Origin of the sequence: Pedobacter antarcticus (assembly GCF_900112985.1) — a bacterium.
Taxonomy (GTDB): Bacteria; Bacteroidota; Bacteroidia; order Sphingobacteriales; family Sphingobacteriaceae; genus Pedobacter; species Pedobacter antarcticus.
This window is the reverse complement of the sequence record NZ_FONS01000011.1, coordinates 1-57,671: the sequence shown is the minus strand read 5'-3', so window position 1 is coordinate 57,671 and position 57,671 is coordinate 1. Positions and strand designations below refer to the sequence as shown.

Annotated in this window: 44 protein-coding genes (1 of these 44 running past the window's edge); 18 read left to right on the top strand and 26 right to left on the bottom strand. The window is 41.1% G+C overall.

The features are described 5' to 3' along the window. The 3 genes from hemB to hemA form a co-directional block, all read right to left on the bottom strand. A protein-coding gene (gene hemB / locus BM192_RS17430; RefSeq protein ID WP_037439689.1) for a porphobilinogen synthase crosses the window boundary here: on the bottom strand, nt 1–739 show its 5' portion. It extends 230 nt beyond the left edge of the window; the window shows 739 of its 969 coding nt (coding positions 1–739); the start codon lies at nt 737–739; the stop codon falls past the left edge of the window. 14 nt (nt 740–753) lie between these two features. Further along, a complete protein-coding gene (gene hemC, locus BM192_RS17425) occupies nt 754–2,334 on the bottom strand; it encodes a hydroxymethylbilane synthase (RefSeq protein WP_037439691.1) in 1,581 nt (526 codons plus the stop codon). 193 nt (nt 2,335–2,527) lie between these two features. Next, nucleotides 2,528–3,754, bottom strand: coding sequence for a glutamyl-tRNA reductase (gene hemA / locus BM192_RS17420; protein WP_037439692.1), 1,227 nt, complete (start codon nt 3,752–3,754; stop codon nt 2,528–2,530). Nucleotides 3,755–3,928: 174 nt separating this feature from the next. Here hemA and BM192_RS17415 point away from each other — a divergent pair, with 174 nt between their 5' ends. Beyond that, nucleotides 3,929–4,777: an alpha/beta hydrolase family protein gene (locus BM192_RS17415; protein WP_037439694.1), complete on the top strand. Its 849-nt coding sequence runs from the start codon at nt 3,929–3,931 to the stop codon at nt 4,775–4,777. Here BM192_RS17415 and ispG read toward each other — a convergent pair. From ispG to BM192_RS17395, 4 genes are all read right to left on the bottom strand, one after another. Next, a complete protein-coding gene (gene ispG, locus BM192_RS17410; protein WP_037439696.1) occupies nt 4,774–6,744 on the bottom strand; it encodes a (E)-4-hydroxy-3-methylbut-2-enyl-diphosphate synthase in 1,971 nt (656 codons plus the stop codon). The genes BM192_RS17415 and ispG overlap by 4 nt on opposite strands. A 66-nt stretch (nt 6,745–6,810) precedes the next feature. Further along, on the bottom strand, nt 6,811–7,413 hold the full coding sequence (locus BM192_RS17405) for an RDD family protein (RefSeq protein ID WP_037439698.1): 603 nt from the start codon (nt 7,411–7,413) through the stop codon (nt 6,811–6,813). Nucleotides 7,414–7,416: 3 nt separating this feature from the next. After that, nucleotides 7,417–8,376 (bottom strand): LiaF transmembrane domain-containing protein, encoded by a 960-nt coding sequence (locus BM192_RS17400; protein ID WP_037439700.1) that lies wholly within the window; start codon nt 8,374–8,376, stop codon nt 7,417–7,419. 59 nt (nt 8,377–8,435) lie between these two features. Beyond that, the gene (locus tag BM192_RS17395; protein ID WP_074591699.1) at nt 8,436–9,122 is read right to left on the bottom strand and encodes a PspC domain-containing protein; all 687 of its coding nucleotides are present in this window, start codon (nt 9,120–9,122) and stop codon (nt 8,436–8,438) included. 279 nt (nt 9,123–9,401) lie between these two features. On the opposite strand from BM192_RS17395, the gene BM192_RS17390 reads away from it, so the two are divergent. The 3 genes from BM192_RS17390 to BM192_RS17380 are packed head-to-tail and all read left to right on the top strand — an operon-like array spanning nt 9,402 to nt 11,793. After that, entirely contained in the window at nt 9,402–10,136 is a 735-nt protein-coding gene (locus BM192_RS17390) for an MlaE family ABC transporter permease (RefSeq protein ID WP_037439702.1), read from the top strand. Beyond that, complete coding sequence (locus BM192_RS17385) at nt 10,133–10,885, top strand: ABC transporter ATP-binding protein (protein WP_037439704.1); 753 nt, start codon at nt 10,133–10,135, stop codon at nt 10,883–10,885. The genes BM192_RS17390 and BM192_RS17385 overlap by 4 nt, the downstream gene beginning before the upstream one ends. A gap of 20 nt (nt 10,886–10,905) precedes the next feature. Further along, nucleotides 10,906–11,793 carry an RsmD family RNA methyltransferase gene (locus tag BM192_RS17380; protein ID WP_037439706.1) on the top strand — a complete coding sequence of 296 codons (888 nt, stop codon included), beginning with the start codon at nt 10,906–10,908 and terminating at the stop codon, nt 11,791–11,793. Between the two features lie 13 nt (nt 11,794–11,806). On the opposite strand, the gene BM192_RS17375 is transcribed toward BM192_RS17380, so the two are convergent. Next, entirely contained in the window at nt 11,807–12,913 is a 1,107-nt protein-coding gene (locus BM192_RS17375; RefSeq protein WP_081857489.1) for an HmuY family protein, read from the bottom strand. Nucleotides 12,914–13,047: 134 nt separating this feature from the next. Between BM192_RS17375 and BM192_RS17370 the strand changes: the two genes are divergently transcribed. Both BM192_RS17370 and BM192_RS17365 read left to right on the top strand, forming a co-directional pair. Continuing rightward, nucleotides 13,048–14,097 carry a hypothetical protein gene (locus tag BM192_RS17370; RefSeq protein WP_037439708.1) on the top strand — a complete coding sequence of 350 codons (1,050 nt, stop codon included), beginning with the start codon at nt 13,048–13,050 and terminating at the stop codon, nt 14,095–14,097. 155 nt (nt 14,098–14,252) lie between these two features. Further along, nucleotides 14,253–14,840: a HupE/UreJ family protein gene (locus BM192_RS17365; protein WP_037439710.1), complete on the top strand. Its 588-nt coding sequence runs from the start codon at nt 14,253–14,255 to the stop codon at nt 14,838–14,840. Here BM192_RS17365 and BM192_RS17360 read toward each other — a convergent pair. Both BM192_RS17360 and BM192_RS17355 read right to left on the bottom strand, forming a co-directional pair. Continuing rightward, complete coding sequence (locus BM192_RS17360; RefSeq protein WP_037439712.1) at nt 14,837–17,926, bottom strand: DNA gyrase/topoisomerase IV subunit A; 3,090 nt, start codon at nt 17,924–17,926, stop codon at nt 14,837–14,839. The two genes, BM192_RS17365 and BM192_RS17360, sit on opposite strands and share 4 nt — an antisense overlap. 69 nt (nt 17,927–17,995) lie before the next feature. Further along, nucleotides 17,996–18,490 (bottom strand): cytidine deaminase, encoded by a 495-nt coding sequence (locus BM192_RS17355; RefSeq protein ID WP_037439714.1) that lies wholly within the window; start codon nt 18,488–18,490, stop codon nt 17,996–17,998. A 267-nt stretch (nt 18,491–18,757) separates the two neighbouring features. On the opposite strand from BM192_RS17355, the gene BM192_RS17350 reads away from it, so the two are divergent. The 3 genes from BM192_RS17350 to BM192_RS17340 are packed head-to-tail and all read left to right on the top strand — an operon-like array spanning nt 18,758 to nt 27,162. Further along, a complete protein-coding gene (locus BM192_RS17350; RefSeq protein ID WP_051759774.1) occupies nt 18,758–23,791 on the top strand; it encodes a translocation/assembly module TamB domain-containing protein in 5,034 nt (1,677 codons plus the stop codon). A gap of 18 nt (nt 23,792–23,809) precedes the next feature. After that, a complete protein-coding gene (tamL, locus tag BM192_RS17345; protein WP_037439716.1) occupies nt 23,810–26,140 on the top strand; it encodes a translocation and assembly module lipoprotein TamL in 2,331 nt (776 codons plus the stop codon). Nucleotides 26,141–26,148: 8 nt separating this feature from the next. Then, nucleotides 26,149–27,162: a YihY/virulence factor BrkB family protein gene (locus tag BM192_RS17340; RefSeq protein WP_051759776.1), complete on the top strand. Its 1,014-nt coding sequence runs from the start codon at nt 26,149–26,151 to the stop codon at nt 27,160–27,162. On the opposite strand, the gene BM192_RS17335 is transcribed toward BM192_RS17340, so the two are convergent. Continuing rightward, complete coding sequence (locus tag BM192_RS17335) at nt 27,159–29,069, bottom strand: DNA topoisomerase IV subunit B (RefSeq protein ID WP_037439718.1); 1,911 nt, start codon at nt 29,067–29,069, stop codon at nt 27,159–27,161. The two genes, BM192_RS17340 and BM192_RS17335, sit on opposite strands and share 4 nt — an antisense overlap. 108 nt (nt 29,070–29,177) lie before the next feature. Between BM192_RS17335 and BM192_RS17330 the strand changes: the two genes are divergently transcribed. Both BM192_RS17330 and BM192_RS17325 read left to right on the top strand, forming a co-directional pair. Then, nucleotides 29,178–30,530 (top strand): APC family permease, encoded by a 1,353-nt coding sequence (locus BM192_RS17330; protein WP_037439720.1) that lies wholly within the window; start codon nt 29,178–29,180, stop codon nt 30,528–30,530. Between the two features lie 127 nt (nt 30,531–30,657). Further along, on the top strand, nt 30,658–31,983 hold the full coding sequence (locus BM192_RS17325; RefSeq protein WP_037439722.1) for a DEAD/DEAH box helicase: 1,326 nt from the start codon (nt 30,658–30,660) through the stop codon (nt 31,981–31,983). 91 nt (nt 31,984–32,074) lie between these two features. Here the strand turns inward: BM192_RS17325 and BM192_RS17320 are convergent, their stop codons facing one another. Together BM192_RS17320 and BM192_RS17315 are read right to left on the bottom strand one after the other, a co-directional pair. After that, a complete protein-coding gene (locus BM192_RS17320) occupies nt 32,075–32,803 on the bottom strand; it encodes an acyl-CoA desaturase (protein WP_037440171.1) in 729 nt (242 codons plus the stop codon). Nucleotides 32,804–32,967: 164 nt separating this feature from the next. Next, nucleotides 32,968–33,465: a cupin domain-containing protein gene (locus tag BM192_RS17315; protein WP_037440173.1), complete on the bottom strand. Its 498-nt coding sequence runs from the start codon at nt 33,463–33,465 to the stop codon at nt 32,968–32,970. A 537-nt stretch (nt 33,466–34,002) separates the two neighbouring features. Here BM192_RS17315 and fabF point away from each other — a divergent pair. From fabF to BM192_RS17295, 4 genes are all read left to right on the top strand, one after another. Beyond that, nucleotides 34,003–35,247: a beta-ketoacyl-ACP synthase II gene (gene fabF, locus BM192_RS17310; protein WP_037440208.1), complete on the top strand. Its 1,245-nt coding sequence runs from the start codon at nt 34,003–34,005 to the stop codon at nt 35,245–35,247. Between the two features lie 257 nt (nt 35,248–35,504). Then, nucleotides 35,505–36,977: a xylulokinase gene (locus tag BM192_RS17305; protein ID WP_037440175.1), complete on the top strand. Its 1,473-nt coding sequence runs from the start codon at nt 35,505–35,507 to the stop codon at nt 36,975–36,977. Between the two features lie 33 nt (nt 36,978–37,010). Next, nucleotides 37,011–38,342 (top strand): xylose isomerase, encoded by a 1,332-nt coding sequence (gene xylA / locus BM192_RS17300; protein WP_037440177.1) that lies wholly within the window; start codon nt 37,011–37,013, stop codon nt 38,340–38,342. A gap of 29 nt (nt 38,343–38,371) precedes the next feature. Beyond that, on the top strand, nt 38,372–40,060 hold the full coding sequence (locus BM192_RS17295; protein ID WP_037440179.1) for a sodium/sugar symporter: 1,689 nt from the start codon (nt 38,372–38,374) through the stop codon (nt 40,058–40,060). Between the two features lie 112 nt (nt 40,061–40,172). Here BM192_RS17295 and BM192_RS17290 read toward each other — a convergent pair whose 3' ends face one another. From BM192_RS17290 to BM192_RS17255, 7 genes are all read right to left on the bottom strand, one after another. After that, nucleotides 40,173–40,556, bottom strand: a complete 384-nt coding sequence (locus BM192_RS17290; protein WP_037440181.1) for a response regulator — start codon at nt 40,554–40,556, stop codon at nt 40,173–40,175. Between the two features lie 150 nt (nt 40,557–40,706). Further along, on the bottom strand, nt 40,707–41,015 hold the full coding sequence (locus tag BM192_RS17285; RefSeq protein ID WP_037440183.1) for a hypothetical protein: 309 nt from the start codon (nt 41,013–41,015) through the stop codon (nt 40,707–40,709). 67 nt (nt 41,016–41,082) lie between these two features. Then, nucleotides 41,083–42,393 (bottom strand): Na+/H+ antiporter NhaA, encoded by a 1,311-nt coding sequence (nhaA, locus tag BM192_RS17280; RefSeq protein WP_037440185.1) that lies wholly within the window; start codon nt 42,391–42,393, stop codon nt 41,083–41,085. Nucleotides 42,394–42,399: 6 nt separating this feature from the next. Beyond that, nucleotides 42,400–42,876 (bottom strand): VOC family protein, encoded by a 477-nt coding sequence (locus BM192_RS17275; RefSeq protein ID WP_234797587.1) that lies wholly within the window; start codon nt 42,874–42,876, stop codon nt 42,400–42,402. An 81-nt stretch (nt 42,877–42,957) separates the two neighbouring features. Next, on the bottom strand, nt 42,958–43,425 hold the full coding sequence (locus tag BM192_RS21070; protein ID WP_201771377.1) for a hypothetical protein: 468 nt from the start codon (nt 43,423–43,425) through the stop codon (nt 42,958–42,960). Nucleotides 43,426–43,588: 163 nt separating this feature from the next. Then, nucleotides 43,589–44,359: a TerC family protein gene (locus BM192_RS17260; RefSeq protein WP_037440190.1), complete on the bottom strand. Its 771-nt coding sequence runs from the start codon at nt 44,357–44,359 to the stop codon at nt 43,589–43,591. Nucleotides 44,360–44,429: 70 nt separating this feature from the next. Beyond that, nucleotides 44,430–46,685, bottom strand: coding sequence for a TonB-dependent receptor (locus tag BM192_RS17255; protein WP_074964065.1), 2,256 nt, complete (start codon nt 46,683–46,685; stop codon nt 44,430–44,432). Between the two features lie 115 nt (nt 46,686–46,800). On the opposite strand from BM192_RS17255, the gene BM192_RS17250 reads away from it, so the two are divergent. After that, on the top strand, nt 46,801–47,460 hold the full coding sequence (locus BM192_RS17250; RefSeq protein WP_037440192.1) for a metal-dependent transcriptional regulator: 660 nt from the start codon (nt 46,801–46,803) through the stop codon (nt 47,458–47,460). A 50-nt stretch (nt 47,461–47,510) separates the two neighbouring features. Further along, complete coding sequence (locus tag BM192_RS17245; protein WP_037440194.1) at nt 47,511–48,302, top strand: hypothetical protein; 792 nt, start codon at nt 47,511–47,513, stop codon at nt 48,300–48,302. Between the two features lie 81 nt (nt 48,303–48,383). On the opposite strand, the gene BM192_RS17240 is transcribed toward BM192_RS17245, so the two are convergent. The 6 genes from BM192_RS17240 to BM192_RS17215 form a co-directional block, all read right to left on the bottom strand. Then, nucleotides 48,384–50,033, bottom strand: a complete 1,650-nt coding sequence (locus BM192_RS17240; RefSeq protein ID WP_037440196.1) for a M28 family metallopeptidase — start codon at nt 50,031–50,033, stop codon at nt 48,384–48,386. A gap of 63 nt (nt 50,034–50,096) precedes the next feature. Next, a complete protein-coding gene (locus BM192_RS17235; RefSeq protein ID WP_037440198.1) occupies nt 50,097–50,921 on the bottom strand; it encodes an amidohydrolase family protein in 825 nt (274 codons plus the stop codon). A 7-nt stretch (nt 50,922–50,928) separates the two neighbouring features. Continuing rightward, nucleotides 50,929–52,173, bottom strand: a complete 1,245-nt coding sequence (gene fucP, locus BM192_RS17230) for an L-fucose:H+ symporter permease (protein ID WP_037440200.1) — start codon at nt 52,171–52,173, stop codon at nt 50,929–50,931. 135 nt (nt 52,174–52,308) lie between these two features. Then, nucleotides 52,309–53,523: a DUF1015 family protein gene (locus BM192_RS17225; protein WP_157282826.1), complete on the bottom strand. Its 1,215-nt coding sequence runs from the start codon at nt 53,521–53,523 to the stop codon at nt 52,309–52,311. 226 nt (nt 53,524–53,749) lie between these two features. Next, on the bottom strand, nt 53,750–54,349 hold the full coding sequence (locus tag BM192_RS17220) for a GNAT family N-acetyltransferase (RefSeq protein ID WP_037440204.1): 600 nt from the start codon (nt 54,347–54,349) through the stop codon (nt 53,750–53,752). 36 nt (nt 54,350–54,385) lie between these two features. After that, nucleotides 54,386–56,923: a BamA/TamA family outer membrane protein gene (locus tag BM192_RS17215; protein ID WP_037440206.1), complete on the bottom strand. Its 2,538-nt coding sequence runs from the start codon at nt 56,921–56,923 to the stop codon at nt 54,386–54,388. A gap of 347 nt (nt 56,924–57,270) precedes the next feature. On the opposite strand from BM192_RS17215, the gene BM192_RS17210 reads away from it, so the two are divergent. Then, the coding region (locus BM192_RS17210; RefSeq protein ID WP_170844861.1) for a 6-phosphogluconolactonase at nt 57,271–57,671 on the top strand (401 nt) is incomplete at its 3' end.

Here is a 57,671-nt window from a genome sequence, read left to right as displayed (position 1 = left end):
GCTTAACCATGAGCACATCTGCACCCTCGGTTTCATCAAGCAGTGCCTCGCGCAGTGCTTCCTGCGGATTTCTGAAATCCATCTGATAAGCCTTTCTGTCTCCTTTACTAGGTGCACAATCAGCCGCTTCCCGAAAAGGTCCGTAATAAGCCGAAGCAAATTTAGTTGCGTGAGACATAATCGCTGTATTAATAAGCCCCTGGTTGTCCAGAGAACTTCTGATAGCAGCAATCCTTCCGTCCATCATATCAGACGGAGCAAGCATATCAGCACCTGCCTGAGCATGAGCTACGGCCATCTTTGCAATTACTTCAACTGTGGCATCATTCTGAACATAATCATCTTTCAGAATTCCGCAATGACCATGTGTGGTATAAGAACATACGCACACATCTGTTACCACATAAAGATCCTCACCAAATTGCTTTTTCAACTCGCGAACCGCAGCCGGCACCAGTGAATGATCATGATAGGCAGAACGGGCATCCTCAGACTTTTCATCACCTACACCAAACAACATGATTTTATTTACGCCCAGTTCCAGACCTTTTTCTACATCTCTGATTAAAGTATCAGTAGAAAAATGATTCACTCCCGGCATAGCATCAATAGCGTGTACTACCTGTTTCCCCGGTACGATGAAATATGGATAAACAAACATGTCCTTTGACAATTTCGTTTCTGCCATCATTTCTCTTACTACCGGATTCTTTCTTAGTCGACGTGGACGATGTAACATAATTACCTCTTCTTTTATTTTAATTCAATACCAAACACTGCTTCTGCAAGACCAATTTCGTCCGGAGAATAAGGTAAAATATAATTTACTCCCATTTCCTCCAGTTTTTTACCCGTAGAATTGCCAATCGCAATTACCTGCTGACCAGGCTCTAATAAATTATCCGCGAAATAAGCATCGACATTTGAAGGACTTGTGAAAATAAGTACCTCAGCAAATGACTGATCAACATCTTCTTCAATAACTGTTTCATAAATTGGCAGATCGACCACTTTCGTAGAAGAATCCACACGACTCTGAATACTCTGCAGGGAATCCTGTGCACGTGGGAATAAGACGGTCTGACCTTTGATCATTTCAGCAAATTCTTCCGCAATACCCGGTATATCTCCCCCCTCGCCTACGTAGTCAGCCCGGTATCCATGCTTTCTTAACTCATCTTCAGAACCTCTTCCAACCACGCCAAAACGGATGTGTTTTGAAAGTAAAGGCTTCAATTTAAAAAAGTATTCTACACCATTACGGCTGCTAAAGAAAATCCAGTTCAGGTTTTTAAGATAAAAAGGATCTAATACGTTTACAATAGGAAAAGTACGGATTAGCGAACGATCTTCGATTTCAATTTTATGCCTTTCCAAAGCACGGCGCAAGTAACTGTGTTCACTGATTTCTCTGGAAATAAATATTTTGGACGGTAATTTTCTATCCTCACTGAACTTGCTTACGATATGTTCGGCAAGCCCCTCCAGACTATCAACCCGAAAGAATAGACGATCCGGAAAATGTTCAGCAGTAACTGCCTTCGACGTCCAGACTTCATATTTACCATTTTCTTTCTTACAATAACAACCAAGTGGCATATGACATCCACCTTGAAAAAGGTTCAGAACTTTACGTTCGACTTCAATTTCATCCGCTGTATTTTGGTCATTTAACTTTTGAAGCAATTCAAAAAGCTCAGGATCATTTTCCCTGATCTGGAAAGCCAGTACCCCTTGTGCAGGCGCAGGTATCAGTTCAGTTGTATCAATAACTTCGGTATGAAATTCACTTAGGTCGATACCCAGACGGTTAATACCTGCCTTGGCCAATAAAATAGCGTCATAGTTCTCATCCCTTAATTTCTGGATGCGCGTAATGACATTACCCCTTAAATCTTCAATATTAAGATCAGGACGAAGTGCAATTAACTGTGCTTTTCTTCTGTTAGAAGAAGTACCAACCTGAGCGCCATTTTTTAATGACAGCTTTTTCGTGATATCTACACAGTCCTTTAATACAATTAATAACTCCGATGCATCTTCTCTTTCAGATACAGCTGCAATGATTAATCCCGGAGGATTTGCAGTAGGTAGATCTTTCTGACAGTGAACTGCAATATCTATAGTACCATTGAGTAATTCTTCTTCCAGTTCTTTTGTAAAGAAACCTTTTCCCTCCAACTTATCTAGTCTGAGATTAAGAATTTTATCACCCTGAGTTTTAATGATCTTCAATTCGGCTTCCACACCGATTTCCGCTAGCCTGTCTTTAGTAAAATTGGCTTGCCATAATGCCAGATCACTGCCTCTGGTACCGATAATAAGTTTTTTCATCGAAATATATAATTTTTTAATCTTGAATAGCCTGACGTCATTCTTGCTCTTCAGAACAGGAAGGGGACGTGGATGTTTTCAGCTTAAAGCCTAATTAATCCAGAGTTACCCGCATTGTAAAACCGACGCAAATTTAGCCTAAATGCGCAATACTCACCAATAATAAACAAATAATGTAATTAACCTGACTAATCTAGCTATTATTGATCATGATCTCTTTAGCCATGACCATCGGTACACTGATGTATTTCTTTTCCATGTAGTCCATCACCCGTTCAAGTACGATTCTGGAGTTTTCATCCAGCGTATTTATCTCCTCTGCAAAAACGATATCTAATGCTTTACTTTTAATAGCTTTAATCTTCTGAGGCACTTCGCTCATAGCTATTTCAATCTTACGCTGACGGAGAACAAGATCAAATTCGGTGATATTTTGTTCGATAATCTGTTCCGCATTTACCAGTTCATCATATCGTTCCTGGATATTTTTACGCGCAACTTCTTTCAAAGACTCCACTTCGATATAATGAATAGGGAAGTTTTTAATCACAGCAGGCGCTGTGTCATTTGGGATAGCCAAATCCACGATCACCTTTTTACCGGTATCGCCATTTAACAAATTTTTATATATTTCTTCGGTAATTATCGGTTCTGTAGCACCCGTACAGGTAATGATCACGTCAAATCCACCTTTAAAACCGGCTAATTCAGTTAATGGATAAGCAATTCCATTCAAGTCTTTTGCCAGGCTTTCCGCATTTTCTACGGTGCGGTTAAAAATGGAAAAATTAGAGTATTTATGTTTTTTAAGATATTGAGCGAGGTTTTTGTTCGTCTCACCTGCACCGATAATTAACAACCTTGAATTTGCTGTAATCGTAAGATCTCTTAATTTCCGGTAAGCTAGTGACACTACAGAAACTGGATTTTTTGAAATATTAGTATGCGTATAAACCTCTTTAGCCGTTTTCACGACACGGTTCATAATCATACGCATATAGTCCCCCGTAAAGCCAGAAACCCTGCAGGCTTCATAAGCCCGGCGTACCTGAGCAAGAATCTCCTTCTCTCCTACTACCAGACTTTCGAGTGAACAAGAAGTACGAAGTAAATGATTAAAAGCAGCTACCTGTTCATAAACAGAAACATTGTCTACAAACTGATCGATATAAGCTGCAGGCAGTCCCATATCAAGTACCCTGAAAAATTCCAGTATAAATTCTCGATCTAAAGTGCGGGCTGTTGTGAAAACAAATTCTACCCTGTTACAGGTACCGATATAGAAAATCTCTTTGACCCCAAGTTCTTTTTGAATATTTCTGAGTCTGTCATCAAGTGTCTGCTCGCAGATAACTAATTTCCCTAAAGATTTTAAGTCAATCTGTTTGTGGGTAAAAGCAAGTATCTTTAAATATTCCAAGGTGGGTGGGTTGTTTTTTTTTCGTGCTAACAAAAGTAAGAAGACAGCCCATATCCACTGTCATTATGCTGTAATTAAGCGTAATTTAGAAAGGTTTTAAATTAAAGATTTAGTTATAAACTAATAGACAATGTGTTTGTTATATTAAGTAGATTGACAATTTAGCCAAAAGATATGATCAAAAGAGAAGAATTTATACTGTCAGGATCAGCTGACCAGAGAATCAATGGAGATCTGACTTATGACGACCAGTACAAGAATCAGCCTACAGTTTTGTTTGTTCACGGATTCAAAGGATTTAAAGACTGGGGCGCACATCATCTCGTCGCTAAAGAATTTGCAGAACGAGGGTTTCGATTCATTAAATTTAACCTGAGCCATAATGGAGTTACTGCCGAAAATCCAAATGATGTAACAGATATGGATGTTTTTGCGGCGAACACCATTTCAATGGAAGTTCAAGATCTGGATACTATGGTCAATTATGTCAGCCATACTTATCCAATGTCAGACATTTGCCTGATTGGCCACAGCAGAGGTGGTGGATTAGTAATTCTTCAGGCCGCTAATGACCCCCGTATCAGTCAGCTGGTGACTTGGTCAGCGATTGCGGAATTCAATTCTCTATGGAAATCTGAACAAGAAGAGGAATGGGAAAACTCGGGGCGCATATATGTAGAAAATGCACGCACCAAAGAAAAAATGCCTTTAGAGGTGACCCTGTTAAAAGATTACAAATCCCATGAAGAGGAATTTAATATTTTACGTGCAGCAAATCGTGTTAATATTCCATGGCTTATCCTGCATGGCGATCAAGATGTAAACGTCAATTTCAATATTGCACAATCCCTGGCACAGGCTAAACCTGAAGCAAGATTACAAAAAATAGAAAACGCTAACCACGTTTATGGAGCTAGTCATCCATTTAACGCAGCGCAGTTACCAGCTCAACTTCAAGATGTATGTGATAAGACCCTTTCATTTTTGAAAGAAAACCTGGCTCATAACCACAAGCAAGTTTAGTGTATCTCCCGGGTTTCGATCCAATTGCCGTCTTCTTTGATCAAGCCAATAAGATCATCAAGTGCATTCGCAGAGTCGACGTTCTTTTTAACGACCTCTTTGCCACGGTAAAGCGTAATCTTTCCCGGGCCGGTACCGACATATCCATAATCAGCGTCAGCCATTTCACCAGGCCCATTGACAATACAGCCCATAATCCCAATTTTAATCCCTTTCAGATGATCCGTTCTGGAACGGATTTGCTGTGTTGTTTCCTGAAGGTCGAATAACGTACGTCCACAACTCGGGCATGAAATATATTCGGTCTTCGAGATCCGGGTACGAGTTGCCTGGAGAATTCCAAAACTGGTAGAATTTAATAGCGATAGGCTGATGTCTTCGCTTGCGTTCAGCCAGACACCATCGCCAAAACCATCTGTAAATAGCGCACCAAGATCTGTGGCGGCATACAATTGTAATGTCTCCGCATCAATTATAGGATAACTTCTCTTAATTATCACCGGAAATGTGAGTCCTGCATTCAATAAACTAGTAAAGAACGAACGCTGAACTGTCATATGATCTGCAGCAGAAGATTCCAGAATAATCACGGCAGTTTCATCAAGAGCTTTAAGCTTTGACAAATCAAAGTCAGCGGCATTTACTGAAACCAGATTCAGTAAAGAATCATGAATTGAATTATCCAGGTACTCGTCAAGTGTAAATAAGGGAAAACAATTCTGTTTGTTATTAAGCTTATTCCAGGTACCGTAATTATAAATCTGCGACAAATTTCCAGGAAAAGAAAAAGATGGTAGTTCATCCCCCAGATAGACCAAATCACAAGCCTGGTCGGCCATATTGTATTTATCAAGTATCGCCTGGTAATTATAACCTGCCTCTTTCAGGAAGAAAGGGTCCTTTAAATTTTTACCAGAAACATCAAGCATCACTACCGGATGAAAATGACCTCCGATATGCTGCACCGCATGGGTATTCCTTCTTGAGTAAGCATATGGAGAATACGGCAGGTCCTTTAACGCAGAAATTTCTACGGGAGAAGTAGTTTGTTGCTTACGTTTACTATAACGATCAGCCAGCGCTTTAGCCACAGGAGCTTCAAATTCCGGATCTTCAGTAAGCGAGACGCGGATAGTATCTCCTAAACCATCTTCCAGCAAAGTACCAATTCCAACAGCCGATTTAATTCGGCCATCTTCCCCGTCACCAGCTTCGGTAACACCAAGGTGAAGCGGATAATTCATTCCTTCTTTAACCATGGTTTCCACCAGCAAACGGTAAGCCTGTACCATTACCTGGGTATTACTGGCTTTCATAGAGATGACCAGATTATAATAATTGAGATCTTCACAAATCCGTATGAATTCCATTGCAGATTCAACCATGCCACGTGGTGTGTCGCCGTACTGACTCATAATTCGGTCAGATAACGATCCATGGTTAGTACCTATACGCATAGCAGTACCATATTCTTTGCAGATTTTAACCAGCGGTGCGAATTTCTTGTAGATTCTGCTTAATTCAGCATTATAGGCATCAGTCGTATAATCAATATTCTCGAAACGCTTTTTATCAGCATAATTTCCGGGGTTGATTCTTACTTTTTCTACAATTCTGGCAGCGGATTCAGCTGCGTTCGGTGTAAAATGAATATCAGCCACTAAAGGAACATTATAGCCGCGGTAACGCAATTCCTTTTTGATTTGCGCCAGATTTTCTGCCTCCTTCATACTTGGGGCAGTGATACGCACGTATTCACAACCAGACTCAACCATTCTGATAGTCTGTTCTACCGTGCCAATGGTATCCATCGTATCGGTAGTTGTCATAGATTGTATGCGGATAGGATTATTCCCGCCCATAGGCACATCACCTATTTTAACTTCTCTGGTTATAAATCTTGAATACTCATCCAGACTGTTACAGTAGCCACCGGTTAAAAGCTGTTTTGCTGTTGTATTTTCCATGCGTATGCAAAGATAAAACTTTATATCATCAAGTTATCTGCCGGATTGATTCTGAAATTGAAATGACTAGATAAGCCGGTCTTTAATCACTACCGTTTCTGCGGCAATATCATGCCAGCATTGTGCCTTTTTATTCAAAAATGAATACAGATAACCAAAAAACAAAGGCAAAACAGAAAGAATTTTTGCAAGCTGTCTAATTATTGACTTGCCGGTACTGATTCTGTTTCCTTTCAGATCGGTTACTTTAATATGCAAAAGTCGCTTTCCAGCCGTGCCCTGCTTTATAGAAGCATCACCAAAAACACTATAGATCATTTTAAACACAGGAATTGCGGGGAGGCACATTATTGCAAAGGCTATACGCGACTGCTTATCGGTAACTACCATAAAAACAAGCAATAATGCAAGGATATAGACCATAAATAATAAAAAATAATCTATCACGGATGCCAGTAAACGCTGGTCGAAAGCAGCAAAATATTGCGGGGCGGTACGCTGGTAGTTAAACCCAAAAAGCGCACAAAGTTCTGGGAACTCGTGCGCTTCTTTATAATCGTCCATTCCTGGTATGCGGATAAAAGTTCCTGCCAAGACAGATTTGCCTGCTAGTTCTTCCAGCGTATAGGGTCCTTCAGGCTTACCGCTTACCACGATGGTATATTTCATATTTTAGTATCTGCTTACCTCAAAGTTACTTAATCCTCCATCCAGAACAATAATTACTTTTTTAGCTGAAGAACTATAATTAGAAGTCTCGTAACTATTATTGTTTATTTTAATAAACCCGGGAAAATCCTTTGCACTCAAACCAGTTTTCGTAGAGATTCTGCAACCCGAAGCTTCCGGTACTGTCAATTTAACATCTGCTACTCCTGTTTTAACAACAACATCCGTAACAGGTACTAGATCACCTATCCTGATATCCAGTGAGGCAGCACCACCATCAAATCCAAATCTGCGGACCTTATAATCGGAGAAATCAAATTTCACCTCGCCAGCCCCCATTTTCATGTTTACAATCCATTCAGGTGCCTTATTCATTTGCAGATTGACATTATTACCACCATCATTAATTGACCAGCCCCCTTTCTTCTCTTTCATTTTAAAGATGACTGTGTTCACCGAATCCGAACTTTCTTTCTGGAGGATGAAATTTCCGCTCCGTTTTTCAACGTTTGCGACAACAAGACTGTCCGTTTCGCCGTCCAGGGAGAAAGATGTCCCGCCGCCAGAGATATTAAATACAGTCTTTTTTGCACTGTCTGCCGGAACAAAAGGTGTTGAAAAAGTTAAAGATTCTTTGTTACCATTATCGTCCTGATCTGAATCAATATCAATGTCAAAATCTTTACTGAATCTGCCATCCATCCATGATCTGCCCGCAGGAACCTGCTGACCTTTGTAAAAAACAAATCCAAGAACTATTACCAATACACCAAGCGAAATCATATTGCCCGTTTCAGATTTGTTCTTGTTGAACAGAATATTTACTCCGGAAATGATTAGAAATACAGGCCAGAAACTCCAGACATTTCTCCAATAAAATTCGATTAGATTAAAGTTCTCCAGCAAGAGCACGATGCCGACGAACAAAAGGACGATGCCCCACATTACTCTGGTTAATTTCATGATTATTTGAATTAGGACCGGAAACCCGGTCAGTTCGATAGAATATTTTAATTTAAGACCTAAAGCTGATCCTCAGGCTTTTGTTGTACTACAGGTGGCTCATTAGTCAGATTATCTGGTCTCTGTTGAAAATCTGATGGTTTTTCCTGAAAATCAGTTGTAGTCTGCTGTCCCTCTTTCCACTCCTCCCATTTATTTTTACGTTTCGATTTCAGAATAAAGCTCAGACCAATAGCAACAAATACGAGTGGCCATAATTTACCTAGTTTAAACCAGTAAGGAATAATATGAAACTCATTCATCAGGAAATATAAGCCTATGACCAGCAGGAAAAGGCCTCCTATAGTTCTGCCCGTATCATTATTTTTAGGCAGTGATTTAAAATCTACCGGATTTTGCCAGTCCGGATCATATTTCTTTTTTTCGTTAACATCCTCAACCGGAGTAGAAAACGGCTGATCTGCTGCCGGCCCCTGATTAAAAGTACTTCCCGGCATATGGAAGGGTGGTTGCTGATTTTTAAAATAATCGTTAAACTTTGAGAATCTGGCTGCCGGATCATTGTTAACCGGAACTACGATCCACATAACCAGGTATACCAGCACACCCGTTCCAACCAGAAAGATGGTAGACAATACGAACAACAATCTGATGATGGTAACATCTACTTGCATGTAAGCTGCTAAACCCGAGGAAACGCCGGCAATTACTTTGTCATGTTCGTTTCTTAATAATCTGTTTTCCATAATTTTGTCTCCTATATTTATGTACCGGAAAGTAAATCAATTCCCTTCCGGTTTACGATAATAAGACTTAAGTAACATCAAATAGTTACAAAGCGTTCTTATTTTTTATAATGTCTGTAAAGACACAGCAGATTCCAGCTGTGAACCTTTCAGGGGCGCAAAAAAACTACAAAATATCTGTATTACCAGAATAATTTCAAGAAATAAAGAAAGTGACAACAATTTTTATCGTTTCTTTGTATTAATATAGTAATGATACATTAGCTAAATTCCCACCGAATGAATTTCACCAATTTTGGTAAATACCTATTACTGTTAAAGGCAGTTTTCAGAAAACCGGAAAAATTTAAAATATATTTAAAGGCAATTTTTCAGCAGATGGATTTCATTGGAGTCGGTTCATTAGGACTGATTGCAATTATATCCACCTTCATCGGTGCAGTAATGACTTTGCAGATTGCATTTCAGCTAGTCAGCGATTTTATCCCAAAAACTATTATCGGATCTGTTACACGTGATTCCAGTATACTGGAATTAAGTCCAACAATTACAGCTATTGTACTTGCCGGAAAGATTGGTTCTGCTATTTCATCAGAGATAGGTACCATGCGTGTAAGCGAGCAGATTGATGCATTGGAGATTATGGGAATTAATTCACCTGGTTACCTGATCCTGCCAAAACTTATTGCCGGAATAACAATGGTACCATTGCTGGTAATCTTCGCAATGGCATTAAGTATTACAGGTGGTTACTTTGGAGGAACCTTATCAGGAGCTGTAAGCCCGGCTGAATATATACAAGGTATTACCACAGACTTTAACCCTTATACAATTGTAGTTGCACTTGTCAAAGCATTTGTGTTCGGATTCATCATTACGACAGTTCCTGCCTACGAAGGATTTTATGTAAAAGGCGGTGCATTAGAAGTTGCACAGGCGAGTACAAGGGCTGTTGTTGTCAGCTGTATTAGCATTCTTGCCTGTGATTACATTGTAACTCAATTGCTATTATGATCGAAATCAAAGACATCGAAAAATCTTTTGGTTCCAACACGGTACTAAAAGGTATATCCGGAAAATTTGAAGCCGGCGTAACCAATCTGATCATTGGCGGTTCTGGTTCCGGAAAAACTACTTTATTAAAATGTATGATTGGTTTACACACCCCTGAAAAAGGAAGTGTGCAATACGATGGCCGGGAATTCACCGAAATGGATTTTGAGCAACGTATTGAAATTCGTAAGGAAATCGGCATGCTGTTTCAGGGTTCGGCACTTTTTGATTCTATGACTGTCGAGGAGAACATCATGTTTCCGCTGAATATGTTTACTGAACAAACCTTTAGCGAAAAGCTGGAGAGAGTGAACTTTTGCCTGGAACGAGTTAATCTGGAAGGTAAGAACAAATTATTTCCGGCAGAATTATCAGGCGGAATGAAAAAAAGAGTTGGGATTGCCAGGGCCATAGCGATGAACCCTAAGTATCTTTTCGTAGATGAACCCAACTCAGGACTAGATCCTAAAACATCAATTGTGATTGATGAATTGATTAAAGAAATTACTGAGGAATACAATACCACAACGATCGTTGTGACTCATGATATGAACTCTGTGATGGGAATCGGAGACTATATTCTTTTCCTGCACGAAGGAAAGAAATTCTGGGAGGGGTCGAACAAAGAGATTGCACATACCGATATTCAGGAGCTCAACGATTTCGTTTTTGCGAGTCGCTTTATGAAAGCCGCAAAGAAAAACTTTTAAATAACAAGTCCAAAAATTTTATGATAAGCCTATTAACGCCCATCCACTGGAAAGATTACGAGTTGATTGATTGTGGAGATTTTGAAAAACTGGAACGCTTCGGAAATTTAGTTCTGAGCAGACCGGAACCACAGGCAGTATGGAAAAAAACTCTTTCAGAGCAGGAATGGAAAAAAAGAACACACATCCGTTTCAAAGGACGCTCAGCTACATCCGGTGAATGGATCAAATCTGCACAGAATATACCAGAAAGGTGGAATGTTGAATATAAGAATGATGAAGTTAAGATTAATCTTAGACTCGGATTAACTTCATTTAAACACGTTGGGGTATTTCCCGAACAAGCTGTGAACTGGGATTACATCTCGTCATCCATTAAAAAATTCAAGAACCCAAATCCGAAAGTATTAAATCTTTTCGCTTATACCGGAGCAGCGTCTTTAATCGCAAAAGCGGCAGGTGCAGATACGACACACGTAGATTCCATTAAGCAGGTGGTAAATTGGGCAAATGAAAATCAGGAACTTTCACAGTTAAAAGATGTCAGATGGGTGGTAGAAGACGCATTAAAATTCGTTAAACGCGAGTTGAAACGCGGGAAGAAATATAATGGGATTATATTAGACCCGCCTGCGTTCGGACATGGACCTAACGGGGAGAAATGGAAACTGGAAGATCACATCCAGGAAATGATGCAGGACGTAGTTCAATTATTAGACGAAGAAGAACATTTCCTGATACTCAACACCTATTCCCTTGGTTTTTCTTCAGTTATTGTAGAAAATCTGATTAAAACATCCTTTCCGCAAGTTAAAAATCTGGAGACAGGAGAACTTTACTTACAGGCAACCTCCGGCATTAAACTTCCCTTAGGTGTATTTGGTAAATTCAACACCTTCTCCGCTTAAGATATTCACGACATTAAGCAGCAGGCTCCAGCAGACGATATTCTATGCGGGGCCTGCCTCTTCGGCCTCCATCATTAGGTATAAAGCTTAGAAATCTTAATTTATAAACATTTCCTTCGCCATCCTTTACCAGAAAAAATCTATCTCTGTAAACAGAGGAAGTACCAGCTGCGGGATCTAAATTCCGCCACTTCGTTCCTATGGCATCTCGCTCAGCGCTATAGGTTACTCCTGTCTGATCTTCAAACTTATAATCCTCATACGATTTTGTCGTCGCTCCGGTTCCACTAAAAACAACCTGTGCTGCCTGTACACCGCCACCAGAATTGATCAGCACAAAATCGGGCACAGTGATCGCGTTACCTGCCGTATTTTTGTAGGTGCTCCAACCCCATTGTATATCCCAGTTTACACGTGCAGGCTCAAAATTCGCCCGGTTAGACCTGAAAGAACCAAAGCGGAAGTTGTATGAGTCATCCTTGGCTATAGTAACGGTGCTGAATCTGGAAGGCGTGGTCTCATTAATCAATGCATAATCTATTTTATAACTGCGGTCTACCAGATAGACCTTCATTTTATACCATCTTTTATTAGGCGTATCAACAGTATCACCCGCGGTTCCTCTGTTAACGATGTAGACATTGCTTGACTCCGCGTCGGCTTTGATCTCGGCAAATACAGTTCCACTCAGATAGGCCGCGAAATCGCCACTGACAGGATCTACATTCGCCGTATTACCGGAAGTCCCGTTTACCCTAAGCGTATTATTAGTTTCAAGAGCAGTCGTGTCACTCCCTGTCACACTTGCTAAAGAAGTTTTATTTAAAGCGATGGCCGCAGCACCCATGGTATGATTGATAATTAGTCTGTTTTCTGTACCACAATACACGCCGAAATCCCATGAGTTCCTGAGTTCCCTGGTCTGAATACCTTTGCTGAAATCCATAAATACACTATAGCTAGCATAAATTCCTTCCGTAGGCCGTGCAAGGCCGTTCAATGTAGTAGTGTCGCCTTTAAACGCAGGAATCAGGTGAATTTCGGAAATTTCTTTTTTACAGCCGGTCATACTATAAAACAGGATTGCAACAAAGAAAAGGAGTAAATAATTTCGTATCATAAATTTAAATCGTGCGAATGGTTAAAGATAAGCAATTTAAGGATTCGTAAAGTTTGCAGATTGATTTAATACAGCTAAATTGTCAGTTGATTGTGTAGTTTTGCACGAGAAAAATAAAATACATTACCCTATCTATGAAAATAACACCACCCGCAACTTTCGCACTTGCGTTCACCACTTTCGCACTGCTTGCTAGCTGCAATTCCAATTCAACGAAAGCAGAAGGTAAATCAGCAGAAACTCAAAAAGCAAACGCTGATACCACTGAGGTTAGTATGACAGCACCTGTATCTAAACCAATTGATACTGCTTTATACGACTCTTTACAACTTAAACTCGCAAACGGAGATACTACAGGAAAATGGCCGGTCAAAAACCAGCCTTATCCACTTGCAGGCGCAATTCTGCCTTTTAAAAGAATCGTAGTTTATTATGGAAACCTGCATTCTAAAAAGATGGGTGCTTTAGGTGAGTATGCACCTAAAGAAATGTGGTCAAGATTAAATACTGAAATTAAAAACTGGGAAAAAGCAGATCCGTCTACACCCGTTCAGGCAGGCCTGCACTATATTGCTGCAGTAGCCAGCGGTACCCCTGGACGAGATGGTAAATATGTGAACAGAATGGCCAATAGTCAGATTGATTCTGTATTAGCCATCGCTAAAATGCGCCCGAATACGATTGTATTTTTAGACCTGCAAGTTGCCTTAAGTAATATTAAAGCAGAATTACCGCATATTGAGAAGTACCTGGAACTACCTTACGTACACTTAGGAATAGATCCGGAGTTCTCTATGAAGGACGGCTCTTTACCAGGTAAAAGAATCGGAACATATGACGCTGCAGATATTAACTATGTTTCGCAATATCTTGCTGACATTGTCAAGAAACACAATTTGCCGCCAAAAGTATTTGTCGTTCACCGCTTCACAAGAAAGATGGTAACTAATGCATCCAGTATTAAATTACGTCCGGAAGTACAGATCGTCATGCATATGGACGGATGGGGCGAACCTGAATTAAAAAAAGGCACCTATCGTCATTTCATTTATAGCGAACCTGTAGAATTCACAGGTTTCAAACTGTTCTATAAAAATGATATAAAGAAAGCACCGAATAGATTGATGACACCAGAAGAGTTATTGAAACTCACACCTAAGCCAATCTATATACAATACCAGTAGAAGTTTAGAAATTACAAGAAAAAAAACAGGATTCGGGCGTTCCCAAATCCTGTTTTTTTATGCGCGGTCAGACCAGGATTCAATATATAATTACACAAATAAACACAGTTTTTAATTTTTGTTCATTTTTAATTAAAAATTAATAATTTAGCAAAATGCAGGATTTCTCTTTATACTTCGAATTAGGCTGGCAACATATACTCGATTGGAAAGGATATGACCATATTCTGTTTGTGATGGTGCTCTGTGGAATTTATACCCTGACAGATTGGAAAAAGGTATTGGTACTGGTAACAGCATTTACTATCGGTCATAGTATAACTCTTGCATTAAGCGTTTTTAAGATTATCACTGTCAACACAGATCTGGTTGAGTTTCTTATACCAGTGACCATTCTGATCACCGCAGCCACAAATATCCTTAGCAAAAGAGCCAAGCCTAAAAATATTAAATTGAAATATACACTGGCTTTATTTTTCGGGCTAATTCATGGAATGGGCTTCAGCAATTACCTGAATAGCCTGCTCGGTAAAAGTAAAAGTATAGTTGCAGAGCTGTTCGCTTTCAATGTAGGTTTGGAAGTCGGACAGATAGTTATTGTACTTGCCACCCTCCTGATTTCATTTATACTGGTTAATATAGTTAAGATCAAAAAATGGGACTGGAACTTTTTCCTGTCCTCTGCAATTTTTGGTATCAGCTTTATTATGGCAGCAGAGCGTCTGCCAGGCTTATTCGGTTAGAATAAGCCCAGTTGACCTTTATCATCAATATCTACATCATCGGGATTTGTAATTTCCAGCTTGATTTCTTTCTTAGCAGGTTTTGGTTTATCCTCCTCCCCCGGTTTACTGTCCGCTGATTTAGGTTCGGCAACATCAGCGGCTGGAGTTTCCTTTACGACTTTTTTAACCCATTTCTTTTTTTCCGGAACAGGATCCTGAATAATAGTCGTTTCCTGTACTGGAGGCTTTTCTTCAAGATGCTGTTCCGAAGCAGGTTCTTCTTTCTTCACCCAATTCTTCTTTTCCTTAACTTGAGCCGTCTTTTCAAGAGCTTCAGGCTTCTTTTCCGGAGCTTCTATCTTTATATCCGGAGCCTCGGTCTTAATAATTTCTTCAGGCATTTCAGCAACAACAAGATCAGGTATTAACTCTTCCTGTTTTTCCAATACCGGTAAAGAAGAACTGTTATCAGATATCGCTGATTTCTGAACAATCTCTGGTGCTGGTTCTTCCAGCGAATCCTGAACGTTCTCATCCACAGATTCTGCTAAGTCAACCGGAGCTAGTGTATTCTCTTTATGCTCTTCAGCCAGAACAGGTTCCAACTCTTCGGCATTACTCAATTTAATCTGCTGTACATCATGCTGGCTTAACCTGTTTCCGTTAGCCTTAATTCCTTTCAGATCAATAAATTCGGACAGTACTATCTCCAGTGTTTCCGGAATTTGTGTTTTTCCCTTCAATACATCAACAGTCAGTAAAGCTGCAGGATTACTGGTCAAATGCAGGAATTTCGATCCTTGCTCTTCACTAATGAGACTTAGCTTTTTACCAATTGCTATCGGCTCGAATAAGAACCGCTTGACGAAGTAATTCTTCGCTTTCCCTTCAAACTGAACAACTGCAAAAGCCTTTTCCGGATCAAACTTCTGAATAAGCAGCAGGTCGGCATCGAAATGATTACTTAATTCAAAAGAACTAAGTTCATACCAGCCCTCTTTATGAACCTGAAGTATCTTGTCGTCCCCATCAAATTCCCCCAGGTACTTTCCTCTGCCATCTACATTTAAACGACGCAATAAATCATCATACCAGATTTTCAAGCCTGATAAAGTTGAAACACCTTTACTTTTCAGTACAATTTTTTTGATTGGATATTTGGATACAATATTTCCCTGGGATCCCCTCCCTTTGATTGCGATCTCAGCAAAATCAAGATCGAATTGCAATTTCTTTAATTTTGTATGCGGTTTAAGCATCACTGTTACCAGTTCAGCTTCACCGTTAGGATTAGCTGTAAAATACCATACTCTAGATCCTTTAGAACCCTTGGTCAGGTCATACTCTTTATCTCTGGTTACACCGACGACAGCGAACCTTTTCACGTAGGAGGTACCGCTGCTACCGTCCTTATAAATCATATTATAAATCGTACGCTCGTCATTTTTTTTAAATACCTGGGCGTGCAATATTCCTTTACCGACAAAAGTCTTATCGGCAACTTTCGTAATCAGACATTTGCCATCTTCACGAAAGACAATTACCTCATCCAGGTCAGAGCAATCTGCAATAAATTCGTCCTTTTTTAGACCGGTACCGATAAAACCATCTTCCCTGTTCAGGTACAATTTTACGTTGGCAAGTGCTACCTTGGAAGCTTCAACTCTGTCGAATAACCGGATTTCAGTTTTCCTGCCTCTTCCTTTTCCATATTTATCTTTCAATTTCTGGAACCAGGCAATAGCATAATCAGTCAGGTGGCGAAGATGATTCTTAACGACTTTAATTTCATCAGCAAGTGATTTCATCTGTTCATCCGCTTTTTTCACATCAAAGCGGGTGATACTGCTCATTGGTTTTTCGATCAGCTTTTTAAAATCTTCAGCTTCTATTTCCCTGTATAGTTGATCTTTAAATGGTTCAAACAACCTCGTTAAGACACCTACAACAGTTTCGAAATTACCTGAATTCTCGTATTCGTGGTTTTTATACATTCCTTCCTGTATAAAAATTTTGAGCAGCGAGCTAAAGAATATTTTTTCCTGTAATTCTTTAAGTCTGATTTCAAGTTCCTGTTTCAGTAAATTTTTGGTGTGCTGTGTGTTCTCGATCAGAATGTCGTTTACACTCAGGAACTGCGGTTTATCCTGTTTAATGATACAGGTGTTTGGAGAAATTGAGACTTCGCATGATGTAAACGCATAAAGCGCATCTATAGTTACATCAGGCGAGATACCAGGTGCAAGTTGAATAACAATTTCAACATGCGCAGCAGTATTATCCTCTATTTTCTTAATTTTTATTTTTCCTTTGTCATTTGCAGACAGGATACTGTCGATTACCGAACCAGTCGTTGTACTGTACGGTATTTCGGTGATTACTAATGTCTTTTTATCCTTCTCTGTTATTTTGGCGCGGACACGGATTTTACCCCCTCTCATTCCCTCGTTATAAGCAGAAAAGTCGGCCATACCCCCTGTAAAGAAATCCGGAAGGATATTCGGCCGTTCGCCATTAAGCACTGCAATAGAAGCATCCAGCAGCTCAACAAAGTTGTGCGGCATAACTTTGGTCGCAAGACCTACGGCAATACCTTCCGCTCCCTGTGCCAGTAATAGCGGGAACTTAACCGGCAACGTGATCGGTTCATTATTCCTGCCGTCATAACTCAGTTGCCAGACGGTTGTGTCGGCATTAAAAACAACTTCGGTTGCGAATTTAGATAATCTGGCTTCAATATAACGGGGAGCAGCAGCGCTATCACCCGTTATTGGGTCACCCCAGTTACCCTGACAGTCAATTAGCAGGTCCTTCTGCCCAATCTGTACCATTGCATCGCCGATAGAAGCATCACCATGCGGGTGATATTTCATCGTATTACCGATTACGTTCGCAGCTTTATTAAAACGCCCGTCATCCATTTCTTTCAGCGAATGCATAATTCTGCGCTGAACTGGTTTCAAACCATCGTTGATATGCGGTACTGCTCTGTCTAAAATTACATAAGAGGCATAATCGAGAAACCAGTTTTCATAAAGTCCGTTGATTGGTATAACAGTATGTTTTGTTTCTTCGTTTATGTGGTTATCTAATTCGTCGCTCATTAAGAATGTTTTGGATCAAACAAAGATAAGGCATCCAGTCAAATTTAGGGAACACAATTTCCCAACAGTTTACAATTCAACCTGCAACCTGTCCTCTACAAAACTGAAGGGTAGCAGACTCCGCACTCCCTTTACCTTCAGCAATTCTCCACCCAGACAGTAAAAGATTATTTCGATAGGTTTCCCCTGCTTCTGTTCAAACTCCGAAATCACCTGCAGGCATGCACCACAGCAGGTTACAGGCTTGGTAATTTCAAATTTATCGGTATGGGCAGTTACGACCATACTCTCAATTACGGCGTTTGGATAGGCTGCACCAATACTAAAAAGTGCCACACGTTCTGCGCAAAGACCAGACGGATAGGCCAGATTCTCCTGGTTACTTCCCGTAACAATCTTACCGTCTTTAAGACGAACTGCGGCAGCGACTTTGAAATTGGAATATGGTGCATAAGCTGTAGCCAAAGCCTGCTCTGCAGACCTGCATAAATCCTGATCTTTGCTATTCAGTTCATCCAATCCCTGGAATGCTTCATAACCGATTATAATTTCTCTTTTATTCATATATAAAAACCATAATCAGCTGCAAAAACTAATTAATGGGGTTTTAAGATAAGACATTTTAAGTGGTAACAGGATAAATTTTGAAAAATCTATCTTCCAGATGACATTAAGGCCTGAGATTTGATGTAGACCATACACAACTGTTTATATTAGTAAATAAAAAAATTAAACAAATTCATTCAACGCTTTGTTGAAAGGAAGATTACAGATTTCTGTAACAGAAACATGTAAAAATTTTGTTCATCAATCTCTCAAAAAACTTGTCAATTGAATAAATACGTACGAAAAAGTTTAAAGGTCATTCTTTGGGTCATTGGCAGTATAATTCTACTCGTAGTTTTACTTGCCGTATCACTTAATATTCCTGCTGTACAACAGTTTGCAAAAGGGAAAGCTATTAACTATCTGAAAAATAAAACCCATACAGAGGTAAGTCTGGAAAGTATTAAAATTGCACTTCCAAAGGACGTTGTTTTAAACAAGTTCTACATGGAAGACAAAAAAGGTGATACTTTACTTTATGCACAAAAGCTTGCAGTAGACATTAGTCTTTTTCAACTGTTAAAGAACAAAGTGGAGATTAACAATATTGAACTGGAAACTATACGGGCAAACGTAACCAGGATTAATCCGGACACTACTTTCAACTTTTCTTTTTTAGTGGACGCTTTCATGTCCGAGCAAAAGAAACCCGAAGACAAAGTTCAGCAGGACACCACTTCGACCATGAAATTTTCAGTGAGCAAAATAAGCCTGAAAGATATAGGAATTACCTACCGGGATGATGTTGCGGGTAATGACATGCACCTGAACCTTGGGGAGTTTAAAACCAATATCAAAGATTTTGATCTGGATGGACAGCACTATGTGATTAAAGACTTCAGTCTTAAGAATACCAGCGTAAGTTATTTGCAGCAAAAACCGTTAACTCAACTGGCTGCACATCTGGAAAACAGCCTGGACACTGCTCAGGCAGCTGCAGGAAAACTTCCACTGGTAGAAATTCAGGACGTCAATCTGGAACAGATTAAAATCAAATTTAACGATATGCTGTCTGACACCAGGGCAGATCTTAATATCAGCCAGCTAAATCTTAAAACCTTATTTGCAGATCTAACGAAGTCAGACTTTAGACTGGATGAAGCCAGTTTGAATAAATCAAATGTTGCATTCGCATTCAAACCGGCTAAAGTAGAAGCTGAAACTAAAAAAACTGATACAGTTGCCGCCAAACCATCGGCGATGTCTGTTCTGGTCAAAAAACTTCAGCTTGCTGACAATACTATACAATTTGACAATCTCGGTGAAAAGGCCTTGCCCACCGGAATGGATTTCAATCACCTGCGAATTAAACAACTTGGCCTGAATGCCGAAGAATTATCTTACAGCCCGGAAGGAATTAAAGTAAACCTCATCAGTGCGGGAATGAAAGAAAAAAGTGGCTTTGAGCTATCACAGCTTAAAGGAAACGTCCTGTATAATGATAAGACAGTGAAACTGACTAACTTTTTATTCAAAACACCAAATACGCAGGTAGAAAATCAAACGACGCTGGAGTACACTTCGTTGGAAGATCTAACTAAACACCCCGAGCGCGTTAAAATTGATATCCAGCTGAAGAACTCAGTACTGGGTCTTAAAGATGCCACTTACTTTAGTAATGCAGTTCCTGCGGCTTACAGAAATCAAAAGATAAAAATCTCTGCTGTTGCAAAAGGGTATATGAATAACCTGAGTATTCCAACCCTGAAAGTAGATGGCCTTAAAAACACGCATATAGATATTAGCGGGCAGGTGAAGGGACTTCCCGATGCAGAGAAAGCCCAACTGGACATTAAGATCAAACGGTTCTCTATGACCAAAGCCGATTTGCTGGCCGTGATACCAAAACAGTCGCTGCCTGCAAATATTGAGTTGCCAAATTCTATTGTGGCGGTTGGTACCTTTAAAGGTGGAATGACCAATTTCAATACCGGTTTCAATATCAATACGGATATGGGTAGTGCAAAATTGCAGGCGGCAATGAGCGGACCGAAAGGAAAAGAAAAATACAAAGCAGATTTAGACCTGCAGAATTTTAACATAGGCAGGCTCATGAAAATGCAGCAGACCTTAGGCCGTATAACAGTCAAGGCACAAGTTGAAGGAACCGGACTGGATGCCAATTCAGCTTCGGCTAAGATAAATGCGCGTTTAGTTTCGGCCGTTTATAATAAATACACCTATAAAAATCTTTTATTGAGTGGTACTTATGCCGCACAGAAACTGAATCTGAAAAGTGAGATGGCCGATACAAATGCAAACTTTAATCTCACTGCATTCGTAAATATTGCCGGAAAATACCCTGCCGTTAAAGCAGATCTGAACCTTAAACAGGTAGATCTTCAGAAACTAAATTTCAGCCCGACAGAACTGAAGCTGGCCGGGTTGGTTAAAGCGGATATTGCTACCGCCGATCCAGACTATCTGAACGGCGATGTCAGTATCAGAAGTCTTCAGGTTGTCAAAGAAGGCCAGTCATTTAACATTGACACCGTAGACATTCATTCCGAAGCTACTGCAGACCATAACCTGCTTAGCTTAAAATCTGAGTTATTAAATGCGAGAGTAGATGGAAAATACCAGTTGACTAACCTTGGAGCAGCAGTCATTAACCAGATCAATAAATACTATGCATTTGGGACGGTAACTAAGATACCAGATCAGCGCTTCAGATTTAATGTACAGATATTTAATCCGGATTTCCTTAAAAAATTCGTACCTGAACTAACTACCTTCTCTCCATCCCGCATGTCCGGGCTACTAGATACACAGAAAGACAGTCTGGTTATGAATGCATGGGTTCCAAGAGTTGTTTACGGAGATTACAAAGTTGATTCCACTCAGCTGAATATTGACAATGTTAATCAGCAGCTGAATTATAAACTATTGATCAAAAGCTTCCAAAGCCCTTCCATTGCACTATACAACAGTGAGATCAGCGGACAGGCAGCACAAAACCAACTCGGACTAAATATCTATCTGAGAGACAGTAAGCGTAGAGATAAGTACGTATTGGGTGGTATATTTAAATCCATTGATAAGAATTTTCAATTTAGCCTTGACCCGCAGAAATTGCTGCTGGATTATGAAAAGTGGGCAATATCTCCTGAAAACTTTATTCAGTTTGGTCAGGCAGGCATCCTTGCCAATCAGTTCAACTTAAGCAAAGGCACACAGCTGTTGAGTATAAATAGTCTGAACGCTACGCCTAACTCACCGTTGAAAGTAGAATTTAAAGATTTCAGAATTGAAACACTTACCAAATTCGCAGATCAGGACAGTTCTCTTGCAGGAGGTTCAATCAACGGTACTGTTGATGTTAAAGATCTGATGGAGACACCTAAATTCGAAGCCAATCTTACCATTGACCAGTTACGTTACCAAAAAGATCAGCTGGGGACACTTCGAATCGCTGTTAACAACAATACCGCAGATGCCTTTGAAACCAATATAGCGCTGAGTGGTGTCCATGAGCTAAGGCTGAACGGCTTTTATTATACTAAAAGCGAAAATGCCCTGGACTTCTCCCTCAATGTTGACAAAATAGATTTGAAAGCATTGGAGAGCTTGTCAATGGGACAGATCAAAAACGGATCTGGTACCATAACCGGGCAATTTGATATTAAAGGATCTACCAGCGCACCAAAAGTACTCGGAGATCTGAAATTTAATCAGGCTGCGTTTACAGCGACTTATGTAAACTCTTATTTCAGAATGCCGAATGAAACAATCAGTTTCGACAATGAAGGAATCAAGTTTAATAATTTCACAATTATTGACTCGCTCAACAGAAGGGCAACGATTAATGGTGGCATTCTGACAACCGATTTTAAGGATTATAAATTCAACATGGATATCCGTACCAATAATTTCAGGGCGCTCAATTCTACCGCGGCAGATAATGAAATGATTTACGGAACAGTTTTCCTTACCAGTACAATTAAAGTACGCGGCGATTTGAATCAGCCGGATGTGGATATGAACATTAAAGTGGAAAAAGGCACAAAGTTCTATTTTGCTATGCCACCAGATGATCCTTCGGTTATATCTCAGGAAGGAATTGTACAGTTTATTGATGCAGATGCGGCACCGTATAATGGACAGAAGGCGTTGCAAACTGACAGTATTAGTAAAGCACCTATCAAGGGCATTAACCTGAGTGCAGATATTTCTATTGATCCCGAGGCAGTACTAAATGTTGTGGTAGACCCTGAAAATGGTGATGCGCTGCAGGTCAGAGGAGAAGCCAATTTGACTGCTACAATGGATGCGAGCGGAAAGACAAGTTTGACCGGACGTTACGAGGTTACCGACGGATCTTATAACCTATCTGTTGGACCAATGGGTAAAAAAGAATTCAAATTGGTTAAAGGGAGTACAATTGTTTGGACAGGCGAACCTACGTCTGCAAATGTAAATCTGACCGCTTTATACGAAGTAAATGCTGCGCCGATTGACCTTTTAAATGATCCGACTAATATACAGGCGAAAACAAAATTACCATTCCAGGTATACCTGATGATGAAAGATGAATTGTTAAAACCAAGCATCTCTTTCAGATTAGACCTGCCTGAAAATGAAAGGAACGCGCTGGGCGGAGATGTTTATACCAAGCTGATGATTGTTAATAATGACGAGAGCGAGTTGAATAAACAAGTCTTCGCGCTGCTTGCACTGAACCGGTTTATTGCAGATAATCCATTTGAAAGTCTTGCCGGTGGTGGTGGTGGAGTTTCTACCCTTGCCCGTTCCAGTGTGAGCAAATTGCTTACCGAACAACTGAATAACCTGGCATCGGATCTTATTCAGGGAGTCGATATCAATTTCGGCGTAAACTCTTCAGAAGACTACTCTTCAGGATCACTCGAACAAAAAACGGATCTGGAAGTCGGACTATCTAAAAAACTACTCAACGACAGGCTGACTGTCACCGTAGGTAGCACCTTTGGTCTGGAGGGACCATCTACACCAGGTCAGAACTCAACCAATATTGCAGGAAATGTAAATGTGGAGTATGCACTGTCTGCAGATGGCAGATACAGGCTTCGAGCTTACAGAAGAAACCAAAACGAGGGCGTAATTGAGGGGCAGATTATTGAAACAGGATTAGGTTTCGCATTGGTAGTAGACTATAACAAGTTCAGAGAGATTTTCCAGCAAAGAAGAATCAGGCGCAGAGCGAAACAGGAACAGAAGCAGAACGAAAAAGAAGTAGTTGAATTCCGTTCAGCTGATGAGAATAAAAGGCAATTAAAATAATATACTGAATACTATACGATGAAACACCTATTGAAACCGAGCCTATTGATCCTGACCTGTCTGGTAGTGGCAGCCTGCAGTAATACGAAGTATTTAAAGCCAGGTCAGATCTTATATACCGGAGCTCAGGTGAAGATAAATCCGGATACCACAGGGAAAATTGACGATGAAAAAAATGTCAAAGGGACATTGGAGAGCAAAACAAGACCCAGACCGAATAAATCCATTCTGGGCCTGCGTCCTAAACTTTACATTTATAATCTCGCCGGGGAGCCTAAGAAACCTAAAGGTATCCGCCACTGGCTGAGAACGAAAGTGGGTGAACCTCCTGTATTACTGAGTGAAGTAAAATTGAGCTATAATAATGCCGTGCTGACCAGTTATCTCCTCAGTCAGGGATACCTGCAATCTGTCGTAACCGGAGACACATTAGTGAAAGGCAAAACTGGCAAAGCAATTTATACTGCTCAAACGGGTAACAGGTATAAAATTAATGCGGTAAACTTTCCAAAGGACTCCGGTAATCTGGCTAACGTAGTTAATAAGTTTAAGCAAAAAACCTTAATTAAAAAGGGAGATTATTACGATCTGGACGTTTTTAAAAATGAGCGGATCAGGATAGACAATGACCTTAAAGAAAGCGGATACTTTTATTTCAGCCCTGACTATCTGATTTTACAGGTAGATAGTACTATTGGCAATAACCTGGTTAATGTAAATATCAGGGTGAAAGATATTGCGCCGGACGCCGGTTTAAAACCTTATACGATTAACCATATCAGAATTTATCCAAGGTATTCACTCCGCCGCGACAGTGCATTAAGAAAACTTACACCTGAGGTTTATAATGACTTTGAAATCTACGACGACAGGAATACTTTTAAACCAAGATTATTTGACAGGCTGGTCTTCTTTCAAAGAGGTGAAACCTATAACAGAAAGGATCATAACCAGAGTTTAAACCGGATGGTCAATATCGGGGCATTCCAGGCAGTGAAAGCAGAATTTATACCGCTGGATAGTTTTAAAAATAATCAACTTGATCTGAATATCTATCTGACCCCTCTGAAAAAGAATTCACTAACCTTTTCCGTTACAGGAACAAGTAAGTCGAATAACTTTGTCGGATCTGAAGTTAAAGTCACACAGACTACCAGAAACCTGTTCCGCGGTGCAGAACAACTGGACCTTAGTGTCAGCGGAGGATTTGAAACACAGGTTAGCGGACAGTCCAGGGGATTAAATTCGTACTCGCTTTCAGGACAGGCCAAACTGACCTTTCCGAGATTTATTGTACCATTTTATAAACCGAAAAGTACAACTGCATTTATTCCTAAAACAGTCGCCTCACTTTCCTATGAATTATTGAGCCGTGGATCACTTTACAACCTGAACTCCTTCAAAGGCGAATATGGTTATGTATGGAAAGAGAACCAGTATAAAGAGCATACCTTCAATCCAATCTCTATTACGTTTGTCCGTCCGACAGTAACCAGAGATTCGCTCAAGCAGGATAGCTTATATGCCATACCAGGAATGAGGAGCACGCTGGAACGCCAGTTTATAATCGGAAGCAGTTATAACTTTGCTTACACGAATCAGATGGAAGATAACCGAAGGAATAATATCTATTTCAACGGTAATATTCAGGCAGGCGGTAATGTCTGGGGTCTTTTCGTCCCGAAAAATGAATTTGGACAGAAAACTATTTTAAATGTTCCGCTCACACAGTTTATCAGATTTGAAGCCGACTTCAGAGATTATTATAAGATCACAAGAAACCTGATCTGGGCAAACAGACTTAATCTGGGATATGGTTATGCCTATGGAAATAGTAGTTCCATGCCGTTTGTTAAGCAGTTCTTTGCTGGTGGTACAAATGATATCAGGGGTTTTGCAGCAAGGTCATTAGGTCCGGGAACCTACCGTTCTCCGCAGACAGCCATCTTTGCAGATCAGAGCGGTGACGTTAAAGCAATGCTGAACACCGAACTTCGATTTAAATTGGTAAGCGTTCTTTATGGTGCATTGTTTGCAGATGCTGGTAATATCTGGTTAAGAAAAGAAGATAAAGGCGGAGTTGATCCGGTGACCGGGCGCGTAGATGAAGGACGACCTGGTTCTGGTTTTAAATTCAAAGACGCACTGAGTGAAATGGCTATTAGTACAGGAGCTGGTCTGCGTGTGGATGCGACGATCTTTGTAATCAGGCTCGATGTTGCCTTTCCAATCCGTAAACCTTACCTGCCACCAGGAGAAAGATGGGTGTTTGACCAGGTCGACTTTGGCAGCAAAGCATGGAGAAAAGATAATTTAATTTATAATATAGGTATAGGGTATCCATTTTAAGCTGACGAATGAAGATTATAGACAAGATCAAGAAATTTTTCATTGCCCTTTATCATTTATTTGTAGCGGCAGGACAAGGGTTCATCGAGGATAGAGTTACCAAATTAAGTGCCTCACTGGCCTACTACACCATTTTTTCGCTAACACCGCTGATTATTATTATTATTTCAGCAGCCAGTATTTTTTTCAGCGACAAATTGGATCCGGGGACTGAACTATTCGATCAGATCACTGAAATGGTAGGTGCTGAAGCAACCAGTCAGCTACAGGGTTTCGTAGCAAATGCAAACGTGACCGGTAAATCTACAATGGGACTCATCATTGGAATTGTAACACTTGTAGTTGGGTCTACAGCGATTTTTGTGGAGATTCAGGATAGTATTAACCTGATCTGGAAAGTTAAAGCAATTCCTAAAAAAGGATGGTTAAAAATGATTACCAACCGGCTGCTTTCCTTTTCACTGATTGTGTCGATGGGTTTTCTGCTGCTGGTGTCTCTGGTGATTAACAGTATTGTGCTTAGTCTGGGATCAAGACTCGGTGAGCTGCTTCAACGCACAGGTATCGGAGAAGCGATTCCGGTCGCTAATGACACCACAACATTGATTATATACATCCTGAATAATGTCATCACTATTGCCGCTGTTACCGCGGTATTTACCATCATATTCAAAGTATTGCCTGATGTGATTATCAGGTGGAAATCGGCGATCATAGGCGCCTTGTTTACTGCATTTTTATTCGGACTCGGTAAATATGGAATTGGTATTTACATAGAGAAAGGTAATCCGGGTTCTGCTTTCGGGGCGGCAAGTTCGATCATCGTTATTTTACTGTGGATTTATTATACAGCAATAATTCTTTATTTCGGGGCAGAATTCACACAAGCCTATGCCGAAAAATATGATAAAGGTATTAAGCCGAGCAAGTATGCGGTACATACCCAGATTACAGTCGTGGAAGAGAAAGTTGACGTTTTACCTCCAAAGCATCCAAACGAAACAAGAACAGAACCGGATTAAGCCGGTTCTGCATTAACAATATCTTCAGTGACAGCCGCTATTGCAGCCTCTGCATCGGCCGAAACTAATTCTTCGATTGTATCTTTTTCGATTCTCAGATTACGGATAATATGTTGTTGCCTGTCGGGTGTATTTTTACCCATATAGTATTCGAGCAGGTTTTTAATTGTCTGATCTTTCAGAATTACCGGGTCAAGCCTGATATCCTTACCGATAAACAAGCCAAATTCATCAGGAGAAATTTCACCTAAACCTTTAAACCTGGTAATTTCAGGTCTGCTGCCTAATTTATCGATCGCTTTTCTGCGTTCTTCATCGCTATAACAATAAATGGTCTCTTTCTTATTTCTAACCCTGAAAAGCGGTGTCTGCAGAATATATACATGTCCGGCACGAACCAGGTCAGGGAAAAATTGAAGGAAGAAAGTCATCATCAGTAAACGGATGTGCATACCGTCGACATCTGCATCGGTAGCAATTACGATATTGTTATAATGCAGCCCATCCAGTCCGTCTTCGATATTTAAAGCATGCTGCAGTAAGTTGAATTCTTCATTTTCATAAACGACCTTTTTGGTCAGTTCATAACAGTTCAGAGGCTTACCTTTCAGACTAAAAACTGCCTGACAGTCCACATCTCTCGATTTGGTAATAGATCCTGATGCAGAATCTCCCTCTGTAATAAACAGCGTAGTCTCGTACCGCTTGTCATGTGTAGTGTTAAAGTGAACCTTGCAATCTCTTAATTTCTTGTTATGCAATGATGCCTTTTTTGCGCGGTCGTTGGCCAGTTTTTTTATACCCGCGATATCTTTTCTTTCCCTTTCAGACTGCAGGATCCTTTTCAGTAAGGCTTCAGCTACATCCTGATGTTTGTGCAGGTAATCATCCAGTTCCTTTTTAACGAAATCATTGATGAAAGTTCTGACAGATGGCCCTTCGGGTCCCATATTCTGAGAACCCAGTTTAGTTTTCGTCTGTGATTCAAAGACAGGTTCCTGTACCCGGACAGAAATTGCCGCTATTATAGAAGCTCTGATGTCAGAAGCTTCATATTCTTTTTTATAAAATTCACGGATTGTTTTCACTACAGCTTCACGAAATGCTGCCTGATGTGTACCGCCCTGTGTGGTATGCTGCCCGTTAACAAAAGAGTGATAATCCTCACCGTATTGCTGACCGTGAGTCATCGCAATTTCGATATCACTGCCCAGTAAGTGAATTATAGGATAGCGGATATTTTCTACATCGGCAACTTTATGAAGCAGATCATACAGACCACGTTCAGAAAAATACTTCTGTCCGTTAAAATTAACTGTAAGTCCGGTGTTCAAAAAAACATAATTCCAGATCATGCTTTCTACAAAATCCGGGATATAATGGTAATTCCTGAAAATACTTTCATCCGGATAAAAAGTAATTGCGGTACCATTACGCTGCGTAGTATCTATAATAGGATGGTCAACGGTGATCTCCCCTTTCGAAAACTCAACTTTTTTAGTTTTTCCATCACGGTAGGACTGTACGACAAAATTTGTGGACAATGCGTTTACAGCTTTTGTACCTACCCCATTTAATCCAACAGATTTTTGAAAAGCGTTACTGTCGTATTTACCACCGGTATTAATTTTAGATACGCAGTCGATCACTTTACCTAATGGAATACCACGACCGTAATCCCGGACATTCACTTTAGCATCAGAAACAGTAATATCTATGGTGCGTCCCGAACCCATCACGAACTCATCGATAGAGTTATCCATGATTTCCTTCAGCAGGACATAGATCCCGTCATCCTGGGCAGATCCATCACCAAGCTTACCGATATACATACCGGGGCGTAGCCTGATGTGTTCTTTCCAGTCCAGTGACCGTATACTGTCATCGTTATAAATTGGTTCAGCCATAATCTTTACGTATAAATGCAAATTTAATCATTCATCCACACAATTAGTTGACGAAGTTTCAACAAATAAACAATTAGCATTACCTTCAGCTTCAACTCAATTAAGTAGATGCTCCAAAAAAAACAACTCAGCCTTTTTGATCTTTCCATGATCGTGGTCAGCCTGGTCATCGGAATGGGAATTTTCCGCACTCCGGTTAACGTAGCCGTTAAGGCTCAGATACCTTCCCTGTTTTTCCTGGCCTGGTTAATCGGTGGACTTGTTGCCTACTGCGGTGCACTGATCTATGCAGAAATCGGTTCAAGGTTTCCTGTTAACGGCGGTTACTATAAGATTTTTTCGGCCTGTTATCATCCTTCTATTGCATTTGCAATGAATGGTATCATCATCGTTACCAATGCTGCATTTATTGCCGGAGTAACCCTAATCGGTTCAGAGTACCTGAGCAGTGTTATCCTTCCAGCCGATGTTCCCACTGACACCTACCGGTTGCTCATTGCCGGTATTACTGTCCTGATTTTTTATGGTATAAACCTGTTGGGATTAAAGACAAGTTCGAAGATTCAGAATATTCTAAGTATCATTAAGATTGTGCTGATTCTTATGCTCATCTGTGCTTTATTTACCGGCAGCACCAATTCAGGTATTCCACCTGTTTTCAAATCCGTTTCCGGCGAAGCACCAGGCTGGGCAGATTATGGTAAGGCACTGGGACTTTGCCTGGTTGCGGTATCTTTTTCTTTCGGCGGCTATACACAAACTATAAATCTGGGCGGTGAAGTCAGGGAGCCTAAAAAAATCTTACCAAAGGGTATCAGGTTTGGCATTCTGATCGTCATTGCCCTTTATATGCTTATTAATTATGCTTATGTACAAGTTATTGGGTTCGAAGAACTCAAAACTGCAGACAGTATTGCTGCAATCCTGGCCGGTAAAATTTTTGGCCCGGTCGGTTATACCTTGTTATCCGGATTAATCTTCCTGTCCGTTCTGGGTTATGTCAATGTCAATTTGCTGAGTAATCCCAGAGCACTATTTGCAATGGGCGAAGAGAAAGCACTCCCTGCTGCATTCGCCTGGCAGCACAAGAAAACAGGCGTTATGGTTTTCAGCCTTACAGCTTTTACCGCATTAGTCCTGATTATTTTATTCTACGGCAAAACATTCGATACCCTGTTAAATTATACGATTATACTGGATTGTATCGGTACTGCCAGCTCCGCGGCAACCCTATTCTATCTTCGTAAATCGACGGCTCATCTGGATAAAGACAGTATTTTCACACTCAAGTGGTATCCGTTTATCCCCATCATTTTCATTTCTTTTTACATTTTTGTCGCCCTCAGTATTTATCAGGATGACCCGGTTTCGGCCCTTAACGGGCTGCTCGTGTTTGCAATATTTATGCTCTTGTATTTTATAGGTTACTGGGCGAGACGTTTACGCAGCCAAAGAAAATAAATTGTTAAATAACTTATATGTATATTTGCAACGAACGTAATTGTTTAAACAGCAATCTATTCGGCCTTTGCGAACAAGCCGGCCATGAACGTTTCAACATCATTTTACAAATTAAAATACAAACACATTGTTATTCGAAGAATTAAACCTGATTGAGCCTATTTTAAAAGCGCTGCAAACAGAGGGTTATACTAACCCAACACCTATACAAGAACAATCTATTCCTACAATATTAACGAGCAGAGATTTACTGGGTTGCGCTCAGACCGGTACAGGAAAAACCGCAGCTTTTGCGATTCCTATGTTACAGTTGCTGAACAAAGAACACCAGAATGCTAAAGGTCCAAGACCTATCCGTGCGCTGGTATTAACCCCTACTCGTGAACTTGCCATCCAGATCGAAGAAAGCTTTAAAGCTTATGGTAAAAACCTTGCCCTTCGTCACCTGGTTATTTTTGGCGGAGTCGGACAAAAGGCACAGACAGATGCTTTACACCGTGGTGTAGACATCCTGATTGCAACGCCAGGTCGCTTACTTGATTTAATGGGACAAGGTTTTATTAACCTTAAGGATGTAGAAATCTTTGTTCTTGATGAGGCAGATAGAATGCTGGACATGGGTTTTATCCATGACGTTAAGAAAACGATTGCCAAACTACCTGCAAAAAGACAAACTTTATTCTTCTCGGCAACTATGCCGCCTGAGATCCAGAAACTGGCTGATACCATTTTAACCAATCCTTTAAAAGTGGAAGTTACCCCGGTATCCTCAACTGCAGAAAAGATTGAGCAAAGTATCTACTTCGTAGAGAAGAATGACAAGAAAAATCTGTTAATCCACATTTTGCAGGATAAGACTATTGCAACAGCACTGGTCTTTACCCGGACGAAACATGGTGCAGATCGTATCGTAAAAGATTTGATTAAAGTTGGCGTAAAAGCGGAAGCAATTCACGGTAACAAGTCTCAAAATGCCAGACAACGGGCTTTAAGTAATTTCAAAGATAAAACAACCCGGATCCTTGTCGCTACCGACATTGCAGCAAGAGGTATCGATGTAGATGAGCTTACACACGTAATCAACTATGAACTGCCAAATGTACCGGAAACTTATGTACACCGTATCGGCCGTACAGGTCGTGCCGGGAACAGCGGTATCTCCTTCTCTTTCTGCGATAGCGAAGAAAAAGAATACCTGGACGATATTGAAAAACTAATTGCCCTTAAAATTCCTGTACAGGAAGATCACCCTTTTGCCATGAGCTGGCAGGCTTTACTCTCCGGAGCAGCAGCAGCAAAAGGGAAAGGAAAAGCCAAGCCTTCCAGAGGTGGCCGTCAAGACAGATCAGAATATAAACCTAACCTGAGCGGTGCCAGAAAACCTTCTGGTGGCGGAGGCGGTGGTGGTAACCGCAGATTTAGTGGTTCAAGGCCAAAGAGCAAAGCTGATTAACCAGTTACAAAAAAATCCCCGTTCGTTTGAACGGGGATTTTTTTGTTTTATAGTTACGGCATTTCTGCCTGATTGTTCAAAACAAATCCGATTATAACTTCCGGATCTTAATAATACGCATCCAGTGCATAACCTTCATGATTGGATAAGTCGGATCAAATTCAAACCAGCGCGAAGCAAAATTTGGATTGTTAGGCTTTTTATGGTGATTGTTCTGAAACAGTTCACCCATCATCAGGAAGTCGAGTGGAAGGGAATTCTTACTGTGATCATTATTGTCATGGTTGGCATAACCATATTTATGCCCGCACCAGTTTACGATTGCACCATGTAAAGGACCCATCAGGAAATGAACCGGCAGTAAAAGGAACATCCACCATGCGGTAGCAAAAGTTACGTAGAACCAGATGTAGAAACCGATAAAAACCAATCTGGTAATCCAGGAGTCCCCTATTTTGTCAATTATTGGCCAAGACGGATAATTATCACGGAACTGCTCTTCCGGCTCTTCATTATATTTCGCATAATTCAGATAAATATTTTTTGTCTGTATCATCATACCCCAGACATCCTTTACAAAATGCGGCGAATGCGGATCTTTCTCTGTATCACTAAAAGCGTGGTGCATTCTGTGCAAAATGGCATAGGCACGTGGATTCAGGAATGAAGAACCTTGCGACAGGAAAGTGATCGCATAAAAAAACTTCTCCCAGAAAGGATTCATCTTAAACATCTTATGCGAAGCGTATCGGTGAAGGAAGAAAGTCTGGGAAAAAAGAGAAAGGAACCAGTGGAGTAAAAAGAAAACTAAAATTATCATACAGTAAATTAAAAGCCAGCCGGAAAAAATTTACCCAGCTTAAATCACAAAAATAACAAAAGAATAGTATTATTCTGTAATGTTTTGAATATAAGCACACTTTAATTTTTTCACAAAAAAAGCCGCGGCTGAAAGGCGCGGCTTTAATGTACTTCAGATTGGAATTATCTTCCGAAATCGTCTTCTACACGAACAATATCGGATTCATCAGAAGGATTAGAAGGATCTGTATGCTGCCAGATTTCAGAAACAATACCCCAGTCGTCCAGACCTACCAGACGGTGTCTTTCACCCTGAGATAATTTAATAGTTGTTCCTGGAGTCAATTGCTGTACATCGCCCTGCTCATCAGTTTCGCTGGTAATCACGCCTACTGTACCGCTCACTACACGCCAGATTTCAGCGCGGCGGTGGTGATATTGCCAAGACAAACGTGTTGCTGGTGCAACGATTAATATTTTAGGACTCAGTTTACCTGAGATTCTTAATTCATCGACATTCAATCCGTCAAAATAAACATTTGCGAATTGTTGAGCCTGCTCTTCGTCGATAACAAAAAAACCACCCCATGGACGAGTCTCATCGCGGTTTACTACGTTAAAACCTTCGATTTTCAAGCGTTGGGCTACACTGTCGAATATTTCTTTTTTATGATCTGACATTTTTTTATTAGATTTTTGGATGACCAAATATAATATATCCAGTTTAAAATCCGGATCAATTGCTAAATTTCGTGTCTTCTCTATGGTTCATTCAGTACTCTTCTGTTCTATATTTAATTCCAATGGCTCCTAGATTTCTTCTTATATTCCGGCAGGTTGATATACCGTTGCGATACCCTTGGTATACCCTTCCTTTACCCTAAAGGGTATACCAAGGGTATAGGAAGGGTATCGCAAGGGTATCCCAAGGGTAATGCAACCCCGAAGAGAAGCAAAAGTAAAAAGCAGTATCAGTACTTTTACATTCTTACGAAAACGCCGCGAATTCAGCAGGCTCCGCCCCTGTTTACAAGTTATGGCAATTTTATAAAGAGGTCACAGGGCTTTTTCATGCCGAATATTTGTATTTTTGCCCGGGAATTGCGCCTGGTCTGAAAATAAAGCCTAAATGTGCAATTGAGCATAAATAATAATCTTACTTTTGAATTTTAATCAGCTGGCTCAGGCCCTGATCATATATTAATTATAAAAATGCATATGTTAAAAAGAGTTGTTATCACGGGAATTGGGGCACTAACCCCACTAGGAAATGATGTAAATACTTTCTGGAGCAATACGATTGCCGGTAAAAGCGGAGCTGCAAAAATCACACGTTTTGACGCTTCCCTGTTCCGTACACAATTTGCCTGTGAACTCAAGGATTATGATGTTACAAAATATTTAGACCGTTCTGATATTAAAAGAACTGATCGTTTTACCCAATATGCGCTGGTTGCTTCAGATGAGGCTATTAAAGACTCTGGATTTGAGTTTGAAAAAATGAGTCCTTTCGACGTTGGTGTAATCTGGGGTTCGGGACAAGGTGGTATGGATACTTTTGAACAACAAGCTTCTGAATTTGCTTTAGGTAACGGTACACCCCGATACAGCCCATTCTTTGTTCCAAAACTGATTGCTAACATGGCATCGGGAATGATTTCGATCCGTAACGGTTATATGGGTATCAATTACACTACAGTTTCTGCATGCGCTACTTCAAATACAGCGATCATGGATGCTTTCAATTATATCCGTCTGGGGAAAGCAAAAGTGATTATCACCGGTGGATCTGAAGCACCCGTATCTGCATCTTCAGTAGGTGGATTCTGTGCCATGAAAGCCATGTCTGCTCAAAATGCCACACCGGAAACTGCTTCCAAACCATTTGACGTAAAACGTGATGGATTTGTGATGGGCGAAGGTGCCGGTGCACTGGTTCTGGAAGAATATGAACACGCAGTAAAACGCGGTGCTAAAATTTATGGAGAAGTAGGCGGCGCAGCAATGACTGCCGATGCTTACCATATGACTGCAACCCATCCGGAAGGAATTGGTGCATCACATGCAATGACTTTAGCACTGGAAGAAGCTGGTGTTACTATCCACGATGTAGATTACCTGAATACACACGCAACTTCTACACCGGTAGGTGACCTTTCTGAGATCAATGCGGTTGTAAACTTGCTGGGAACGGAAAAAAATAATTTAAAAATCAGTGCGACCAAATCGATGACTGGCCACCTTCTTGGGGCGGCTGGTGCGATTGAGGCGATTATTTGTCTTTTATCTATGAGAGACAGTATTATTCCACCGACAATAAACACGGACGAATTAGATCCTGCGATTCCTGCACACCTGAATATCATTACCGGAAAAGCTATTTCTGCTAAAGTTAAAGTAGCAATGAGTAACACATTCGGTTTTGGCGGACATAATGGTATTGTAGTTTTCAAATCTATCTAAGCAGACCAAATCCAATAAACGGAGCTTATTATCCTTTTAGAAGGGTCATAAAAAGAGTAGCCCTTGGCTACTCTTTTTATGACCCTTCTTTTTTGTCTGTTTAAAATACAGGATTCGCTAAATTTCTCCTCTTATTAACTTGTTAAAGCTCAGCAAATAAAAAAGCAAAAAAACAAGGCAATCGATTGCATAATAAAAATAATAAACTAAATTCGGAAGCTGAACCATATATATTTTAAAAAATCGACCTCAGAAATATGTTACTACTCGGAATTGATATCGGAACTTCTTCAGTTAAACTTGCTGTACTAGATGCTCATACACAACAGACATTAACCTCTGCGCAATATCCTGATGATGAAAGTCTGATTACAGTCCGGCAAACCGGATGGGCCGAGCAATCTCCTGAAATGTGGTGGTCTCATGTACAGCTCGCATTTGAACGTTGTAAAGCACAGCATCCGTTTAATCCTCTGGATATAGGTACCATTGGAATTGCCTACCAGATGCATGGCCTGGTTCTGGTAGATGAGCAGCAACAAGTATTGCGGGACAGCATCATCTGGTGTGACAGCCGGGCCGTGGAACTAGGCAACACTGCATTCAAAGAAATGGGAGAAAAATTCTGTCTCTCCCACCTACTCAACTCACCAGGAAATTTTACAGCATCTAAACTGGCCTGGGTAAAACAGAATGAACCTGAAATTTACGCCCGCATTCATAAATTCATGCTTCCCGGCGACTTTATTGCCATGAAGTTAACTAAAGAAATCACAACAAGTATCTCTGCTCTTTCCGAGGGTATTTTCTGGGATTTTGAGAAACAGGAAGTATCGGCGGAACTACTCAACTATTATGACCTGGACAGCAACCTTATTCCGGAAATCAGACCTGTTTTTTCTGAACATGGCAGACTGGATCAGGATGTTGCTGCTTTACTGGGGCTTAAGGCGGGTATTCCGGTAAGTTATAAATCCGGTGATCAACCCAATAACGCATTATCCCTGAATGTACTGGAGCCTGGAGAAGTTGCAGCTACTGCAGGTACATCAGGCGTGATTTATGGTGTCTCAGATGAATTGGCTTATGATCCGCAATCAAGGGTAAACACCTTTGCACATGTTAACTATACCAAAGATAAGCAGCGCCTTGGGATTCTGTTGTGTATTAATGGCACGGGCAGTATGAACCGCTGGGCCAAACAATTATTTGGTACAGGTCTGGATTATCCTGCTATGAATGCAGCGGCAGCAAAAGTGCCTGACGGGTCTGCAGGGCTAAGAGTAACCCCTTTTGGAAATGGTGCAGAAAGAATGCTTTGCAATACCTATACAGGCGCGCAGATCAGCGCTATCGACCTTAATTTACACACGCCGGGACATGTTTTTCGTGCTGTACAGGAAGGCATCGCTTTCTCTTTCCGTTATGGTCTGGATATTATGCGCTCCAATGGACTATACCCAAAAGTGATCAGAGCCGGAAAAGCTAATCTTTTCCATAGCGAAGTATTTCTAAAAGCTTTTGTAAATGCGACGGGTGTACCGGTAGAGCTATATGACAATGACGGCAGTACAGGTGCAGCATTGGGCGCTGGTATTGGGGCCGGTGTTTACAAACAACCCAAAGAAGCTTTTCAGAACAAAAAAGCGCTGAGTTATACAGAACCAGATAAACAGCAGCTCTTTAATACGCTTTATCAGGATTGGCTGGAACTTATGCCAAAATCCTGATAAATATCTTTTAACCTAATCTATATTTTAAATATGACAACTATAACTACCGGAAGTAAAGAATTTTTTAAAGGTATCGGACAGATTCAGTTCGAGGGTACAAAATCAGATAATCCACTGGCCTACCGCTGGTACGACGAAAATAAAATCATTGCCGGCAAAAGCATGAAAGAACACTTGAAGTTTGCCTGCGCCTACTGGCACTCATTTGTAGCTACTGGTGGTGATCCATTTGGTGAAGCGACCCTGCTGCAACCCTGGAACGAAAAAGCAGATGCTGTGGAACGTGCAAAAGACAAAATGGATGCTGCATTTGAGTTCATCACCAAAATGAACCTGCCATATTATTGTTTTCATGATGTCGACCTGGTAGATTATACAAATGATATTAAAGAAAATGACAGACGTCTGCACGCTTTGGTTGACTATGCCAAACTAAAACAGGCAGAAAGTGGGGTGAAACTTCTTTGGGGTACCGCTAATCTTTTTTCTCACCGCAGATATATGAACGGTGCAGCAACCAATCCTAATTTCCATGTACTCGCACATGGGGCAGCCCAGGTAAAATCGGCATTGGATGCAACTATTGCGCTTGGTGGAGAAAACTACGTGTTCTGGGGCGGTCGTGAGGGATATATGAGCCTTTTGAATACCAATACAAAAAGAGAACAAGAGCATTTAGCAAAATTCCTGCATTCGGCTAAAGATTACGCAAGAGGTCAGGGTTTTAAAGGGACCTTTCTGATCGAACCTAAGCCGTGTGAGCCTACCAAACATCAGTATGATTACGATGCTGCGACGGTGATTAGTTTTCTGCGTCAGTATGACCTGCTGGAAGATTTTAAACTGAACCTGGAAGTTAACCACGCCACGCTTGCCGGACATACTTTCCAGCATGAGGTTCAGGTAGCAGCAGATGCTGGCTTGCTTGGCTCAATGGATGCGAACAGAGGTGATTATCAAAATGGATGGGATACAGACCAATTTCCCAATAATATCAACGAAGTTACCGAAGCAATGCTAATCGTATTGGAAGCCGGTGGTTTGCAAGGAGGAGGTATTAACTTTGACGCTAAGATCAGAAGAAATTCAACAGACGCGGCAGATCTGTTTCATGCACATATCGGTGGAATGGATACATTTGCAAGAGCATTGGTCACCGCAGATCAGATTCTTCAACATTCAGATTACACCAAAATCCGTAAAGAGCGTTACGCTTCTTTTGACAGCGGTGCAGGAAGTGATTTTGAAGCTGGGAAAATGACATTGGAAGGGCTGAGGGAATATGCAATTCAGCAGGGTGAACCAGAAACAATCAGCGGTAAGCAAGAATTGTTAGAAAATATCATCAATAGATATATTTAACTATATTCACCTTCCAAATTTAAAATTTCATGAACTCATTAGGTACTTACGATTACGTCGTATTTCTGGTTTACTTCCTGATTGTCGCCCTTTATGGCTGGACGGTATACCGAAAAAAACAGGCGCAGGCAGAGAATTCAAAAGATTTTTTCCTCGCTAAAGATTCGCTAACCTGGTGGGCTATCGGAGCTTCCCTGATCGCCTCAAATATATCGGCGGAGCAATTTATAGGTATGAGCGGTTCCGGCTTTACCATGGGTCTTGCAATCGCTACCTATGAATGGATGGCGGCAGCTACGCTGATTATTGTCGCTATATTTTTTATTCCTGTTTATCTAAAAAATAAGATTTATACCATGCCGCAGTTTCTGGGGCAGCGTTATAATGGTACAGTGGCAATGATTATGGCCATTTTCTGGTTGTTATTATACGTTGTTGTCAACCTGACTTCGATTCTCTATCTGGGCGCATTGGCAATTAACAGTATCTCTGGTATCAACATTACTGCTTGTATGTATCTGCTTGCGGCATTTGCCATTATCATTACACTGGGTGGAATGAAGGTAATCGGATATACAGATGTTATTCAGGTATTCTTCCTTATTCTGGGAGGTCTGGCCACAACTTACCTGGCCCTGGAGCTGGTATCAACACATTTTGGCACTACCGGCGTATTAAATGGTCTGAGTATCATTAAAGACCGTGCTGCAGATCACTTCCAGATGATTTTCCATAAAGAAGATGCGCATTACATGGATTTACCGGGCCTTTCTGTACTGATCGGTGGTATGTGGATTGTCAACCTGAATTACTGGGGTTGTAATCAATACATCACTCAACGTGCATTGGGAGCAGATTTACCTACGGCAAGAAATGGATTATTATTCGCTGCAGGATTAAAATTACTAATGCCTGTTATCGTAGTACTTCCCGGAATAGCAGCTTATGTGTTGTATCAGGAAGGTTATGGAAACTTCGCTACAGACATGATGAAAGACGGTTCACTGAATGCAGATTCCGCTTATCCGGTTCTTCTTAATTTGTTACCTGCCGGTCTGAAAGGGCTTTCATTTGCCGCTTTAACTGCTGCTATTGTCGCCTCACTTGCAGGAAAAGCAAACAGTATCGCTACCATCTTTACACTAGACGTTTATAAAAAAGTAATTAATAAAGATGCGGATGAAAACAAGCAGGTGGTTATCGGCAGGATTGCAGTAATCGTAGCTATGGTATTAGCCATTATAATTGCGCCGCAACTGGGTATCGATAAAAAAGGTGGTTTTCAATTTATACAGGAATATACCGGCTTCGTTTCTCCTGGTATATTCGCGATGTTTATTCTGGGTTTCTTCTGGAAAAGAACTACATCGAATGCAGCACTTTTTGCAACAATCGGTGGTTTTATCCTTTCTGTCGTATTCAAAGCAATGCCGAACTTCACAGATCTTTCCTGGCTTAGTCCTTATGGATTCTCCAAACTGGTCGAACAGAAAGATGGTAGTATGTTATACGAAATTCCTTTCCTTGACCGTATGGGTTTCGTATTTGTAATCTGTATCGTAGCTATGTTTATTATCAGTAAACTGGAAAATAGAACCGGGGTTAATCCTAAAGGTCTTGATATTGATGTTAGTATGTTTAAAACCAACAAAACGTTTGCTGCAGGTGCTCTGATTATCTGCGGAATTATTGTTGCTTTATATAGTATCTTCTGGTAAGGCGCTTCAAGAATTATCAAATAAGCAAACAGCCCCTGTCCGATAAGGAACAGGGGCTGTTATTTATACACGTATTTTTTTATACAGCATCACTAAAGCTGACGCTTTGTTTTCAAGCAAGAAAACTACGGTCTGGTTCGTGAATACAATCCTCTATTTGCTCCAGTAAATTATTCAGATCAAATGGCTTTGCAATAAACGCATTGCAGCCATAATCGCCCAATGAAAGCATTACTCTGGGGAATGCCGACATAATAATTACGGGAATGTGCTGATATTTCTCCATTCGCTTCAACTGGGAACAAAGCTCGCCTCCATTAATTCCAGGCAATAAGAAATCCAGTAAGACTAAATCAGGTTGAAATTCAGTCACGATAGGTCTGATATCATAAGTTTCCGGAAGAACATGAAGCTGATGTCCCGCGTTTTCCAGAATTTCGCGTAAAACTTCTACCAATTTTTCGTCGTTCTCTATTAAAAGTATTTTATAAGACATAGTATTCTAGTCAGCTTATTTTTTACACCTATAAACGCTCAATTTGATTAAAAGTTTTCGTGAAATTCATTTGTCTGTTTAATATTACATAAGAAATACCTTTACAAATTGAGCCAAACTGTCTGACATTTTATGTACTCAACAAATACACTAAAACTGAGGATCATAGTTATCCGGATCAAGAGGTAGCTGTCTGGATTTGGGGAGGTCTGATTTAATGGTATGTCTCACCGGGCTGGGCTGCTCACCATGTGGCAGCAAATGACTTGCATGCGCTCTCACTTTTTCACGCAGATCTTCATGTAGCCTGTCTCCATTACTGCCGTTTCTTTTTTTCGCTTCAGGTTGACTGTTATAGGCATATTTAAGGGCCAGCACGATACCCGAAATTGCAAGCACACCCACCGCTATCAGCGTAGAATTGTTTGTACCCGAAGATATGTTTTTTCTGAATGTCATAGTTTTCCTTTTCTTTTTAGAACAGGAAATCAATAAAAGTGTTTGCAAAAAATGCACTACATTCAGGCTAACGACTTAGTTTGAGCATAGTCAGTCCCAAGCTACCTGCGATAATTGACGCGAGTAAGATGCCATACTTCGCCTGCTCAATATATTCGGGATTCTGAAACGCCAGATTACTGATAAACAGCGACATGGTAAAACCGACTCCTGCCAGTAAAGCCAGCCCGGTAATATGTTTCCACTCTGCATTTTCAGGAAGCCGGGACAGACCGCTGGCAACCATAAGCCAGGTAAACACAAGAATGCCCACAAATTTACCTGCAATAAGTCCCATAATCACTCCGAAACTAACTGGATTCTGTATAGCCGTAAAGAAATCTGAGCCAATAATGATTCCTGCATTAGCCAATGCAAATAAAGGCATAATCAGAAATGCAACCCATGGATGGAGCGCATGTTCAATTTTTTGCAGCGGAGTTTCTGCAGCCAGTGCCAGCGTTTTTACTTCTTCTATTGTATGATGCTGATGAGCCGTTGTAAATGTTCCGCGTTTTGGGACGTCCTTTTCAAACTCGTCAGAAAGCCTTCTAAGGTTGGATGAGAAGAATTTTTCATCTATTTTTCTTACCGCCGGAATCGTAAATGCAACCAGTACACCGGCAATCGTTGCATGCACCCCCGAAAGGAGAAAACCAGCCCAGACACCTAATCCAATGATCAGATAAAATGCCACAGCCCTGATACCTAATCTGTTTCCGGCAAAAAGAATAATTAATAGCCCTGCTGCAATTGCCAGCGGAACAAAATTGAGATTCTCCGTATAAAAGAAAGCGATTACCAGTACAGCCCCCAGGTCGTCTGCAACAGCCAGCGCAGAAAGAAATACTTTAACGGAAGGCGGAATATGCTTACCTGCCATGGAGAGCAGCGCCAGTGCAAAAGCAATATCGGTAGCCATTGGAATACCCCAGCCATGGGAAGCTGCCGTTCCACGGTTCATAAACCAATAAATCAAGGCCGGAACAAGCATTCCTCCAAGCGCCGCCATCATTGGCAGAGAGGCTTTCTGAATGGAAGAAAGTTCTCCATCCATAAATTCCCGCTTGAGTTCAAGGCCGATAACAAAGAAAAATAAAGCCATTAACCCATCATTGATCCAGATGTGTAATGGATGATTCAACGTAAACCCTGCAAAACCAACGCTAAAATTAATTTCCCATAAATGATGGTAAACATCTGCAAACGAGGAGTTAGCCCATATTATCGCAACCAGAACACTGCAGCAGAGTACAATTCCTCCTGTATATTCCAAATTAATAAAACGGTGCACAGGAGCAATAATTCTCTCTATGGTACTACGTGGAATCTGCTGCATAAGTTTTTATTTCCCTTTTCTTTCGTCGTTAATTTCTATCCAGTGACCGTCAGGATCTTGAAAATAGATTTGTTTAACGCCGTCAACGCGTAATGTAGTTTTGTTAGCGCCTCCGCCCCAGTCTTCATAAGGAACCTTTTGTTTATTAAGACCTGCAATGAATTCGTCTATAGACACTACGCTGAAGCAAAGATGTTCATTCTTATTTGGTTTAACAGGTTGTAATGCTCCCTGAATTAAATGTAACTGACCAGCAGGGCCCAAAGTGTACCAAACGTGTTTACCATCTTTAAATGGCTCCTCCATTAATTGCAGCTTTAATACTGAAGTATAAAAATCTGCACTCCGTTTTAACTCGGTTACATAAACAGCAATATGATTCAAAACAGCAGTTTGTGGTGCTGGTTGCTGCTGGGCTATGGCAGTACGACTGCTGAAAAGACCCAAAACAAGCAAAAGTGAAAAACAAGATAATTTCATCATTTCTTAAAATAAAAAAGCCGGATACAAAATATATCCGGCAAACAAATTACATATTTCTAAATAGTATCTGACCTATTTTTTTTAATTAGCTTCCCTTTTTACATAGGTTTTATTCCCATTTTTATTGATGTAGTATTTTCCACCACGCGGACCTGTAAGAATCTGCTCACCATTTGGTCCGGAGAGACTTCTGTCGACAGTTGGTTTGTAATCTTTTACCGCAGCAGTTGTTCTGGAAGGAGAAGTCGTTCTGGATGCAGCAGTTGTTCTGGACGCCGCAGCTGTTCTGGACGGAGCAGTGCTTACTTTTTTGAGCGTTTTAACATCTTCAGGTTTAGTTAATGTCGTAGCTGTCCCCGTATTTGTATATCTCTTATCGGGAGTTCCATCCTTTTTAAGTTTCACCTCAGGCTTGGTTTCCTTTGCAGTGGAATAACGCTTATCAGGCGTACCGTCTTTTTTTAACCTGGTAGCAGGCACAGTAGTTTGTGCCATGCTCATGCTGATACACAGACAGAGTACAGCAAATAAAGAAAGTAATCTTTTCATGAGTTCTGAGTTTAAATCCATTAATCTTACGTCAATTCAATTTACACAAAGATTTCACCAAATAACTGTTAACATCTATATTTTTTTGATAATCACTAAGTTAACCGATAGAAAACTTTATCAAACCGGTTAAAAACAAATTAAAACCAATAAAAAATATATTTCAGACTTGCTTTTTTGGAAAGTTAAACAATAGGGAACTCAGTACCGGGAGGATAAAAACTGCTACAGTGAGTACAGAAACATACAGATCTGTTTTTTCGCCCTCCAGAAAAATAGCCAAACTTGAATCCGGACTCAGGTGAACGTAAAGCGAAGAACTCAATTTTAAGCCTAAAAGTCCGATGACAAGGAATGCAGCTGTCTCTAAAAATTTGAATTTCTCCATCAGTTTTACGAAAAATTGTGCGACCAGCCGCATAGCCAGTATTCCTATAAATACACCCGTATAAATCAATCCCATTTTATCGGTAAAGGCTACAGCTGCAAATACATTATCTATGGAGAAGGCCAGATCCATTACTTCCACCAGTGCCACCGTTGCCCAGAATGTGCCCAGCAGCCCGATTGTTGAGCGGTAAAACCAATTCTGCTTTTTCTGAATAGCTTCCGTTTCCGGAGATATTTCAGGTTTCTTCTTCTTAAAAAAATAAGATAGAGCCAAATAAAGCAGATACAATCCACCCAATGGTTTTAACCACCATATTTTTACCAGCCAGGAAGCGATCAGCAAACAAATCCCCCGAAAGACGTACGCTCCGATTATTCCGTATTTTAAAGCTTTACTCCGCTGATCCTTTGGCAAATCCATTACTATTGTTGCCAGGACTGCCGCATTATCGACAGATAACAGACTTTCGATAACTATCAGATTAAGAATAATAAGTACGGCGGCCCTGAGATCGTCGCCAAAAAGTGAATGCAGTAACTCCATAAAAACAATTGATCGAAAGGCTAACAAATATTAAACCTAAAAGATGGTAATGTTTTTATCTTTTTATCAATCACTTCCAGTCAATCTGATAACGTAAACCTGCAAACACTCTGATTCCCTGCAATGGTGCATAATTATAAGCCGTATCAAAAGTATATCCTTTTGGATTGCTGATGGGATCATCTGCAGTTTTATTAAATGGATCGAATGGCCTCATCAACACATCTTTCGGCACAAAATTGAACAGGTTCTTCACACCTCCATAGATCTCCACTCCATGTTTTAATTTTTTTGTCAGCTGAATATTCGCAATATTAAACCAGGGTGAATATTCTGGCCGGTAATCTTCCGGCTGGACAGGTAAACGCATCGGCCCGGTAAAAACTCCGGTCAGATCTACAATAAAGTCTCCTGGAAAGGTATAGGTCAGGCCATATGTACCGCTCCACAACGGCGCATGCAACTGTCTGGTTTTTTCTTTGGTTCCTGCTTCATTTTTATTTACAAGATATACATCTGCGTAAGTTAGTCCTGCTGTGATACGCAACGGTGAATTTAAGACCAGTTCGGTATTCAGGGAAAAACCTCTGGAGATGGCATGCCCGTTCAGATTAGCATAAATGATTTTAGTAGGATCCTGATCAAAATCACCTACAATTTTATTGGTAAAATAGCTGTAGAATCCGGTTGCATCAATGTTTAGCAAGCCAAAATCAGCAGGGATCTTCCACACATAATTCAAATTACTATTATAAGATCTTTCCGGTTGCAGCGCTTCAGTGATCACAACCTCTCTTGCTCCTGTCAGGGCAGCGTGATCTTCCGTGAACAAATTGACAACGCGGAAACCTGTACCCATACTAAATCTGAGTGTGTTTCGCTGGTTTTTGGTGTACTGATAAGCAATTCTGGGTGAGTGAATAGATCCGTGATTACGATCATGATCATACCTGTAACCGGCCAGTAGTGTATTCTTATCTGATATTTTCCATTCATCCTGAATAAAAATACCCGGTAAAGGCGTCTTTGCAGGCTGATTTCTTAGCCCGTCTGCACTGGATGTAGCTGGCGTATTATCGTCATACCAATTATAGCGGAAAGTACCTCCCAGTAAAAGATTATGTCTTTTACCCAGATCCTTATTCCAGTACATCTGTGCAAAATAGTTCTTCTGCGTAGCCATATAAGGTACATCTCCATAATACGAATTCTGATCATGCCAGTTATAAGAAAACTGCGTCATGATTTTTTCTTTCAACGGTAACTGATAAACACCAATGAGCTCCCACCTGCGGGTGTATATACTTTCACCGTAGACATCATCGGAGCCCCGGTCTGCTTTTGTCCAGTCCATCTGCCCGCCCCATCGGTCTTCATTTACAAAACGTGCGGCGAGGCTGGCTTCCCGGTTCTCTTTCCGGGTAAAATTCCATTTATTAAAAACAGAGATCCGGTGTTGCATGGTCAGATCGGTAAAGCCATCCCCGTTATTGTCCATCGGATGCTGCGCGTTAAAATAGTTTACACCCAGCAGACTGTTCCAGCCCTTTCCTCTAAACCTTACCCCTGCATCTACATTATACTCTCTCCAGGAGGTACTGAAAGCATCAAAACTAAACAGAGGTGCTTTAACCGCATTTTTCGTAATGACGTTAATTACACCACCCATTGCCTCCGAACCGTAAAGCGAAGAGGCAGGTCCTTTCACCACTTCTATACGTTCCACCAGACTGTTTGGAATACCACTCAAACCGTAAACACTGGATAGACTGCTCACAATAGGCATCCCATCTATCAGGATTAAAGTATAAGGCCCCTCCATTCCATTAATATGTATATCGCCTGTATTACAGATACTACAGTTAATCTGCGGCCGTACCCCGTTAATTTGTCCAACAGCTTCAAATAAACTTGGAGTAGGATTCTTCCTGAAAAAAGCAGGTGTATAGACCTCAACAGGAATAGGACTTTCCAGCTTGCTCACTGCTTTCATTGTACCGGTAACAACAATTTCATTCAGATCATCTGCATCTGCCTTTAATACCATATTAATTTGCACAGTGCTGTCCGCAATGATGGCAACCGGCATTGTTTGCTGAAAATAACCGGTGCCAACTGCAGTAAGCTGATATTTCCCCTCCGGGATCCCTTTAAACTGAAATCGCCCGCTGCTATCGGTCTCTGCACGGATGTTGGTCTTCCTCAATTCGAGCTGAATGCCTTTTAATGGTTTTCCTGCAGCGGTAATTTCACCAGACAGCTGCCCCTGCTGCGCATTGGTATACAGTCCAGAGAGCAAAAGTATAAAGCTTAAAAATAGTTTCATGGCATTAATTAGTTATGTATTCCATATTTTATTAGACTTGCCAAATATATATAATTAGATTAACCTAATTAATGAAACTAGTTAAATATTTATATTTTTGTACGCAGACAAAATCATGAAGAAAACCTACTCCGAAGAAAATTATCTTAAAGCCATTTATCATATCGATCAAAATGGACTAAAAGTGAGCCCCAAAGCAATTGCAGCTGCATTGGATAATAATCCTGCTTCTGTAATTGATATGATAAAAAAGCTTCAGGAAAAACTGCTAATCTCTTATGATAAAGTTAACGGGGCCAAACTTACTCCTCCCGGAAAAGCATCGGCTCTGGATATTATCCGTAAACACCGTCTTTGGGAGGTTTTTCTAGTGGAGAAACTGGGTTATGACTGGGATGAGGTTCATGATATTGCCGAACAACTGGAACATATTCAAGACGACAGACTGGCTGCAAAACTCGATGCCTTTTTAGGCAACCCGTCATTTGACCCGCATGGAGACCCGATTCCGGCAGAAAACGGAAAGATGCCAGTTTATGCAAATATCCTTTTGAGTGACCTGGAGATAGGGAAAATGGGTAAAGTAGGGAGCGTAAGAGACACAAGCACACCTTTTCTGAAATATCTTAAACAATTACAGCTTGGATTGGGTTCCAGTATTGAAGTACTGGATAAACTGGAATTTGATCAGTCTATGATCATCTCCATTAATAATGGGCCGCCACAAACGGTTTCCAGTAAAATGACCAGTAATATTCTGCTAATACCCTGTTAGCGTTAATCAGCTGAAGGTATTTTCTTTTTCAATTGAAAAATTTGCCGACGATGAAAAAAATCTTACAAATTTTAAATCTGCTGTCATTAATCCTGACAATTGCAGTTAATTACCTGGTAAACAGCAAATATTTCGGAAATCCGGCCATAGGTGAGATCTCCGCTAAATATGAACACCTGCTCACCCCTGCCGGATACGCCTTTAGTATCTGGGGCATCATATATTTAGGCTTATTAGCATTCGGCATTTATCAGATCCGGGACTGGTTTTCAAAAAGGGCAGATACTAGCTTTGTCTTGCAAATTGGGTGGTCTTTTATCCTAGCAAACTTATTTAACGCAGCCTGGGTCATTGCCTTTGTACAAGACATGCCTGGATTATCCGTTATACTGATCCTTGCACTTTTTCTATCATTGCTTCGAATTGTATTGCGTACAAATATGGAACGCTGGGATGCCCCACCTCAAATTATATTTTTCTTATGGTGGCCTTTCAGTCTCTATTTTGGCTGGGTAAACGTCGCTGTAATTGTGAATATAGCCGCCTGGCTGGTTTCAACAGGATGGTCAGGTGCTCCCCTGGAACCTGAGCTATGGGCAATAGCGCTGCTGGTTATCGCTACAGCGATATTTATTCTAATGATCTGGAGAAGAAACATGCGTGAGTATGCGAGTGCCGCTGCATGGGGAATAATTGGGATTGCTGTAAAAAATTGGGAGATTAATCCTGCTGTTGCCTGGACAGCATTGCTATGTACTTTAATTATACTTTTCAATGCCGGACTTCATGGTTATCAGAACCGTGCGACAGCCCCTTTTTTAAAAAGAAAACGAATAGATTAAATATCAGAATACAGGTTAAAATGAAGAGGTTAACAGAAATTTCGTGTCACTCCTCTTCATTTTAACCTGTATCTCTAAGGATTATTTCTTATCCCGTATAGCTTTAAATTCAGAACCTTCTTTCCAGGAAGGGAAAGTAGACTCCATACTCATGGTATAGCCCATATCAAATAACAGCCTGGCATCTTCAACCATTCCACTATAGTCTGTGATCGCGTCTGCGTTGTCCTGAGGTGCATGATAACGCGATTTCGTGTAGTCTGCTACTTGTTGCAGCCCCCACTCTCTTCCATGCTTGAAACTGTCCACACCAGAGCCGGTGAAGAGTGAAGGTATACCGACCTTTGCGAAATTAAAATGGTCTGAACGGTAATACAAACCAGATGATGGAACTGGATCAGGAACCAATACCCTACCTTGTTTCTTTGCAGAAGCAGCGGCATAGTCCTCCAGTTCTGACTGACCAAATCCATACACTACCACATCTTTAGTTTTGCCGGCAATCCCCATCATATCCATATTAATATCAGCAACGGTCGAGGCAGAAGGATAAACCGGATTTTTGGCATAAAATTCCGAACCGATCAAACCTTGCTCTTCTCCGGTGAAAGAGACAAATACTATGGAACGTTCTGGCTTAATGGCCGCTTTTTGATAAGCTGCAGCAATCTCCAATAAGGCAGCAACACCTGTTGCATTGTCGACTGCCCCGTTATAAATTGAGTCTCCTTTTACCGGCTCGCCTATTCCTATGTGATCCCAGTGTGCCGAATAGATAATATTCTCCTGTGGTCTTTTCGTTCCACGAATAACAGCTACTACATTATTAGATATAGATTTTTTAATTGTATTAGTAATCTTCATTCCGGTAGTGACCTTTAGATCTACCGCCTTGAAGCCTTTTTTTCTAGCCGACGCAAATAAAGCATCTGATTGCCCACCTAATTTAAACAGCTGTTTGGCAACGTCCAGGCTGATCCAGCCCTCCATAATTGCCCGCGACATGTTATTATCTTTTTCTTCGAGCTGTAATTTAGATTTTGACCATCCGCTACGAACAACCGACCAAGGATAAGCTGCAGGTTCTGTATCATGAATAATCAAAATACCAGCTGCTCCCTGACGGGCTGCCTCTTCAAATTTATATGTCCAGCGTCCATAATAAGTCATATTCTCGCCTTTGAACAAGGTGGAATCTGAAAATCCAGGATCATTAATCATCACGACAACAGTTTTGCCTTTCACGTCCAACCCTGCATAGTCATTCCAGTTATATTCCGGCGCAACAATCCCATAACCGGCAAACACTACGGGCGAGTTCTCCAGACTGACATTTTCCTGCACCCGGCGTGTAGCAGCCACGAAATCTTTTAAATAGTCTGCACTTACTTTGCCTTTGGCACCGGTAAAGACTAGTTTCGACTCCGGGGTAGACCTGATCTCCACCATCGGTACTTCCTGAAAATAGCTATCTCCATTCCCTGGCTTCAACCCCAGACTGCTAAACTGTTCTTTGAGATAATTGATCACTTTAGTTTCACCATTTGTGAACGGTTTTCTACCTTCAAACTCATCAGAAGCAATTGTTCTGAGGCGTGTGGCAAAACTGGAGTCATTGATCATTTTGATTGCAGCAGAATCTGCTTCTGCCGCCGCCTGCTGCTGACTACCCGACTGGCAAGCAGTAAAGCACAGTCCTGCGGCAGCAAAACATAGTAAAGTTGTTTTCATGAATAAATAGGTTTAGCTATTATTTGATATGTCTGTTTATTATGCCAATGTATATAAAAAACTTCAGAGCTTGTAAAAGGCAGAGACATTTCCATTAAAAAAGGCATGCTGTTCGGCATCGGAAAATGTGCCGAAGTGCGTTAACACTATATTTTTAACAGCTGCGTACGAGCCGGCCGCCAGACATACAGGCCAGTCCGATCCATACATCAGCCTGTTCATACCAAATAACGATGCTACAGTATCCAGATAAGGGTGGAGATCGGAGGGCTTCCAATTTTTCAAATCCGCCTCAGTTATCATTCCCGATACCTTGCAGCTAACATTATCGAAGGCGGCAATGGCCTGCATATGGTTTTTCCAGGAAGAGATCTCTCCGGATGCAATATCCGGCTTCCCTAAATGGTCTAATACGAAAGCCAATCCAGGGAATGCTGCCGCAAGAGCGGGTATATATTGCAGTTGGTCTGCATGTACCAAAATATCATAGCTAAAACCATACTTTTCGAGCAGGGCAAGGCCAGCTGTAAAGTCGGGCCGAAGAAACGCATCTCTCTCGTGTTCTCCCTGAAGTATATGACGGAAACCCTTAAGCAAGGGAAAAGAACTGTAATATTCCAATTCCTTTTCCAATTGATTTCCTCGGAGATCTACCCAACCAACCACGCCAAGAACGATGGGACTATTTGCTGCCAGACCAAGCAAGAAGTCGGTTTCAGCAAGCGTTTGTTCTGCCTGGACGGCAATGCAACCGGAGATCTGATTTTCCAGCAGAACGGGCGCCAGATCTTCTGGCAAAAAATCCCTTCGTATCGCTGCATATTCATCAGGAATCCAGCTGTGTCTTACCTGATCATAAATCCAGAAATGCTGATGACTGTCTATCATGACGGAATTAATGTGCCTGAGAAAGTTTCAGTTTCTTTACGCCTAAGTTTCGCAGGGCAAAGAAGAAAATAACAATGAATGCAAAAACGGGGACAATATAAGCCAGATGTATATTAGTCATATCAGACAATTTACCCATAATTACCGGGAAGACAGCCCCACCAACAATAGCCATAATAAGTAACGAAGAACCTTCTTTTGTTTTTGAACCCAGACCTCTGATACTCAAAGAGAATATCGTTGGAAACATAATCGACATAAAGAATAGAACCCCAATTAGTGAATATACCGAAGCATAACCGTCCAGCAATACTGCAGCAAGTACCAATACAATATTAACCAGGCTATAAAGTGCCAGTAATTTGGCCGGAGCGACGTAACGCATCAGGAATGTCCCTATAAACCGGCCCACCATGAAACCGAGCAGGGCACCCGACAGATACATCGCTGCAGGTTTTTCTGCGATTCCCGCCACCTGTTCCGCAAAGCGAATAAAGAAACTACTGATACAAACCTGTGCACCTACATAAAAAAACTCTGCAACTACACCAAACATGAGGTTTTTATGTTTAAGCAAAGACCCTTCATGCCCGGTTTCCTGATCGCTTTCTTCTATTTCAGGTAATGGTGTACGCATCAGAAAAACAGCGACAAGCAGGACTACTGCGCCGATAATTAAAAATGGAATCTGTACCGATGAGGCTTCCATATTCAGGTAATGATCGAGCTGTGCCGGAGACATTGCAGCCTCCTGTTCAGGGCTTAGCGATTCACCTGACAAGATAAAGAGTCCACCAAGAAAAGGAGCAAGCGTCGCAGCCAGTCCATTAAAGCTCTGAGCAAAGTTGATTCTCCCTGCCGCCCCTTCTGGATCGCCCAATACTGTAATATAAGGATTGGCTGCAGTTTCAAGAAAAGCAAGACCACTGGCAATAATAAACAGTGCGCCAAGAAAAAAAACATAGGATCGTGTGGAAGCAGCTGGATAAAAAAGAAACGACCCAACTGCAAAGAGTAATAAGCCTATTACTATTCCCCATTTGTACCCAAACCTCTTCATGACTTTTCCAGCAGGTATAGCCAATAAAAAATAGGCTATATAGGATGCTGAATCAATAAAAGCAGATTGAGTATCTGTCAGCTGACATGCTTTTTTCAAGTGTGGAATTAAGATTGGGTTTAAGTTTAGGGCAAATCCCCAAAGGAAGAAAAGAGATATGATCAGGGATACTGCAAAAGTATTTTTTTTCATTTGGTCCGTTAAAAGTACTTCAGGTTATAATTGGTTTCTTAAAGAAAAGTCCTTTTTTCCACAAAAAACCACAAATTGTTATCCAATTATTAAACGATTTTAACCTACCAGACCCGGAAAGACCAGTCTGCTGGTTCAATCAGACAAGATCTCATATTTTAAGGACAAATCCGCTTCTATTTTACGCAAAATGATTCCAAAAGGTATCCTCGGCTCAATCCATGTCGATCTGGGTGGCAACAGTATCTCCTGTTGCGCCGCCTCAATAATCTGTTCCGTAGTCATTGCTGTTAATGTAAAACCAACGGCAAGCGGATGCAGATGCAATTGTTCTTGTAAAACCTCGAGCGCGTCTGCGCCTCCAATAGTAACCAGGTTAGGGTCTCTGCCAGGATCGTCGATTTTGAACATCGGCTTCAATACCTGCTCCTGCAGTAATGCGGTATCTGCTACGCGGCTGCCATCTTTTTGTTTATACATCAGGTTATACCATTTGCCCGCTATAAACATCCCAAAATCACTCTTCTTATAAGGTATGACCACTTCATTTCTAATGGACCGGGTCACCGAAAATATCTTTTTCAGCTCCTTAAATACCTGATCTATCTCTACTCCTTGATGAGGAAACACTAATCTGTGGTATTCTTTTACCTTGAGCTGCTCGCTGGACATGTAAAAGGAAGAGATAAAGTCAAACTCTCCGGTTTCGCACCGGTTACGCTTTCTGAGCGTCCTGTAATTTATAGCTGCCGACATCCGGTGATGTCCGTCCACCAGGTATACTGCCTGTAAATCTGCGAAACACCGGCTGATCTGACGAATACTATGGATATCAGCTATTGCCCAGATACGATGAAAAACTTTATTTGCGTAGTACACGCTGTCTGCTTCCTCCTGCCTGATCCGGTAAAGCATGGACTTAATTGCAGCTGAAGGCCGGTGGGTAAGCAGCACAGGCGCACCTTCCAAACCTACCTCCGCCCGGTAATTCACGAGATCACCGGTATTGCAATGTTGCGCCGCTTCATGCGTTTTTATCAGTCCCTGGTCGTAATCTTTAAGATCCGTCAATGTCCAAATTCCAGTTTGAACAGTTCCGTTCTCAGTAATCTCGTAAACAAACATACATGGTTTATCCTCCAGATAAAGCTCACCTGAACGCATCATTCTCTGCAGGTTGTCCAGTATTCGCGGATTACTGGTATGGCTCCCCGAAATAAAATCGTGATCGAGATGCTGTGCAATTCTCCCTTTCGGATTAAGGTCGGGGGTTAAAGATTGCAGAGATAACATTTTATCTGCGTAAACGGCCTGGGGCCTGAGTGCTATGAAAGGACTGATCGTTGCCATATTTAAAGCTTTGTTTGGATAAAAAAAACAGGGCTCTTTAACTTCCCTGTACAGACAAAGTGTATGGAAATGCATCAATCTCCTATGCGTAAGGGAAAATCAGCAAATATTGCTACAAATCAGGATTCAAACAAAACTTTATATCGCAATAAAACACAAAACAAAAATATTAGATCGAAGAGAGATACGTTTAGACGTATAATATACGACAGGTTTTCAAGCAGGTTTATAGCTTTTCAAGCAGGCGGGAACTGTGTTCAGTAAACCACTCCCCACGCAGCATACTCAAAATTACACTGTCCCTTCTCCCGCCCTGCCCATTTGGCATGTGGCTTCTTAACAACCCTTCTTCCTTACAGCCGAGGCTTTTCATCGCTGCAATACTTCTGGAATTTTCAGCATCAGCCCTGAATTCAATTCTTTCCATCTGTAACTGTTCGAACGCAAACTGAAAAAGCAGGTACTTGCAATTTTTGTTCAACCCGGTACCCTGATAAGCTTTTCCATACCATGTATATCCCAAAAGCAGTGTTTTAAATTCAGCATTAATATCGTAAAATCTGGTCACACCGGCATATGTACCACTTTTCTTATCAAAAACTATAAAGGGATAGGACTTTCCATTTTTCCGTTCTTCCACGCCAGCTTTGATATAAGCTTTCATCTGGTCTTCTCCTGCAGCGGAATGCAGCGAATAGTACCATAATTCAGGTTCATTCAGTGCAAATGGAAGCAGGTATTCGAGGTCTGTAAGCTCCAGTGCCCTCAGTAGTACATTTTCATTTTCAAGCAGCACTTCAGTACTGCAGATATCGCTGTTCGTCATATATATATCTATTGTTTATCGATGTTCAGACCTTGGCTAATAGCGGAAATTCAAAGCCAGGTAAGGATACCACCCCTCTTTTGAATGGGCAGCAATAACCCGGATCATTGCCATCGAAGCCGGCGCGAAATAAAAACCGCCGCCCACACCCTGATGCCATCGGTCACTATTTTCATTTTTTCTCCAAACTCTACCAATGTCGTGGAATCCGACCAACCCTAACTGCCCCGGTAATACATAGCTAACAAAATCAGCTAATTTAACCCGCATCTCCAAATTATTATAGAAACTATGGTCGCCGGCAAAACGGTACTGCCTGAACCCAAGTAATGTCCCTTCTCCACCGATAAAGGCAGACTGATAAAATGTATGTTTTCCAGCTGTAAGAGTTCCACCGAAACGGTCTGCAATAACAAAATTAGCACGTTTATCCAACTTTTTATAAAATGCTGCACTGGCATTCAGCTGCCCAAAATTATTGGCATAATTATTTAACCCGAGGTATCCCTGAATCCCCACATCTAAAAACATTCCCGAGGACGGGATTAATATATTGTCCCTGCTATCTATTGTATATTTAAACTTTAAACCGCCAAACAGTTTTTCTTTATCGATGGTCAGGCTATCTGCGGTATGTAACTGATCAGTCTGAGCAATGAACCTATCCTGCTGACTGTCCGCATTAAAATGATAGTATTGTAAGGATGGTCCCACGCTAAATATCTGCTTCCCTCGCCCCCAGCGCAATGCCGGATCTAACTGATAGAGACTAAACCTCGTCCGGTAGTAACGGATCGCCTGACTTTCGCGGTCATAAATGCTCTCGTTACCCAATCCAAAGAAATTCCTGGTATTATTCGGAGCATAAGCACTGGCCTGCAAGATGAAATCTGCTTTACCTATAATTCTGGTCCATTCACCCGTATAATGAAACTTAAAAGCTTGTGTAGAAAATGAATGTACAAATGAAAAAGACTGTGTATTCCCATATGGGAATTTGCGGAACCCCGGATTCATGTATTTCACAGATAAACCTAGTAAAATCCCATCATCATTATTATAGCCGGCATTTAACAGATAACGGCTTTTATGGTACAGGTCCGTCTGCCGGTAAGAGAGATTTGCGGTATCTGCAGAAAGGTTAAGTTTAAACCGGTTTTGAATACCAGTGAACACTGAACTGTCTGGTTTATCATAGAGTTTTACCTTCCTGTATGCATTTTCAGTATGATAAGACTTGAAACCATGCCCGCCAATAATGCGGACAGCGATTTCTGAACTTTGATTGTCCAGCACCAGGCTATCATTTCCATCATGCAAATAGATTCTTAGTTCTTTGGTCAGCGCAGGGTCGAAAGTCTTATGAACCAGGGTATCTTTTAATTTACCGTTTTTCGACAGAGACTGCATGGTTAAAGTCAGGGACTGATCTGCATTACTCTTCAAATGCACAAGTTCCGCTTTATCACTGCCCTGGATATCTACAATCCGGTTCAGAAAGTGATAATAATCGTTCATCATCGCGGGCAGGGTAGCTCGTCTTTGTTTAAGCTGTGCAATCAGACTGGAATGCCTCAGCGAGTAACCTGGTTCTGGAAGTTTACTTACTGCCTTTTCTAGTAATTCATCTGTTATAGCGGCACAAAATTCCCGGATAACTCTATTCCATTCGTCTTCAGAAAGAGCACTTAAAAATCGTGTGGAAATCCCTCTGCTCTCCCAGACATACCAGTTTATATTTTGGACGTTTCTTTCATAACCCTGAATATAAGGTAACAGATAGGATGCTTGTGCATACTTTGGAATTAAGCCCTGAGTCAGATAAAAAACCTGATCCCTATCTCGTGGGATCGGTTTGTACACGGTCTTCCCGTTTTCCTTTTCAGGTCTCCAGCGCCACTGATCGGCATGCCTGTCCCAATCACCAATGAGTACATCCAATGCTTTGGCTTTGAGAAAAGCTATTCCATCGGGTCTGTTATCATGATCCTCGACCAGTTTTCTGAACATTTTAAGCGTGTTGTCAGAATCGCCATCTGGCTCCCTTTCTTCCAGAAGGCAAAGTGTGTTTGCAAATACCGGCGCAAATTCGCCCAATAAAGGATCGGCAAGCACCCATCCAATCTTTGGTTTTGCATGTGCTACACCGGCTGCTTCTGCTAGTTCTGGAACAACAAGCGCTGCGAAAGGGTGCTGGGCGGACATATTATCTTTCAACACATCTAAAACAAATGTTTCACGAAGGTTCTCAGGTAATAACGACTCAGGGTATTTTTCTACACTGCGCAGTACCCATTCTTTTCCCTGACTATCTTCCAACCGCAATGAATGTGACTGGAAACCGCCACCCCTGCGCAATGGTTTAAGCCCGCCATGAATATTTGATAACCGGATAATAGGTACCCTGGTCTGCAAAGCGTATTCTTTCCTGTAGTTTTCCCCGAAAAAGTAACGGTGGACTTTACCCACCTCGTCATATTTCGGGTATATACCAACAGTAATACTGTCTTCCTGTGCTACTGCACTGAGAGAAAATAAAACAGCAAAAAATGAAAATAAACAGATTGTTCTCATGCTGGTGTTAAAATAGAATATGATGCGGCCTAAATTCAAATAAAACTACAATTATTCTGTCTGTAACGTATTGTTTTTTTGGGGTACCTGCTGATTTATTTGATCTGCCTGACGCGGGCATCACTTCATTACAAGGTATTCACAAACGTTTGCGCTATAATTAAGCGCAAAAAAAAAGAATCTTTCTCCTGATAATCATAGTTGAGCCGGAAATACATAACGATTAAACAATTTTCCAATTCCTGACTGCGTCCATACCTGGTATTTTTAAAAACAGTCAACCGTTTGCACAGGTTTCTAAAGGATGGATTGCTTAAGTTTGACGTATAACCAAAATGAACTATAGAATGGCAAGATTAAATCTTCTGGAAGAAACGCGTTTTGAAAAACTGCCCGTTTCTGTATTTGATAATCCGGCAACTGCATCTGTCAACGTAGCCAGGCGTATTGCCGGAATCATCCGCGACAAACAGGAAAAGCAGGAAAAGGCAGTGATCGGACTGGCCACCGGGGCAACCCCTGTTGCTGTATATGCAGAACTGGTGCGCATGCACCGCGAAGAAAACCTGAGTTTCTACAATGTAGTGAGCTTTAACCTGGATGAGTACTATCCTATGCAGCCGGATGCAGCGCAGAGCTATGTCACCTTCATGAAGGAAAACCTTTTTAACCATATTGATATTCCGGCAGAAAATATTCATATTCCTGATGGCACACTGCCCCTGGAAGAAATTCCTGCCTTCTGCCT

Coding starts and splice junctions, on each gene's coding strand:
- hemC (WP_037439691.1), bottom strand. CDS start 2,334: ATGAAAAAACTTATTATCGGTACCAGAGGCAGTGATCTGGCATTATGG.
- BM192_RS17415 (WP_037439694.1), top strand. CDS start 3,929: ATGATCAAAAGAGAAGAATTTATACTGTCAGGATCAGCTGACCAGAGA.
- ispG (WP_037439696.1), bottom strand. CDS start 6,744: ATGGAAAATACAACAGCAAAACAGCTTTTAACCGGTGGCTACTGTAAC.
- BM192_RS17405 (WP_037439698.1), bottom strand. CDS start 7,413: ATGAAATATACCATCGTGGTAAGCGGTAAGCCTGAAGGACCCTATACG.
- BM192_RS17400 (WP_037439700.1), bottom strand. CDS start 8,376: ATGAAATTAACCAGAGTAATGTGGGGCATCGTCCTTTTGTTCGTCGGC.
- BM192_RS17395 (WP_074591699.1), bottom strand. CDS start 9,122: ATGGAAAACAGATTATTAAGAAACGAACATGACAAAGTAATTGCCGGC.
- BM192_RS17390 (WP_037439702.1), top strand. CDS start 9,402: ATGAATTTCACCAATTTTGGTAAATACCTATTACTGTTAAAGGCAGTT.
- BM192_RS17385 (WP_037439704.1), top strand. CDS start 10,133: ATGATCGAAATCAAAGACATCGAAAAATCTTTTGGTTCCAACACGGTA.
- BM192_RS17380 (WP_037439706.1), top strand. CDS start 10,906: ATGATAAGCCTATTAACGCCCATCCACTGGAAAGATTACGAGTTGATT.
- BM192_RS17375 (WP_081857489.1), bottom strand. CDS start 12,913: ATGATACGAAATTATTTACTCCTTTTCTTTGTTGCAATCCTGTTTTAT.
- BM192_RS17370 (WP_037439708.1), top strand. CDS start 13,048: ATGAAAATAACACCACCCGCAACTTTCGCACTTGCGTTCACCACTTTC.
- BM192_RS17365 (WP_037439710.1), top strand. CDS start 14,253: ATGCAGGATTTCTCTTTATACTTCGAATTAGGCTGGCAACATATACTC.
- BM192_RS17360 (WP_037439712.1), bottom strand. CDS start 17,926: ATGAGCGACGAATTAGATAACCACATAAACGAAGAAACAAAACATACT.
- BM192_RS17355 (WP_037439714.1), bottom strand. CDS start 18,490: ATGAATAAAAGAGAAATTATAATCGGTTATGAAGCATTCCAGGGATTG.
- tamL (WP_037439716.1), top strand. CDS start 23,810: ATGAAACACCTATTGAAACCGAGCCTATTGATCCTGACCTGTCTGGTA.
- BM192_RS17340 (WP_051759776.1), top strand. CDS start 26,149: ATGAAGATTATAGACAAGATCAAGAAATTTTTCATTGCCCTTTATCAT.
- BM192_RS17335 (WP_037439718.1), bottom strand. CDS start 29,069: ATGGCTGAACCAATTTATAACGATGACAGTATACGGTCACTGGACTGG.
- BM192_RS17330 (WP_037439720.1), top strand. CDS start 29,178: ATGCTCCAAAAAAAACAACTCAGCCTTTTTGATCTTTCCATGATCGTG.
- BM192_RS17320 (WP_037440171.1), bottom strand. CDS start 32,803: ATGATAATTTTAGTTTTCTTTTTACTCCACTGGTTCCTTTCTCTTTTT.
- BM192_RS17315 (WP_037440173.1), bottom strand. CDS start 33,465: ATGTCAGATCATAAAAAAGAAATATTCGACAGTGTAGCCCAACGCTTG.
- fabF (WP_037440208.1), top strand. CDS start 34,003: ATGTTAAAAAGAGTTGTTATCACGGGAATTGGGGCACTAACCCCACTA.
- BM192_RS17305 (WP_037440175.1), top strand. CDS start 35,505: ATGTTACTACTCGGAATTGATATCGGAACTTCTTCAGTTAAACTTGCT.
- xylA (WP_037440177.1), top strand. CDS start 37,011: ATGACAACTATAACTACCGGAAGTAAAGAATTTTTTAAAGGTATCGGA.
- BM192_RS17295 (WP_037440179.1), top strand. CDS start 38,372: ATGAACTCATTAGGTACTTACGATTACGTCGTATTTCTGGTTTACTTC.
- BM192_RS17290 (WP_037440181.1), bottom strand. CDS start 40,556: ATGTCTTATAAAATACTTTTAATAGAGAACGACGAAAAATTGGTAGAA.
- BM192_RS17285 (WP_037440183.1), bottom strand. CDS start 41,015: ATGACATTCAGAAAAAACATATCTTCGGGTACAAACAATTCTACGCTG.
- nhaA (WP_037440185.1), bottom strand. CDS start 42,393: ATGCAGCAGATTCCACGTAGTACCATAGAGAGAATTATTGCTCCTGTG.
- BM192_RS17275 (WP_234797587.1), bottom strand. CDS start 42,876: ATGATGAAATTATCTTGTTTTTCACTTTTGCTTGTTTTGGGTCTTTTC.
- BM192_RS21070 (WP_201771377.1), bottom strand. CDS start 43,425: ATGAAAAGATTACTTTCTTTATTTGCTGTACTCTGTCTGTGTATCAGC.
- BM192_RS17260 (WP_037440190.1), bottom strand. CDS start 44,359: ATGGAGTTACTGCATTCACTTTTTGGCGACGATCTCAGGGCCGCCGTA.
- BM192_RS17255 (WP_074964065.1), bottom strand. CDS start 46,685: ATGAAACTATTTTTAAGCTTTATACTTTTGCTCTCTGGACTGTATACC.
- BM192_RS17250 (WP_037440192.1), top strand. CDS start 46,801: ATGAAGAAAACCTACTCCGAAGAAAATTATCTTAAAGCCATTTATCAT.
- BM192_RS17245 (WP_037440194.1), top strand. CDS start 47,511: ATGAAAAAAATCTTACAAATTTTAAATCTGCTGTCATTAATCCTGACA.
- BM192_RS17240 (WP_037440196.1), bottom strand. CDS start 50,033: ATGAAAACAACTTTACTATGTTTTGCTGCCGCAGGACTGTGCTTTACT.
- BM192_RS17235 (WP_037440198.1), bottom strand. CDS start 50,921: ATGATAGACAGTCATCAGCATTTCTGGATTTATGATCAGGTAAGACAC.
- fucP (WP_037440200.1), bottom strand. CDS start 52,173: ATGAAAAAAAATACTTTTGCAGTATCCCTGATCATATCTCTTTTCTTC.
- BM192_RS17225 (WP_157282826.1), bottom strand. CDS start 53,523: ATGGCAACGATCAGTCCTTTCATAGCACTCAGGCCCCAGGCCGTTTAC.
- BM192_RS17220 (WP_037440204.1), bottom strand. CDS start 54,349: ATGACGAACAGCGATATCTGCAGTACTGAAGTGCTGCTTGAAAATGAA.
- BM192_RS17215 (WP_037440206.1), bottom strand. CDS start 56,923: ATGAGAACAATCTGTTTATTTTCATTTTTTGCTGTTTTATTTTCTCTC.